The sequence below is a fragment of the Corynebacterium sp. 2571A genome (assembly GCF_055700935.1).
This window is the reverse complement of record NZ_JASTTE010000005.1, coordinates 161866-219536: the sequence shown is the minus strand read 5'-3', so window position 1 is coordinate 219536 and position 57671 is coordinate 161866. Positions and strand designations below refer to the sequence as shown.

51 protein-coding genes, 1 tRNA gene and 1 pseudogene (2 of these 53 only partly in view) are annotated in these 57671 nt (G+C 65.9%); 26 read left to right on the top strand and 27 right to left on the bottom strand.

What is annotated here, in order from left to right:
- Positions 1–72, top strand: partial view of an HIT family protein gene (locus QQS53_RS11110; protein ID WP_472775881.1) — the end only. 354 nt of this gene lie to the left of the window's left edge; 72 of the gene's 426 nt are visible here — the last part of the coding sequence; its start codon lies beyond the left edge, outside the window; the stop codon is at positions 70–72.
- On the opposite strand, the gene QQS53_RS11105 is transcribed toward QQS53_RS11110, so the two are convergent.
- The 3 genes from QQS53_RS11105 to QQS53_RS11095 all read right to left on the bottom strand — a co-directional run bounded on the left by QQS53_RS11105 (position 69) and on the right by QQS53_RS11095 (position 4302).
- Entirely contained in the window at positions 69–1547 is a 1479-nt protein-coding gene (locus tag QQS53_RS11105; RefSeq protein WP_472775880.1) for a sensor histidine kinase, read from the bottom strand. The genes QQS53_RS11110 and QQS53_RS11105 overlap by 4 nt on opposite strands.
- Before the next feature lie 42 nt (positions 1548–1589).
- The gene (locus QQS53_RS11100) at positions 1590–2300 is read right to left on the bottom strand and encodes a response regulator transcription factor (protein WP_290226384.1); all 711 of its coding nucleotides are present in this window, start codon (positions 2298–2300) and stop codon (positions 1590–1592) included.
- Between the two features lie 259 nt (positions 2301–2559).
- Complete coding sequence (locus QQS53_RS11095) at positions 2560–4302, bottom strand: pyruvate dehydrogenase (protein ID WP_368534233.1); 1743 nt, start codon at positions 4300–4302, stop codon at positions 2560–2562.
- Positions 4303–4481: 179 nt separating this feature from the next.
- Between QQS53_RS11095 and QQS53_RS11090 the strand changes: the two genes are divergently transcribed.
- Positions 4482–5975, top strand: coding sequence for an MFS transporter (locus tag QQS53_RS11090; protein ID WP_472775879.1), 1494 nt, complete (start codon positions 4482–4484; stop codon positions 5973–5975).
- The gene (locus tag QQS53_RS11085) at positions 5962–6510 is read left to right on the top strand and encodes a TetR/AcrR family transcriptional regulator (protein WP_472775878.1); all 549 of its coding nucleotides are present in this window, start codon (positions 5962–5964) and stop codon (positions 6508–6510) included. Before QQS53_RS11090 ends, QQS53_RS11085 begins: the two co-directional genes overlap by 14 nt.
- Positions 6511–6606: 96 nt before the next feature.
- On the opposite strand, the gene QQS53_RS11080 is transcribed toward QQS53_RS11085, so the two are convergent.
- Positions 6607–6682: transfer RNA gene (locus QQS53_RS11080), tRNA-Thr, on the bottom strand.
- 211 nt (positions 6683–6893) lie between these two features.
- Here QQS53_RS11080 and thrE point away from each other — a divergent pair.
- The 5 genes from thrE to otsB all read left to right on the top strand — a co-directional run bounded on the left by thrE (position 6894) and on the right by otsB (position 11819).
- Positions 6894–8639 (top strand): threonine/serine exporter ThrE, encoded by a 1746-nt coding sequence (gene thrE, locus QQS53_RS11075; protein ID WP_472775877.1) that lies wholly within the window; start codon positions 6894–6896, stop codon positions 8637–8639.
- Between the two features lie 75 nt (positions 8640–8714).
- Complete coding sequence (locus QQS53_RS11070; protein WP_368534229.1) at positions 8715–9086, top strand: hypothetical protein; 372 nt, start codon at positions 8715–8717, stop codon at positions 9084–9086.
- Positions 9087–9095: 9 nt separating this feature from the next.
- Complete coding sequence (locus tag QQS53_RS11065; protein ID WP_472775876.1) at positions 9096–10523, top strand: alpha,alpha-trehalose-phosphate synthase (UDP-forming); 1428 nt, start codon at positions 9096–9098, stop codon at positions 10521–10523.
- The gene (locus tag QQS53_RS11060; protein WP_368534227.1) at positions 10520–11026 is read left to right on the top strand and encodes a hypothetical protein; all 507 of its coding nucleotides are present in this window, start codon (positions 10520–10522) and stop codon (positions 11024–11026) included. Before QQS53_RS11065 ends, QQS53_RS11060 begins: the two co-directional genes overlap by 4 nt.
- Positions 11027–11054: 28 nt before the next feature.
- A complete protein-coding gene (gene otsB / locus QQS53_RS11055) occupies positions 11055–11819 on the top strand; it encodes a trehalose-phosphatase (RefSeq protein WP_472775875.1) in 765 nt (254 codons plus the stop codon).
- On the opposite strand, the gene QQS53_RS11050 is transcribed toward otsB, so the two are convergent.
- On the bottom strand, positions 11772–12860 hold the full coding sequence (locus QQS53_RS11050; protein ID WP_472775874.1) for a LacI family DNA-binding transcriptional regulator: 1089 nt from the start codon (positions 12858–12860) through the stop codon (positions 11772–11774). The genes otsB and QQS53_RS11050 overlap by 48 nt on opposite strands.
- A 109-nt stretch (positions 12861–12969) precedes the next feature.
- Here QQS53_RS11050 and QQS53_RS11045 point away from each other — a divergent pair, with 109 nt between their 5' ends.
- The 4 genes from QQS53_RS11045 to QQS53_RS11030 are packed head-to-tail and all read left to right on the top strand — an operon-like array spanning position 12970 to position 16383.
- Positions 12970–13914, top strand: coding sequence for a metal ABC transporter solute-binding protein, Zn/Mn family (locus QQS53_RS11045; RefSeq protein WP_368534224.1), 945 nt, complete (start codon positions 12970–12972; stop codon positions 13912–13914).
- A complete protein-coding gene (locus QQS53_RS11040; protein WP_368534223.1) occupies positions 13915–14619 on the top strand; it encodes a metal ABC transporter ATP-binding protein in 705 nt (234 codons plus the stop codon).
- The gene (locus QQS53_RS11035; RefSeq protein WP_472775873.1) at positions 14620–15498 is read left to right on the top strand and encodes a metal ABC transporter permease; all 879 of its coding nucleotides are present in this window, start codon (positions 14620–14622) and stop codon (positions 15496–15498) included.
- An 18-nt stretch (positions 15499–15516) separates the two neighbouring features.
- Positions 15517–16383 (top strand): CE1 family esterase, encoded by an 867-nt coding sequence (locus tag QQS53_RS11030; protein WP_472775872.1) that lies wholly within the window; start codon positions 15517–15519, stop codon positions 16381–16383.
- Here the strand turns inward: QQS53_RS11030 and rlmB are convergent.
- The 8 genes from rlmB to QQS53_RS10990 are packed head-to-tail and all read right to left on the bottom strand — an operon-like array spanning position 16345 to position 24627.
- Positions 16345–17292: a 23S rRNA (guanosine(2251)-2'-O)-methyltransferase RlmB gene (gene rlmB, locus QQS53_RS11025; RefSeq protein ID WP_472775871.1), complete on the bottom strand. Its 948-nt coding sequence runs from the start codon at positions 17290–17292 to the stop codon at positions 16345–16347. The genes QQS53_RS11030 and rlmB overlap by 39 nt on opposite strands.
- 29 nt (positions 17293–17321) lie before the next feature.
- Positions 17322–18707, bottom strand: coding sequence for a cysteine--tRNA ligase (cysS, locus tag QQS53_RS11020; RefSeq protein WP_472775870.1), 1386 nt, complete (start codon positions 18705–18707; stop codon positions 17322–17324).
- Between the two features lie 32 nt (positions 18708–18739).
- Entirely contained in the window at positions 18740–19486 is a 747-nt protein-coding gene (locus QQS53_RS11015; protein ID WP_472775869.1) for a glucosamine-6-phosphate deaminase, read from the bottom strand.
- Between the two features lie 49 nt (positions 19487–19535).
- A complete protein-coding gene (locus QQS53_RS11010; RefSeq protein ID WP_472775868.1) occupies positions 19536–20675 on the bottom strand; it encodes an N-acetylglucosamine-6-phosphate deacetylase in 1140 nt (379 codons plus the stop codon).
- Positions 20675–22783 carry an N-acetylglucosamine-specific PTS transporter subunit IIBC gene (gene nagE, locus QQS53_RS11005; RefSeq protein WP_472775867.1) on the bottom strand — a complete coding sequence of 703 codons (2109 nt, stop codon included), beginning with the start codon at positions 22781–22783 and terminating at the stop codon, positions 20675–20677. The genes QQS53_RS11010 and nagE overlap by 1 nt, the downstream gene beginning before the upstream one ends.
- A gap of 38 nt (positions 22784–22821) precedes the next feature.
- Complete coding sequence (ispF, locus tag QQS53_RS11000) at positions 22822–23310, bottom strand: 2-C-methyl-D-erythritol 2,4-cyclodiphosphate synthase (RefSeq protein WP_472775866.1); 489 nt, start codon at positions 23308–23310, stop codon at positions 22822–22824.
- Entirely contained in the window at positions 23273–24040 is a 768-nt protein-coding gene (gene ispD / locus QQS53_RS10995) for a 2-C-methyl-D-erythritol 4-phosphate cytidylyltransferase (protein WP_472775865.1), read from the bottom strand. Before ispD ends, ispF begins: the two co-directional genes overlap by 38 nt.
- The gene (locus QQS53_RS10990) at positions 24040–24627 is read right to left on the bottom strand and encodes a CarD family transcriptional regulator (protein ID WP_448239520.1); all 588 of its coding nucleotides are present in this window, start codon (positions 24625–24627) and stop codon (positions 24040–24042) included. Before QQS53_RS10990 ends, ispD begins: the two co-directional genes overlap by 1 nt.
- A 255-nt stretch (positions 24628–24882) precedes the next feature.
- Here QQS53_RS10990 and QQS53_RS10985 point away from each other — a divergent pair, with 255 nt between their 5' ends.
- The gene (locus QQS53_RS10985) at positions 24883–25473 is read left to right on the top strand and encodes a hypothetical protein (protein ID WP_472775864.1); all 591 of its coding nucleotides are present in this window, start codon (positions 24883–24885) and stop codon (positions 25471–25473) included.
- Between the two features lie 86 nt (positions 25474–25559).
- Positions 25560–26921, top strand: coding sequence for a DNA repair protein RadA (radA, locus tag QQS53_RS10980; RefSeq protein WP_472775863.1), 1362 nt, complete (start codon positions 25560–25562; stop codon positions 26919–26921).
- Here radA and QQS53_RS10975 read toward each other — a convergent pair.
- Together QQS53_RS10975 and QQS53_RS10970 are read right to left on the bottom strand one after the other, a co-directional pair.
- Positions 26918–27625 (bottom strand): hypothetical protein, encoded by a 708-nt coding sequence (locus QQS53_RS10975; RefSeq protein WP_472775862.1) that lies wholly within the window; start codon positions 27623–27625, stop codon positions 26918–26920. The genes radA and QQS53_RS10975 overlap by 4 nt on opposite strands.
- An 81-nt stretch (positions 27626–27706) precedes the next feature.
- Complete coding sequence (locus tag QQS53_RS10970) at positions 27707–28333, bottom strand: carbonic anhydrase (protein WP_472775861.1); 627 nt, start codon at positions 28331–28333, stop codon at positions 27707–27709.
- 50 nt (positions 28334–28383) lie between these two features.
- On the opposite strand from QQS53_RS10970, the gene QQS53_RS10965 reads away from it, so the two are divergent.
- Complete coding sequence (locus QQS53_RS10965) at positions 28384–29253, top strand: HhH-GPD family protein (protein ID WP_472775860.1); 870 nt, start codon at positions 28384–28386, stop codon at positions 29251–29253.
- Here the strand turns inward: QQS53_RS10965 and QQS53_RS10960 are convergent.
- The 8 genes and pseudogenes from QQS53_RS10960 to QQS53_RS10925 form a co-directional block, all read right to left on the bottom strand.
- The gene (locus QQS53_RS10960; protein WP_472775917.1) at positions 29250–30503 is read right to left on the bottom strand and encodes a threonine/serine exporter family protein; all 1254 of its coding nucleotides are present in this window, start codon (positions 30501–30503) and stop codon (positions 29250–29252) included. The two genes, QQS53_RS10965 and QQS53_RS10960, sit on opposite strands and share 4 nt — an antisense overlap.
- Before the next feature lie 34 nt (positions 30504–30537).
- A complete protein-coding gene (locus tag QQS53_RS10955; RefSeq protein WP_141759328.1) occupies positions 30538–30708 on the bottom strand; it encodes a DUF4236 domain-containing protein in 171 nt (56 codons plus the stop codon).
- Positions 30709–30751: 43 nt separating this feature from the next.
- Positions 30752–33442: a SpaA isopeptide-forming pilin-related protein gene (locus QQS53_RS10950; protein ID WP_472775859.1), complete on the bottom strand. Its 2691-nt coding sequence runs from the start codon at positions 33440–33442 to the stop codon at positions 30752–30754.
- A 328-nt stretch (positions 33443–33770) separates the two neighbouring features.
- Positions 33771–34556: a hypothetical protein gene (locus QQS53_RS10945; protein ID WP_472775858.1), complete on the bottom strand. Its 786-nt coding sequence runs from the start codon at positions 34554–34556 to the stop codon at positions 33771–33773.
- Positions 34537–35436: a class C sortase gene (locus QQS53_RS10940; RefSeq protein ID WP_472775857.1), complete on the bottom strand. Its 900-nt coding sequence runs from the start codon at positions 35434–35436 to the stop codon at positions 34537–34539. The genes QQS53_RS10945 and QQS53_RS10940 overlap by 20 nt, the downstream gene beginning before the upstream one ends.
- Before the next feature lie 37 nt (positions 35437–35473).
- Positions 35474–36955: pseudogene (locus QQS53_RS10935) on the bottom strand (SpaH/EbpB family LPXTG-anchored major pilin).
- Positions 36956–37194: 239 nt separating this feature from the next.
- The gene (locus tag QQS53_RS10930; RefSeq protein WP_472775856.1) at positions 37195–38037 is read right to left on the bottom strand and encodes a class C sortase; all 843 of its coding nucleotides are present in this window, start codon (positions 38035–38037) and stop codon (positions 37195–37197) included.
- A 147-nt stretch (positions 38038–38184) separates the two neighbouring features.
- On the bottom strand, positions 38185–40884 hold the full coding sequence (locus tag QQS53_RS10925) for an ATP-dependent Clp protease ATP-binding subunit (RefSeq protein ID WP_472775855.1): 2700 nt from the start codon (positions 40882–40884) through the stop codon (positions 38185–38187).
- A 225-nt stretch (positions 40885–41109) separates the two neighbouring features.
- Here QQS53_RS10925 and QQS53_RS10920 point away from each other — a divergent pair, with 225 nt between their 5' ends.
- Positions 41110–41955 carry a phytoene/squalene synthase family protein gene (locus tag QQS53_RS10920; RefSeq protein WP_472775916.1) on the top strand — a complete coding sequence of 282 codons (846 nt, stop codon included), beginning with the start codon at positions 41110–41112 and terminating at the stop codon, positions 41953–41955.
- The gene (crtI, locus tag QQS53_RS10915) at positions 41952–43433 is read left to right on the top strand and encodes a phytoene desaturase family protein (protein ID WP_472775854.1); all 1482 of its coding nucleotides are present in this window, start codon (positions 41952–41954) and stop codon (positions 43431–43433) included. Before QQS53_RS10920 ends, crtI begins: the two co-directional genes overlap by 4 nt.
- Here crtI and QQS53_RS10910 read toward each other — a convergent pair.
- Positions 43430–44845 (bottom strand): MDR family MFS transporter, encoded by a 1416-nt coding sequence (locus QQS53_RS10910; protein WP_472775853.1) that lies wholly within the window; start codon positions 44843–44845, stop codon positions 43430–43432. The two genes, crtI and QQS53_RS10910, sit on opposite strands and share 4 nt — an antisense overlap.
- An 85-nt stretch (positions 44846–44930) precedes the next feature.
- Complete coding sequence (lysS, locus tag QQS53_RS10905) at positions 44931–46526, bottom strand: lysine--tRNA ligase (protein ID WP_472775852.1); 1596 nt, start codon at positions 46524–46526, stop codon at positions 44931–44933.
- Between the two features lie 138 nt (positions 46527–46664).
- Between lysS and QQS53_RS10900 the strand changes: the two genes are divergently transcribed.
- The 9 genes from QQS53_RS10900 (at position 46665) to QQS53_RS10860 (ending at position 56701) form a co-directional block, all read left to right on the top strand.
- Entirely contained in the window at positions 46665–48734 is a 2070-nt protein-coding gene (locus QQS53_RS10900) for a PhoX family protein (protein ID WP_472775851.1), read from the top strand.
- Positions 48735–48793: 59 nt separating this feature from the next.
- The gene (locus tag QQS53_RS10895) at positions 48794–49753 is read left to right on the top strand and encodes a FecCD family ABC transporter permease (protein WP_472775850.1); all 960 of its coding nucleotides are present in this window, start codon (positions 48794–48796) and stop codon (positions 49751–49753) included.
- Entirely contained in the window at positions 49750–50709 is a 960-nt protein-coding gene (locus tag QQS53_RS10890) for a FecCD family ABC transporter permease (RefSeq protein ID WP_472775849.1), read from the top strand. The genes QQS53_RS10895 and QQS53_RS10890 overlap by 4 nt, the downstream gene beginning before the upstream one ends.
- On the top strand, positions 50709–51482 hold the full coding sequence (locus tag QQS53_RS10885; RefSeq protein WP_472775848.1) for an ABC transporter ATP-binding protein: 774 nt from the start codon (positions 50709–50711) through the stop codon (positions 51480–51482). Before QQS53_RS10890 ends, QQS53_RS10885 begins: the two co-directional genes overlap by 1 nt.
- Before the next feature lie 46 nt (positions 51483–51528).
- The gene (gene fepB / locus QQS53_RS10880; RefSeq protein ID WP_472775847.1) at positions 51529–52566 is read left to right on the top strand and encodes a Fe2+-enterobactin ABC transporter substrate-binding protein; all 1038 of its coding nucleotides are present in this window, start codon (positions 51529–51531) and stop codon (positions 52564–52566) included.
- 98 nt (positions 52567–52664) lie between these two features.
- Positions 52665–53879, top strand: a complete 1215-nt coding sequence (locus QQS53_RS10875) for an HNH endonuclease signature motif containing protein (protein WP_472775846.1) — start codon at positions 52665–52667, stop codon at positions 53877–53879.
- Between the two features lie 31 nt (positions 53880–53910).
- Positions 53911–55575 carry a carbon starvation CstA family protein gene (locus tag QQS53_RS10870; RefSeq protein ID WP_472775845.1) on the top strand — a complete coding sequence of 555 codons (1665 nt, stop codon included), beginning with the start codon at positions 53911–53913 and terminating at the stop codon, positions 55573–55575.
- Positions 55572–55814, top strand: a complete 243-nt coding sequence (locus QQS53_RS10865; protein ID WP_472775844.1) for a cory-CC-star protein — start codon at positions 55572–55574, stop codon at positions 55812–55814. The genes QQS53_RS10870 and QQS53_RS10865 overlap by 4 nt, the downstream gene beginning before the upstream one ends.
- Positions 55805–56701 carry an ArsA family ATPase gene (locus QQS53_RS10860; RefSeq protein WP_472775843.1) on the top strand — a complete coding sequence of 299 codons (897 nt, stop codon included), beginning with the start codon at positions 55805–55807 and terminating at the stop codon, positions 56699–56701. Before QQS53_RS10865 ends, QQS53_RS10860 begins: the two co-directional genes overlap by 10 nt.
- On the opposite strand, the gene QQS53_RS10855 is transcribed toward QQS53_RS10860, so the two are convergent.
- Entirely contained in the window at positions 56645–57463 is an 819-nt protein-coding gene (locus QQS53_RS10855) for a pantoate--beta-alanine ligase (protein WP_472775842.1), read from the bottom strand. The genes QQS53_RS10860 and QQS53_RS10855 overlap by 57 nt on opposite strands.
- A protein-coding gene (locus QQS53_RS10850; RefSeq protein WP_472775841.1) for a Rossmann-fold NAD(P)-binding domain-containing protein crosses the window boundary here: on the bottom strand, positions 57447–57671 show its end. The gene runs 381 nt beyond the window's last position; only the last 225 of its 606 coding nucleotides appear in the window; its start codon lies beyond the right edge, outside the window; it ends in the stop codon at positions 57447–57449. Before QQS53_RS10850 ends, QQS53_RS10855 begins: the two co-directional genes overlap by 17 nt.

The window sequence follows — 57671 nt, the reverse complement described above, 5'->3', positions numbered from 1 at the left end:
GCCGCCATGGACGAGGCCGCAGCCCGCATCCGGCAGCACTTGGGCACCGACGCGGAGGGCCGCCCGGCCTAATCCGCCGAAGCCGCTGGGTCGTCGGCCTCCGGATAGGCCGGCAGGCGCACGGTAAACACCGACCCCTCCCCCGGGGTCGAATCCACCGTGATGCTGCCGCCGTGCTGTTCCACCAGGGATTTCACGATGGCCAGCCCCAAGCCCGAGCCGCCCGTGTCACGCGTGCGCGAACTATCCTCGCGGTAGAAGCGCTCGAAGATGTGGGCGGCTACTTCTTTGTCCATGCCCTTGCCGTCGTCGATGACGTCGAGCAGCACGTCGGTCGCGTCTCGGCGCAGCTGCAGCGTCACCGCCGCGTCATCGCCGCCGTGGCGGATGCCGTTGGAAATCAGGTTGAGCAACACCTGGTGCAGGCGGTCCGGGTCGCCGTCGACCACGGGCACGGAATTCGACTTGTTGACCACCTGGATGTCCCGGCCGGGGAAGGCCGCCCGGGCCGAGGAGCCGACCGACAAGGCCAGCTCCAGCATGTCCACCGGCTTCTTGTCCAGCCGGTTGCCCTCGGCGCGGGTGAGCGAGAGCAGGTCCTCGACCAGCAGCGACATGCGGGTCGACTCGGAGTCGATCTTGGACAGGACCAGGTCCACGTCCTGGGTAGCCCCGGAGCGGTAGAGCTCCGTGTAGCCGCGCAGGCTGGTCAGCGGGGTACGCAACTCGTGGGAGGCGTCGCCGACAAACCGGCGCATCTGGCCCTCTTTCATCTGGGCCTCCTCCACGGAGCGCTGCAGGTGCCCCAGCATGACGTTGAGCGCGGCCGCCAGCTGGCCGACTTCGGTGTGCAGCGGCCACTCGGGCACGCGCTTGTTCAGATCCCCGGCGGCGATCTCCGAGGCGGTCTTTTCCACCACCCGCAGCGGGCGCAGGGCCCACCGGATGGACCAATACCCGGCCAGCGCGATGAGCGCGATGACCAGGGACAGGATCAGCACCTGGACCACCGCCAGGCCCTGCAGGATGCTGGCCTCACTACCCAGGGACTTGGCCACGACCGTGACCACCCCGTCGGTCTCGAAGGCCTGCGCGCGCCACTTGACCTCGTTGACCGCGGAGTCGGTCGTGGACTCCACCGTCTCCGGGGAGCCGCCGATGTAGAGGCCGTCGACCCGCGGCATGGAGTCGAAGACGTTGAAGTATTCGATGGAGCCGTTGGGGTAAATCTTGATGACGCAGAAGTCCGTCGGCGGGCGCTGCGAGCGGTCGCCCAGGTTGAACAGCTCGGGGCTTTGCGCCCAGCCCTTGGCCGCGGAGGCGATGTCCTCATCCACGCGGTTGTACAACACGTCCCGCATGATCGAGGAGACAGCCACGGAGCTGCCGACCAGGCCCAGGCCGGAGACCACGACCAGCAGGACCACCAGCCAGGTGCGCAGGGGCATGGCGGTGGTCTTGAAGCGGCCCTTGAACACCCGCTTCACCTTGCCCCACGCGGAGGTAGGTGCTGCGGCCTGCCGGGCGCTAGTTTCGGTATCGGTCATGCTGGGGACGGAGCAATCTCTCTGGAAGGTCAGGGACGGGTTTTAGCTGCGCGGGGTGCGCAGCACGTAGCCCACGCCGCGGACGGTGTGGATGAGCGGGGTGTCGCCGGTATCAATCTTGCGGCGCAGGTAGGAGATATAGGACTCGACCACGTTGCCGTCGCCGCCGAAGTCGTAGTGCCAGACGTTGTCCAGGATCTTGGCCTTGGACAGGACGACCTCCTTGTTCTGCATGAGGTAGCGCAGGAGGTTGAACTCGGTGGGCGAAAGATCGATGATCTTGCCCGCCTTGGTGACCTCGTGGGTGTCGTCGTTGAGAGTCAGGTCGGCGTAGGACATGGTCGCGTTGTTGGACTCGTCCTCCACGCTGGCCCCGCGGCGCAGAATGACGCGCAGGCGGGTGATGACCTCTTCCAGGCTAAAGGGCTTGGTCACGTAGTCGTCCGCGCCAATGGTCAGGCCGTGGATGCGCTGCTCGACGCTGTCCTTGGCGGTCAGGTAGAGCGCCGGGCCGTCGAGGCCCTCGGAGCGCAGCTTGCCCAGAAGCTCGAAGCCGTCCATGCCCGGCATCATGACGTCCAGGATGTAGGCGTCCGGGTTAATCTCGCGGGCAATCCGCAGCGCCTCGGTGCCGGAATTGGCCGTGCGCACGTCGAAGCCCTGGAATTTCAGGGACACGGTCAGCAGCTCGACAATATTGGGCTCGTCGTCTACGACGAGGATTTTAACGTTTTCGGTGCTCTTGTCGTCCATTGTTGTGACCATCGCTTTCTACTATTGGGACCTCTCAGCCCGCCGGTACCGTGGACCTACTCGAGGCGAAGTCCGCGCCCGGTGCGGGGCTGCTAGGAGAGAATCTGGTTCTCTCAGCTACTACACAGCAGTCTGCCACTTCAATTATCAAAGGTACTGACCGGTTACTGCAAGGACCCTGTGAGTTAGAAAAAGCGGGCCCAGCCGTGCCGGGCCCGCAGCTTTCACCGAAAACGCGTGGTACTAGACCTCGAAAGCGCTAGACCACGGAGGCCGGGATGTTGCGCAGGTTGGACTTAGCCATGCCCAGCATCTTGCCCACGCCGCCGCCAAAGACGGTGCGGGTGGCGGCCTTGGAGAAGCCCAGCAGCTGCTCGAAGGTCAGCGTCGGCGGCAGGGACAGCGCGTTCGGGTCCGTGATCATGTCGATCAGCACCGGGCCGTCGAAGGCCATGGCCTCCTTGATCTGCTTGCGGGCCTTCTTCGGGTCCTCGATGCGGATGCACTTGATGCCGGCGGCTTCCGCGATCTTGGCGTAGTTGACCGGCGCGTGGTCGGTCTGGAACTCCGGCAGGCCCTGGACCAGCATCTCCAGCTTGACCATACCCAGCGAGGAGTTGTTGAACACGAACATCTTGACCGGCAGGTTGTGCAGCTTCACGGTCAGCAGCTCGCCCATCAGCATGGACAGGCCGCCGTCGCCGGAGAAGGTGATGACCTGCTTGTCCGGGTTGGCAGCCTGGGCTCCGATGGCCTGCGGCAGGGCGTTAGCCATGGTGCCGTGGCGGAAGGAGCCGATCTGCTGGCGCTTGCCGTTGGCGGTGATGTAGCGCGCACCCCAGACGTTGCACATGCCGGTGTCCACGGTGAAGATGGCGTCGTCGTCGGCCTCGTCGTCGATGATGTCCGCCAGGTACTCCGGGTGCAGCGGGGTCTGCTTGTCCACGTCCTTGGTGTAGGCCTCCACCACGTGGTTGAGCTTGCGGTAGTGCTCCTTGAGCATCTTGTCCAGGAAGGAGCGGTCGGTCTTTTCCTCGACGCTCGGCAGGATGTTGGCCAGCGTGGCGGCGACGTCACCGACCACCGGGTAGGAGATCTTAGTGCGACGGCCGATGTGGGCGCCGTTGATGTCGACCTGGGCCACATTGTGCTTGGGCAGGAAGTCGTTGTACGGGAAGTCCGTGCCCAGCAAGATGAGCAGGTCGGCGTCGTTGGTGGCGTCGTGCGCGGCGCCGTAGCCCAGCAGGCCGTTCATGCCGACGTCGAAGGGGTTGTCGTACTGGATGTACATCTTGCCGCCCAGGGCGTGGCCGATCGGGGCCTTGACCTTCTGGGCCAGCTCGAGGACCTCCTTGCGGGCATCCTTGACGCCGGCGCCCACGAACAGAGCCACGCTCTTGGCCTCGTTAATGGCCTGGGCCAGGGCAGCGGCCTCGCGCGGGTCCGGGTAGACGACCGGACGGCCAGTGGAAATCACCGAGTCGGCGAAGGTGTCATCGTCGGCCTCCTGGGTGGTGACGTCGCCCGGGATAACTAGGACGGACACGCCGTTGCCGGCCATGGTGGACTGGATGGCGTGGTGGAGGACCACCGCGCCCTGCTCGGCGGAGTTAACCATCTCGCAGTAGCCGGAGCACTCCTGGAAGATGGCCTCGGGGTGGGTCTCCTGGAAGAAGGTGGAGCCGATCTGACGGGACGGGATGTGGCTGGCAAGCGCCAGCACCTTGGCGCCGTTGCGGTTGGCGTCGTACAGGCCCTGGATGAGGTGGGTATTGCCGGGGCCGCAGGAGGCCGCGCACACGGCCAGCTCGCCGGTGGTCAGGGAGTCGGCCTCAGCGGCGAACGCTGCGGCTTCCTCGTTACGGACGTGCACCCACTCGATGTCCGACTGGCGTACGGCGTCGACGATCGGGTTCAGCGAGTCGCCTACCAGACCGTAGATACGGCGGATGCCCTGCTTTTCTAGCGTCGCTACCAACTGTTCAGCGTATGAACGAGCCATGATTCAACTCCTTTGGCTATTAATTATTCTCCTTCGCCATTGTGCTCTCAAACTGGCCAAATATCCATGTTCAGGGGTTATAAGGCTCGCCTTCTCACAGGCGGCGCGCCTCTATGATTTCCGCCACTCCCCGCCCTCTTGGTTGCAAACAGTACCGAACGGTCGTTACAGTAATCGACATGCAAACGACGACGACTCTGCGCCCCGAGGAGACCATGCCTAAGGGCGCCCGCTGGTCCTTCTTCGCCGTTATCTCCTCCGGCCTTTTGATGGTGGGACTCGACAACTCGATTCTCTACACCGCGCTGCCCGCGCTCAACGAGCAGCTCCACACCGACTCCACGCAGCAGCTGTGGATCATCAACGCCTACGCGCTGGTGCTCGCCGGCCTGCTGTTGGGCACCGGCACGCTGGGCGACAAGATCGGCCACCGCCGCATGTTCGTGTACGGCCTGTGGATCTTCGGCGCCGCCTCCCTGGCGGCCGCCTTCGCCCCGTCGGCCTGGGCGCTGGTTGCCGCCCGCGCGGTCCTGGGCCTCGGCGCCGCCATCATGATGCCGGCCACCCTGGCGCTTATCCGCTTGACCTTCCACGACGAGGTGGAGCGCAACACCGCCATCGGCATCTGGGCCTCCGTCGCCGTCGTCGGCGCCGCCGCCGGCCCGACCGTGGGCGGGCTCCTGCTCGAGCACTTCTGGTGGGGCTCGGTCTTCCTCATCAACGTTCCCATCGTGCTCATCGCGCTGGTGGCTACCCGGCTGCTGGCGCCGCCGAATATCGCCAACCCGGACAAGCACTGGGACCTCATCTCTTCGCTGCTGGCCCTAGTCACCCTGTCCAGCCTGGTCATGGCCATCAAGTCCGCGGCCAGCACCGAACCGAACTGGGGCATGGTAGCCGGCACGCTCATCGTCTGCGCCATCGGCGGGTCCTTCTTCGCCCGCCGCCAGCGCCAGCTGACCGAGCCGCTGCTAACCTTCGACGTCTTCCGTTCGCCGGTCTTTACCGGCGGCGTCCTGGCCGCCGGCGGGGCCATGTTCGCCATGGCCGGCGTGGAGATGACCACCACGCAGAAGCTCCAGCTGGTCGATGGCTTCAGCCCACTCCAGGCAGGCCTGGTCGTCTCCGCGATGGCCATTGCCGCCGTGCCGACCTCGACGCTGGGCGGGGCTACTTTGCACCGCGTGGGCTTCCTGCCGCTTATCTCCGGCGGATTCGTCCTTATGGCCGCCGGGGTCGGGGCCGCCTTCTGGGCCGGCCGCCACGACGCCCTCTGGCTCTTCGTCGTCGCCATGGTCTTCGCCGGCATGGGCGCGGGCCTGGCCATGTCCGTGGCCTCGACCGCCATCATCGGCGCCGCCCCGCCGCACCGCTCCGGCATGGCCGCCAGCGTGGAGGAAGTCTCCTACGAATTCGGCACCTTGCTCTCCATCGCAATCACCGGTTCCCTGGTCCCGCTGTTTATGGCCCAGGGCCTGCCCGACAACATCGCCGCCCTCGGTATGGAGGCCCTCTACCAAGACTCCACCCACGCGGCAGCCGCCGTGGCCTACAATGACGGTTACATGTACACGCTTTGCATCCTGGCCGCAGTCACCGTGGGCTTCGCCGCAGCCACCGCCTACTGCTTCCGCCACAACCCCAAGTCCGGTGGTTCCGTTGGCTCGCACTAGCAAGAAGGATCAGATCCTGGCCAGCGCCATTGAGATCATCGGCCAAGACGGCATCCACGCCGTGACCTACGACCGCCTGGCGGAGAGCACCGGGCTGTCCAAGTCCGGGCTCATTTACCACTTCCCCTCCCGGCACGCCCTGCTGCGCGACATCCACACCTATGGCGCCGCGCGCTGGGAATCCGAGCTGGAGGACTACGCCGGCGGGCGCACAGCCGACGATCTCACCCCGGCCCAGCGCCTGCGCGCCCTGCTGAACTCCCTGGCGAAAAACGATCCCCTCGCCGAGCTGCTGATGAATATCCACGCCCAGACCGACCCGGAGTACTCCGCCCCCTGGGAATCCGTCAGCCTGCGCTGGGGCCCCGACCCAGCCGCCGCAATCGCTAACGATGCCGACCTGACCGAACTCATCGCCCTCATCATGGGCGAGGGCCTCTGGATCCACGACCACATCACCGAGACCAAGCTCAGCGCCGACAACCGCGCCAAGCTCATCGAGTTCATGCTGAGCCAGCTGCCAGAGGAAAACTAAGTTCGGGAGTCGCGGCCAATTTTCGGACATTTTCTGGGCACTTGGGCGATCGGTATCCAGCCCCTGCTCCCGGAAAACGCCTGTGAGATGGCGTTGTGGAGCTGGAGACGAGACTTGAACTCGCAACCTACGCATTACAAGTGCGTTGCGCTACCAATTGCGCCACTCCAGCCTTCGGCACGGGTGGGTTGCACGCCGTGACGACGTGTAAATGCTACCTTACGGGCTTTCGGGGGACGAAAAGAGTGGCGGCGATGGGGCTTTAAGGGTACCTAAAAGGCGCGGGTGAGGGCGGGTTATGCGTGAGCACTTTTAAGGCACTAGGCTTCCGGGTAGATTCCTTATTTCACCCGTTTTCACTCCAGCTCGCTAAAGGATAGCGCGTGTCAGTTTTTTCCAAGTTGCGCGGCATTTTTCCGGGCAACAGCAGCAATATCGCCACTATCGATGCGGCGAAGGCCGCGCCGCCGCCCTCCCCGCTGGCGCCCATTGATTTGACCGACCCGGCCCAGGTCACCGGCGTCATGGAGATCGCCGCCCGAATTGGCGATCTGCTGATCTGCTCGGGCACGGCGAACTCCGACACCCGCGCGCAGGTCTACCTGGCGGCGGCCTCCTACGGCCTGCACTACTGCCACGTGGGGATCGTGCTCAACACGATTACCATCCACACCAATATCGGCACCGGCTCCGACCGCCGGCCGGTGACCGTCTTCCGGGTCGCCAGCGGGCTGGACGTGAACTTCTCCCGGCTGGCGGCGGTGGACCGGCTCATCCGGTCCATCCACTCGGGCGCCACCCCGCCGGCGATGGCGGAGAAGATGCTCGACGACATCGAGGCCATGAAGCCGCCGCGCAGCGTACGCTCCTCCCTGCTGGGCTGGGGCGTGATGGGCGGGACGTTCTCCGTCATGCTGGGCGGCGACATCTTCGTCGGCGTCGTCTCCTTCTTCGTGGCCCTGCTCATCATGTCCGTCAACGCGTGGCTGGGCAGGTTCCGATTACCGCCCTTCTACCAAAACATGGTCGGCGGGTTCATCGCCGTCGTGCCCGCGGCGTTCTTCTACCGCGTGGCGTCGAATATTGGCCTGACCTTCTCACCCAGCCAGGTCATCGGTATGGGCATCGTCGTCTTGGTGGCCGGCCTGACGCTGGTGCAGTGTCTGGTCGACGGCATCACCAAGGCCCCGGTGACGTCCTCCGCGCGCTTCTTTGAGGCCTTGCTGTCTACCGGCGCCATCATCGCCGGCGTCGGCGTGGGCATCCAGTTCGTGGACTACATCGGTTTTACCCTACCGCCGCTGGCGACCATCGCCCCGCCGGTCTACCACGAGATCCCGCTGCTCATCCTGTGCGGCGGCGTGGGCTCGGCCGGGTTTGCCTGGGCCTGCTACGCCTCCTGGTCGGAGACCATCATCTCCGGGCTGACCGCCGCGGCCGGCATGTTCTTCTACTACTTCGTCATCATCCCCTTCGGGGTCTCCACGGTCATTGCCAGTGGCATCTCCGCCGTGGCCGTGGGCCTGGCCGGCGGCCTGATGGCCCGCCGCTTCCTGATCCCGCCGCTGGTGACCATGATCTGCGGCTACACGCCCATGCTGCCCGGCCTAACGCTCTACCGCGGCATGTACGCCGCGCTGAACGAGCAGATGATCACCGGCATGACCAACCTGGTCACCGCCCTGGCTATTGCCGGCGCGCTGGCCGCCGGTGTGGTCTTCGGCGAGCGCGGCGCCCGCCGCCTGCGTCGCCCGAAGTACTTCCGCCCCTATACCGCCTTCAAGCGCCTGGGCCGGTACTCCTTCCACCAGGCCACGCGCCTGGCCAACAGCCGCCCGCGCATCCCGCGCGTGCCGCTGTCGCCGTTCGCACCCCGCCAGGAGCGCCCGGTTCCCCCACCGGTGCACGGCCCGAAGCCGCCGACGGCCGCGCAGCAGGCCCGCCAGCGCCAGGACGAGACCGCCACCCAGCAGTGGCAGGCCCAGGTGGATGCCGGAGGGCTCGACGATCACTGGCCGCAGCGCACGGAGTGGCCGGCCCAGCCGCAGCCGCTGCGCGAGGAAACCATCTACACCACCCCGGGCACCGAGGAGTTCTACGCCGCCCACGCGGATCCCGACCAGCGCTGAGCCGGGCCGGTAGCGTACAATATACGGTCTGAAGCTACTAGCTTATTTAGCGCCGTCGCACCGTAGGAGGAATACGTGCCACCCAAGGTCACTGACACCCAGCCCAACGTTGAGCAGATGAACGCCGTGGAGGAAGAGACCGCCGCAGCCGCCCGCCGCGTGGTCGCCACCTATGCCGAGGATTTCCTGGACGGCGTGACCCTCATGTCCATGCTGGGGGTCGAACCGGACGGCCTGGTTCACAAGAAGGTGCTGGCCGAATACGGCGAGCCCGAGCCGAAGAAGTCGACTAAGAAGTCCACGAAGAAGGCCGGGAAGAAGTCGACCAAGAAGGCTTCCAAAAAGTCCACCAAGAAGGCCAGCAAGAAATCGACTAAGAAGTCGACCAAGAAATCCACCAAGAAGGCTTCCAAGAAGTCCACCAAGAAGTCGACGAAGAAGTCTTAAGGACCCGCCATGGCCGGTACCAACAAGTTCGTGGTCGTGGCCAACCGTTTGCCGGTTGACCTTGTCAGCCACCCGGACGGCTCCCAGGAGTGGAAGGCCTCCCCGGGTGGCTTGGTCGCTGCCCTGTCCCCGGTCCTGCGGGAGCAGGAAGGCTGCTGGGTGGGCTGGCCCGGTGTGGCCGACGCCGCCCCGGATCCGTTTACGACGGACGACGGCATTCACCTGCACCCGGTGCAGCTGTCCCAGCGGGACTACGAGGAGTTCTACGAGGGCTTTTCCAACGCGACCCTGTGGCCGCTCTACCACGATCTCATCGTGACCCCCGCCTACCACCGCGAGTGGTGGGCCACCTACCGCGACGTCAACCTGCGTTTCGCTAACGAGGTGGCCAGCGTCGCCGCCGAGGGCGCGACCGTGTGGGTGCAGGACTACCAGCTGCAGCTGCTGCCCGGCATCCTGGAGCAGCTGCGCCCGGATCTGACCATCGGCTTCTTTTTGCACATCCCCTTCCCGCCCGCGGATCTCTTCCGCCAGCTGCCCTGGCGCGAGGAGCTCATCCGGGGGCTGCTCGGCGCCGACGTCGTGGGTTTCCACCTGGAGTCCAACGTGCACAACTTCCTGGGCCTGGCCCAGGCCCAGGGGCTGCGGGTGAGCGGAAAGGTGGCCACCCGGCGCGCCAGCGCGCAGGTCGAAGCACCCGACGGCCGGTTCACCCGGGTCGGGGCCTTCCCCATCTCCATCGACATGGGGGACTTCCCGCCGGCGACCGAGGCGGACGTCGCCGAGGTCGAGCGCCTGCGCGCGGAGTTGGGCAACCCGGAAACCGTCATCCTGGGCGTGGACCGCCTGGACTACACCAAGGGCATCCTCCAGCGCCTGAGCGCTTTCGAGGAGCTACTGGAAACCGGCGCGCTGGACCCGGAGAAGGTCGTCCTGGTGCAAATCGCCACGCCTTCGCGCGAGCGCATCGAGCACTACCAGCAGACCCGTTCCGCGGTGGAGGAAGCCGTCGGGCGCATCAACGGGCGCTTCGGGGGCATCGGCAAGCCGGTCGTCCATTACAGCCACCGCTCGGTGCCGAAGCCGCTGCTGCGGCAGTACTACCGCCTGGCCGATGTCATGCTGGTCACGCCGTTTAAGGACGGCATGAACCTGGTGGCCAAGGAATACGTCGCCTGCCACGGGGACGGCTCCGGTGCCCTGGTGCTGTCCGAGTTCGCCGGCGCGGCCGACGAGCTGGAGCAGGCCCACCTGTGCAACCCGTTTGATATCGAATCGGTCAAGTCCGCCCTCCGCCAGGCGGTGGTCGGGCTGCGCGAGAACCCAGAGACCATGGAGGCCAATATGAAAGCCCTGCACGCCCAGGTGCGCGACCATGATGTCCAAGTGTGGGCGCAGGCTTTCCTGCAGGCCCTCGGGGAGGCCAAGTCCGAATGAAGCCTATGACCCAGGCCGGGACCTGCCTGGCCGCCGCCGCGCTGGTGCTGGCCGGTTGCGGGGACTCCGAGCCGCCGGCGCCGACCGCCCCCGGCGACGAGCGCATCGTCGGCAAGGACTGGCAGGTCACCGGCATCTACACGGATCCGGAGGCCCTGTCGACCATCTCCGAGGCGGTGACCAACGTGCCGTCCATCAGCTTCGGCGAGTCCACGGCGGTGGGCACCACCGGCTGCGCCCGGTTTGTGGCCAAGGTCTCCTACGTCGAGGGAGAGGACGCCGCCAACGTGCGCGACGCTGATTACCTGCGCTTCGACGAGGTCAGCTACGACGAGCGCAGCGAGGACTGCACGGGCGAGGCCGCCTGGGCACACAACAGCCTGTCCCGGCTCATCGCCACAGACCGCGAGTTCGACATCTCCATCAACCCGAACAACCAGCTGGTGCTCACCCTGCGCGACGGCAAGGTCGACAGCCCGGCGGTGGAATTCGTCTCGCTCTAGCCGGCGAGCCGCGCGGTAGATTGGGGGCATGGATTATGCCTTTGCTCTCGACCGCCTCGCCACCACCGATCAGCTGCTGGTAGTCAGCGACTTCGACGGCACCCTGGCCGGTTTTGCCGCCGATATCTACGCAGTCACACCCCACCCGGATTCGCTAGCCGCCCTGGAGCGGCTGGCCCGGCTGCCGCGCACCACCGTGGCGGCGCTGTCCGGCCGCCATCTGGCCGGGCTCAAGCAGGTCTTCCCCTTGAAAGCCCCCGTGCTATTGGGCGGTTCCCACGGCGCGGAGACCGAGGGGATGGACAACCCGGCCCTGGCGGACGCGGCTGCCAAAATCGCGGTCATCGACGAGCGGCTGGAGGCGCTGTCGGCCCAGTACCCGGGCACCTATATCGAATACAAGCCCGTCCACCGCGTCTTCCACGCCCTCGAGCTCTCGCAGCGCGACCCGGATGCGGCAGCGCGCGCCCTGGGCACCGCCCTGCGGCTGGAGGCGCCGGGACTGCACGTGACCGAGGGTAAGAACGTGGTCGAGTTTTCCGCCTCCACCGCCACGAAGGGCTCCTGGATCGCTGAGACCCGCCGCCAGCTGGGCGCTACCGGCGTGGTCTTTCTGGGCGATGACGCCACGGACGAGACCGGTTTCCGCGCCCTCGACCCGGCTACGGACGTGGGCGTGAAGGTCGGCGAGGGGGACACGGCCGCGCAGCTGCGGGTGGCGGATATCGACGCGGTGGCGGCCTTCCTAACCGAGCTGGCCGACCGTCGTGCCGGGGCTGTAGGTCGTTCCTAGGATTTTGCGCGGGCGGGCCACCGGCTCCCCCGCGATGAGCCGGGCCAGCAGGTGCCCGGCCGCCGCGCCCTTGGCCTTGTTCGGCTGCTGGACCGTCGCCACCCCGCGCAGCCGTGCGACCTCGATGCCGTCGAATCCGGTCACGGAGAGATCCCCAGGCACGCTCCAGCCGCGCTCGGCGGCGTAGTCCAAAACGCCAAGAGCCATGGAGTCCGTCGTGCACAGCACGGCGGTCAGCCCCGGGTTGCCCTCCAGCAGTCTCGCCGCGGCCTCCCGGGCGGTGGCCGGCGTGTTGAGGTGACGGGTCACCACGGGCACCCCCGCGGGATCCACGCCGGCGCCGGCGAAGACCTCGAGCGCGCCCTGCACGCGGGAGCGCTGCACGTGCATCTCGGCCGCCTCCAGGTCCGCCGGGCTCACGGGCCCGTCGAGGCGCGCGCGGCGCAGGCGGATGGACAGGATACCGATCCGGCGGTGGCCGGCATCGATAAGCGCCTGGGCCGCTGGGGCGATGGCGGCGCGGTCGTCGATGCCGACGAACGGCAGGCCGGTGTCCACCGGCTGGTCGCAGACCACGACGGGCAGCCCACGGGCCTGCGCGGCGGCCAGGTAAGGGTCCCCCGCGGCCACCGAGTAGATGACGAAGCCGTCGACGCTCGCGCGGCCGAGCAGCTCGGCGGCGCTGGCCTCGCGTCCGGTGGTGTCCGGCCCGGCGGGGATAAGAGTCAGCGAGAAGTCCGTCCCGGTAGTCGCCTCGGAGAGCCCGGCCAGAAAGTCCACGGAGGCCATATCTTCGAAGGCGTAGGACAGGTGCTCGGTCAGCACCACTCCCCAGGACCCGGCGTGGCGGGTGCGCAGGCTGCGCGCCGTCGGATCGGGGCCGGGGTAGCCGCGGGCGGCCGCGGCGGCCAGGATGCGCTGCCGGGTGGCCGGGGCCAGCTGGTCCGGCCGGTTGTAGGCATTCGAGACCGTGGTACGGGAAACGCCCAGCTCAGCGGCTAGTGATGCCAGCGTCTTGCGCTGCGGGCTGCGTTTGACCATGCCTCCTACCCTACCGCGACGCATCCCCCTGCCCGCCGCCAGTCGATAACCGATGTTTTCATCTCATTTCCATTTGACAACGTTTTTCAACAAGTGCAGACTGGGGAACATGCATGTTGCCAAGAACAAACTCGTCCCCGTCGCCCTTCTCGCCGCCGGCGCGCTGACTTTAAGCGCCTGCTCCGGCCCGGGCGCGGACGGCAACGACGCTGACACCTTGAAGGTGGTCGCCTCCACCTCCATCTGGGCGGACGTGGCCCAGGCGGTGGCGGACAGCTCGCCGGAACTGGACGTCGAGGTCCAGGCCCTAGTCGAGGGCAACGACGTCGACCCTCACCACTTCGAACCCACCGCCGCGGACCTGGCGCGGGCCAACGAGGCCGACGTGGTCATCGCCAACGGCGGCGGCTACGACGCCTGGATGTACCAGGCCTTGTCCAACCAGGACGACATCATCTCCGCGCTGCCGCTGACCGACCACGGCGCCCTCGACGAGGAGCCGGACGTCATGACGGCCGCCGAGGCCAAGGAACACCCGGGCGAGGTGACCAACATCGAGGGCAACGAGCACATCTGGTACGACGCCGCCGCCATCGAGAAGGTCGCCAAGGAAACCGCCGACCGCCTCAACGAGCTTTCCGAGACCAAGGACGCCTCCGCGGACACGGTGGTCCAGGAGGCCGAAGCCATCCAGGACAAGCTGGCAAGTATCGGTTCGTTCCGCTACGCGCAGACCGAGCCGATCGCCGACTACCTGATGAAGTACACCCCGGCGACCGACGCCACGCCGGACGGGTACCGCAAGGCCACCGTCGCCGAGGGCGAGCCCACCGCCGCGGACCTGGCGCGCTTTTTGGGCGAGGTCAACGAGGACAAGGTCGACGTGCTCATTTATAATCCTCAGACGGAAACGGATCTCACCACCCGCATCAAGGACGCCGCCGAGGACAAGGACCTGCCCATCGTCGAAATCGGTGAGACCCCGCCGAAGGACACGAACTTCTTGGAGTACTACGAACAGGTGGTGGATGATCTCGCCGCGGCGAGCAAATAAATGGCGCTAGTTAGCTTCACCGACGCCGCGGTTGACCCGCTGTGGTCCGGGCTCAGCCTGGACATCCAGCCCGGCGATTTCATCGCCCTGCTGGGCCCGAACGGCGTGGGCAAATCCACGATGTTGGGAACCATCCTGGGCACCCGCCAGCTCACCGGCGGGCGCGTCGATGTCAACGCGCGCGTGGGGTTTATCCCGCAGCAGCGCATGTTCCCGGCCGAGCTGCCCATGCGCGCGCGGGACTTGGTCTCCCTGGCGCTCGCACACGGGGTGGTCCGCAACCGGCGGGCCGACCGGGCCCGAGTGGACGAGCTGCTCGCCGCGGTGGGCGCCACCGGCATCGCCAACCGCCGGGTCGGCCGCCTGTCCGGCGGCCAGCAGCAACTGGTGCGCCAGGCCCAGGCCCTGGCCCAGGATCCGCAGCTCATCCTAGCGGACGAGCCGCTGCTCTCCCTCGATCCCGCCCGGCAGCAGGCCACGGTGGCCCACCTGCAGCGCCTCAGGAAAGAGCGCGATACCTCCATCGTCTTCGTCACCCACAGCATCAACCCGGTGCTCGACGTGGTCGACCACGTGCTCTACCTCGCCCCGCAGGGCCACGTCTTCGGCACCGTGGACGAGGTGATGCGCTCCGAGGTGCTCTCCGAGCTTTACGGGGCGGAGGTCAAGGTTGTTGAGATAGACGGAAGGATGCTGGTGATCTAGATGGATTTCTCCCGCTTTGTCGAGGACACCCGGTACCTGCTCAGCGTCGACTTCGTCCAGAATTCCCTGGTGGCCTGCGCCCTGCTGGGCGTGCTGTCGGGCGTGATGACCTCGCTGATCGTGCTGCGCCAGATGTCCTTTTCCGTGCACGCGACCTCCGAGCTCGCCCTGATGGGCGCGGCCGCCGCCCTGCTTTTCGGCATGAACATCGGCTTCGGCGCGGTGGCCGGCGCCATCGTCGCGGCCATCGTGCTGGCCGCGCTCGGATTCAAGGGGCAGCAGGACAGCGCCATCGGCGTGGTGATGAGCTTCGGGCTGGGCCTATCGGTGCTCTTCATCCACCTCTACCCCGGCAACGCCACCACCGCGATGACGCTGCTGACCGGGCAGATCGTCGGCGTGTCCCAGGCCTCGGTCTGGTGGCTGGCCGGCACCACCGCCCTGGTCGTCGGCGCGGTGGCCCTGTTCTGGCGCCCCCTCCTCTTTGCCTCCGCGGACCCGGTCATGGCCGCGGCCGCCGGCGTGCCCGTGCGCAGCCTTTCCGTCCTCTTCGCCATCCTGGTGGGCCTGGCAGCCTCCCAGTCGGTCCAGATCGTCGGCTCCCTGCTGGTCATGGCCCTTTTGATCACGCCCGGCGCGGCGGCGGTCCAGATCACCTCCTCGCCCGTGCGCGCGGTGCTCTGGGCCACCGTCTTCGCCGAGATCTCCGCCGTCGGCGGCCTGGTGCTCTCGCTGGCGCCGGGCCTGCCGGTCTCCGTGTTCGTGACCACCATTTCTTTTGTCATTTACCTGGTCTGCCGGGCCATCGGCTGGCGCCGCGGGCGCCACGCCCAGCGCGACGAGACCGCCGCCCAGCAGCACTGTTCGGCGCAGGACTAGGTACTAGACTGGCAAGCTATGGGATACACGCTGCACCGGGAAGAACTAGAACACCAATCGAGGACGCGCAAATACCTGCTCATCGAGCCCGATAACCTCCCGGACAACCCGGACATCGTGCTGTATTTCCACGGCTCCTTGCAGTCTGCCAACGTCTCCCGCCGGTTCACCAACGGCACCTTCGACGAGCTGGCCGAAAAATGCGGCTGCCTGGTGGCCTACCCGGACGGCGTGGACCGCCATTTCAACGACGCCCGCGGCATCCTGCCGGTCACCGCGCGCGAGGAAAACGTCGACGACGTCGGCTTCACCCGGGCGCTGGTCGAGCGCCTGCGCCGCGACTACTCCGCCGGGCGCGTTTTCGCCTGCGGGTACTCCAACGGCGGGCAGATGGTCCTGCGCCTGCTCTTCGACGCCCCCGGGCTCCTCAGCGCCGCCTGCATCTTCGCCTCGACGCTGGGCCGCGGCGACAACCACCGCCCCAGCAACCCGGACTCCGCCCTGCAGCCGACCCCGGTGTTGCTGCTGCACGGCACCGAAGACCCGTACGCCCCCTACGCCGGCGGCACGGCCGGCTTGGACGCCCGGCGCACCCGCGGCGAGGTCACCTCGGCTGCAGAGACCGCCACCCGGCTCGCCGAGCTCAACGGCGCTTCCCCCGAGCCGGAGACCAGCCGCCCCTACCCCGGCGTGCGCGCCGAGACCTGGGGCGGAGATTCCCCCGTGGTGCTGTGGACCATGGAGGGGCTGGGCCACGTGGTGCCGTCTGGCAACGAGGTGGACCCGCGGCTGGGCCCCAACACCCAGGAATTTATCGCGGCCGAGGTGGCCGCGGATTTCTTCGGCCTAGCGGGCCGCGCGGCGCTGCCGGGCGAACTCGGATAGCACGGCGCCGGCCGCGACAGACGCATTGAGGGATTCCACGCCCGGGGACATCGGGATGGACATGATGACGTCGCAGTTTTCGCGCACCAGGCGGGAGATCCCCTTGCCCTCGGAGCCGATGACGATGACCACCGGGTCGGTGCCGCCGTCGTAGCTGTCCAGGGTGTGCTCCCCGCCGGCGTCGAGGCCGACGACCTGGTAGCCGTTCTTCTGGAACTGCTGCACCGTGCGGGTGAGGTTGGTGGCGCGCGCCACCGGCAGGCGGGCCGCCGTGCCTGCGGAGGTGCGCCAGGCCACCGCGGTGACGGATGCCGACCGGCGCTCCGGGATGATGACCCCGTGGCCGCCGAAGGCCGCCACCGAGCGCACCACCGCGCCCAGGTTGCGCGGGTCGGTGATGTTGTCCAGGATGACGAACATCCCGGTCTCCCCGGTGTCCTGGATCTGCTGCATGAGATCCTCGACCTCGGCGTACTTGTAGGGCGGGATCTGCAGGCCGATGCCCTGGTGCATGCCATTGCCGGTCATGCGGTCCATCTCGTGGCGCGGCACCTCGTGGATGGGCACGTTCCGGGTGTTGCACATGGCCACCGCCTCGGACAGGCGCTCGTCGTTCTTGGTGCCCTGGGCGATGTAGAGCGCCGTGGCCGGCACGCGGGCGTGCAGGCACTCGATGACCGGGTTGCGGCCCACCACCATCTCCGGGGTCTCCTTGACGTGGCGCCCGGAGTCGCGGCGCTGGCGGGCCAGCTTCGCCTTGTGCTTGGCGTGGTAGACGCGGTCCTCCGCCTTGGGCGTCGGGCCCTTGCCCTCCAGGCCGCGGCGGCGCTGCCCGCCGGAGCCTTTAACCTGGCCCTTCTTGTTGGTCTTGCGGGTGCCAGCCCCGCCGCGACCGTGCGTGCGTGCCATTGGTGGTCCTTCCTAGGTATTCAAAAGTCTTAAGACAGCTGCCAGGTGGCGCCGTCGGGAGTGTCCGTGACCGTAATGCCCGCCGCGGCCAACCGGTCGCGCACCGCGTCCGCGGTGGCGAAGTCCTTGTCCTTGCGGGCCTGGGCACGCCGGTCCAGCTCGGCCTGGACCAGCTGATCCAGGGCGGCATCGGCAGCCGAAGAGCCCGCGCCCGCCGCCCACTTCTCATCCAGCGGGTCGAAGCCCAGGACCGCGGCCATGGCGCGCACGGATTCCGCCAGCTTCCTGGCGGCGCCCTCGTCGCCGGCGGCCAGCTCCTTGTTGGCCGCGCGGACGGTGGTGTGGATTTCGGCCAGCGCCTTGGGCACGGCGATGTCCTCGTCCATTGCGGCGCCGAAGGCCTCGGTCCACTCGCCCAGCGCCAGGTCCGGGAAGCGGTTGACCAGGTCCTCGATACGGCGGTAGCCGGCGGCGGCCTCGGTGAGCGCGGCCTCGGAGTATTCCAGCACCGAGCGGTAGTGCGCGGAGCCTAGATAATAGCGCAGTTCCACGGGCCGGACTAATTCCAGCATGTTGTCCACACTGAGCACGTTGCCCAGGGACTTCGACATCTTCTCGCCCGCCATGGTCACCCAGTGGTTGTGCATCCAGTACCGCGCGAAGCCGTCCCCGGCCGCATGCGACTGCGCCATCTCGTTCTCGTGGTGCGGGAACTGCAGGTCCAGGCCGCCGCAGTGGATATCGAACTCGGAGCCCAGGTAGTAGGTGGACATCGCCGAGCACTCCAGGTGCCAGCCCGGGCGGCCCTTACCCCACGGGGTGGGCCAGGCTGGCTCGCCCGGCTTGGCGGCCTTCCACAGCGCGAAGTCCAGCGCGTTGCGCTTGCCGGCGTTGTCCGTCTCGCCCTGCTCCATCTCCTCGACGCGGTTGCCGGACAGGCTGCCGTAGTCGGAGCCTTCCGCCCTGGTCCAGGCGTGAACGTCGAAGTAGACCGAGCCATCGGCCGCGTAGGCGAAGCCGTTGTCGATAAGCCGTTGCATGTAGTCGACCATCTGGGTCACGAAGCCGGTCGCGCGCGGCTCCACGGACGGCGGCAGCACGCCCAGCATGTTGTAGGCGGCGGTGAACTCGCGCTCGTAGGTGGACACCCACTCCCACCAGGGGCGGCCATTGTCGGCGGCCTTGGTCAGGATCTTGTCATCAATATCGGTCACGTTGCGCACGAAGGCCACGTCCCAGCCCTTGGCCATGAGCCAGCGGCGCAGGATGTCGAAGGCGACCCCCGACCGCAGGTGCCCGATGTGCGGCTTGGCCTGCGGGGTGGCCCCACACAGGTAGACCGACACGTGGCCGGGGCGAAGCGGCTCAAAATCGCGGAGGTTACGGGACGCAGTGTCATAGATACGCAAAGTCACAACAGTAATTCTACCTAACCGTATCTGCCGTCCTAGTTGGGCTTATTCGCCTCCGCGAACTCGTAATATTCGCGGTTGCGCAGGCCGGCCGCGGCGGCCGCGTCCACCACCACCGTGGCGTGCCGGTGCCACTGCAGGATGGAGGCCGGGCACGCCGCGCTCAAGGGACCTTCGACCAGCCCGGCGACCGCGTCCTGCTTGTTTGCGCCGGTGGCAATGAGCAGCAGGTGTCCGGCGCGCTGAATGGTGTCCAGGCCCTGCGTGACGACGTGGCGCGGGACCTCTTCGGCGGAGGCGAAGAAGCGGGAATTATCCGCCACGGTCTGCGGGTGCAGCGTCTTCCAGCGGGTCAGGGAGTTGAGCGAACTGCCCGGCTCGTTGAAGCCGATGTGCCCGTTTTTGCCTACCCCCAGCAGCTGGCAGTCGATGCCGCCGGCCGCCGCGATCTCGTCTTCGTAGCGCTCCGCCGCGGCCGCATCCGGCACGTGCAGCCGCGCCGGCTCGACCCCCAGCGGGTCGATGAGCTCACGGCGCAGCGTCTGGTAGTAGCTCTGCGGGTGGTCGCGGCCCAGCCCGACGTATTCGTCCAGGGCGAAAAAATCCACCCCGCGGGTCTTCAGGCTCCCGGCCCGCGCGCGGGCGATAATCTCGGCGTAGGTGGCCAGCGGAGTCGATCCCGTGGCCACCCCGATGACCCCGCCGGGGCGGAAATACCCGCCCAGGATATCCGCGGCCACCGTCGCAACCTCCGCCGCACTGTCCCGGATGATGACCTCCATGCTTGCCGCCTCCCGTCCTTTTGTTCCGCCTACTAACTCGTGCCCCCTATTATCCCCGCAATCGCGTGCCGCCGGCGAAGACGGTGCGAACCGCCCCGGCGGGGTCGAATTCCACGAATTCCGCGGGCTGGCCGACCTGCAGGCCGCGCGCCTGGTCCAGGCCCAGCAGGCGGCCGGGATTCACCGCTGCTGCCCGCGCCGCGGCGGCCGCCCCGTGGCGGGCGCTAAACCGCACGAACTGCTGGGCCAGGGTGCTCGTCCCGCCCGCGATGGCGCCGCCGACGCCAGCCAGCCGGGCCACCCCGCCGGCGACGACGACGTCGAGCGGGCCCAACGTGTAGGCCCCGTCCGGCATCCCGGCGGCCTCCATCGCGTCGGTGATGAGCATCAGGCCGTCGCCGGCGCAGGCGGCGACGACGTCCACGGTCCCGTCGGCCAGGTGCACCCCGTCGCCGATGGCCTCCACGGCCACCTCGCCGCGGGCGGCGGCCGCGAGCAGGGCGCCCACGGCCCCGGGCTGGCGGTGGTGCAGCGGCGGCATGGCGTTGAACAGGTGCGTGGCCGTGACCGTCGCGCCGCGGGCGACCGCGTAGTCAAGGACACCGGCGGTGGTGGCGAAGTCCGCCGTGGTGTGCCCCAGGGAGACGATGACGCCGTACTCGACGCAGGCGTCCACCAGCGCCCGGGCGTTGGGCGTTTCCGGGGCGAAGGTCAGCTGGCGGACCGTCCCGGCGCCGCGCTCTAGGATGCGCCGCAGCATGGCCGGGTCGCCGTCCTGGATGCGGTCCGGGGCCTGCGCCCCGCACTTGGCGGTGTGGATGAACGGGCCCTCCAGGTGGATCCCGTCCACCACGCCTTCGGCCACCAGCGGCGCCAACACGCCGACCTGGCGGGTCAGCTCCTCCTCCGTCCCGGAGACCAAGCTCGCCAGGAGGTGGACGCTGCCCTGCTGGCGGTGGAATTCGGCCGCCTGCCGGCATTCGGCGAGCGTCCCCGTGGGAAAGGCCCCGCGCGCCCCGCCGTGGTTGTGGACGTCCACCAGGCCCGGCGCGACTACTCCCAACTTGTCGGGGGAGGACTCGAGGCGCTCCACGCTTTCGACAACGCCCTCGGCATCCACGCGCACCCGCGCGGGGTAGGGCTCGGCCCGGCCGTCGGTGAGCCGGGCGGAGATAGTACAACCGGCCATTAGCGGTACTCCACCTCCATCACGTGCTGGCCCACGGCCACGTCCCCGGCGCGCATCAGCGCGGTGGATGCGACCTTCTTCTTGTTGGTCACCACCACCGGAGTGGTCAGGTCGATGCCGCGGGCACGCAGGGCGGCCGCATCCACCCGCACCAGCGGGTGGCCCGGCTCCACCGCGTCCCCGCGGTTGACTAGCACCTCGAAGCCCGCCCCGCGCAGGCCCACGGTGTCCATGCCGATGTGGACCAGCACGTCCAGCCCCTCGGCGCTGCGCACCGCGACCGCGTGCTTGGTCTTGGCCACCATGGTGACCTCGCCGGCCACCGGGGAGGCGACCACCAGCTCGTCCTCGTTGCCCGGCACGATGGCGAAACCGGGGCCCACCTGGCCGCCCGCGAAGGCGGGATCCGCCACCTCCTCCAGCGGGATGGCCTTGCCCTCGGTGGGCGCGGACAGCTCCGTCACGCCCGCCTTTTCCACAGAATCAGCGGGAGCAGGAGCTGGAGCGGGGGCCGGGGACGCGACCGCCACCGGGTGCTCCATCTGGCGCCGCACCTCGTCGTGGACGAACTGCACGTTGGGCCCGATGATGACCTGCACGCCCTTGGCCGAAGGTCGGTAGACCCCGGCCACGCCGGCGGATTTAAGCGCCTGCTCCTTAACCAGCTGCGGGTCGTGCACGGTGGTGCGCAGGCGCGTGGTGCAGTATTCCATCGTGTTGAGGTTTTCCGCCCCGCCGAGGCCGTCGAGGATCCGGGCGGCCTGCGCGGCCAGCTTGTCGTCGCCTTCCGCCCCGTCAGTCCCGTCGCTCGATCCGTCTTCCTCGTCGTCGCCGTCGTCGCCGCGGCCCGGGGTCTTCAGGTTGAACTTCCCGATGAGGTAGTAGAAGAGCCCGAAGTAGATAAAGAAGTAGGCCACTCCCATCACCAGCAGCATCCACCAATGGTTGGCCAGCGGGTTCTGCGAGGACAGCAGCATGTCGAAGAAGCCGGCGGAGAAGCCGAAGCCCGCGGTCCAGTCGAAGAAGGAAGCGATCGCCATGGAAATCCCCATCAGGATCGCGTGCACCACGAACAACAGGGGTGCGACGAACATGAAGGAGAACTCGATGGGCTCGGTGACACCGGTGAGGAAGGAGGCCAGCGCGCCGGCCAGCATCAGCGAGCCGACCACCTTGCGGCGCTCCGGCTTGGCGCGCAGCGTCATCGCCAGCGCCGCGCCCGGCAAGCCGAACATCATCACGGGGAAAAAGCCCGCCTGGTACTGGCCGATGACGCCTACGACCTCGCAGCTCGAGCCGTCCCAGACGCCGGGGCAGGAGGCGGCATCGCTAGCGGCTTGGGCGGCGGCCAGGGTGTCCGCGCCGCCCAGGAACTTGCCGATGTCGTTAATCCCGACCACGTCGAACCAGAAGATGGCATTCAGCGCGTGGTGCAGGCCGGTCGGGATGAGCAGGCGGTTGGACACGCCGTAGACGCCGGCGCCGATGGCGCCCATGCCCTGGATCCACTGGCCGAAGTTGAAGAAGGCGGTATACAGCACCGGCCAGAGGAAGTAGAAGACCCCGGCCAGCACGATGGAAAACAGGGAGGTCAAGATGGGAACCAGGCGCCGGCCGGAGAAGAACGCCAGCGCGTCTGGCAGCTTGGTGGCGTGGAAGCGGTTGTAGGTCCACGCGGCGAGCACGCCGACGAAAATACCCAGCAGCACGTTCGCCGGGCCGACCGCGTCCCAGCCCTGCGCCGCCCAGTCGAGGGCCTGATCGCCCTCCAGGGCGGCAGGGTCCTCGATGCCGCGGTAGTTGGCCACGGCCTCCGGACCGACCAGCTTGGTGACGGTGAAAAACCCGAGGAAGCCCGACAGCGCGGCCGCGCCGTTGGAGTCCTTGGCCAGCCCGAAGGAGATGGCGATGGCGAAGAGCACGCCGAGGTTATCCAGCACCGCCCCGCCGGCCTGCTGGAAGACAGAGGCCAAGAAGCTTAAGCGTTCACCTCCCCGAGCGTCGAGGAAGTAGCCGATGCCCGTCATCAGCGCCGCGACCGGCAGCACCGCCACCGCGCCCATCAGCGCCTTTCCGAGCTTTTGCAGCGGTCCCATGACCTTGTCCATGGCGCTTTACTCCTTAGCTTTCTTAAAAAACCGGAAGACTAGTCCCGGCAGGAATACACCAGGGCGGTGGCAATGGCCGCGCGGCCTTCTTTGCGGCCGGTAAAGCCCAGGTGATCGGTGGTGGTAGCGGAAACGCTCACGGGAGCGCCCAGGAGCTCGGTGAGGGTGCGCTCGGCCTCCTCGCGCCGCGGCCCCATCTTCGGCGTTTGCCCGATGAGCTGCGCGGAAGCGTTGCCAATCCGGTAGCCGTGCGCGGCCAGGAATTCCCGGCACTCGGTGAGCAAGCGGGCCCCGGATACGTTGTCGTATTCGGCCCGGCCCACGCCCACGAACGAGCCCAGGTCCCCCAGCCCCACGGCCGACAGGAGGGCGTCGACCAGGGCATGGGAGACCACGTCCCCGTCCGAGTGGCCCTCGCAGCCGTCGTCGTCGGCGAAGAGCAGCCCGGCAATCCAGCACGGCTTGCCGGCTTCGATCTGGTGAGCGTCGCTAGCTATGCCCACCTTGGGCAGGATCGGTTCGTTCATTAGGCACCTCAAAAACTGTGGGTTCAGCCTCAGATACTACGGCCTGAGCCAGCCGCAGATCTATAGGGGTAGTGATTTTAAATGCCATGGGATCACCTGTCACCGTCACGACCGGGCAGCCGAACCATTCCAAGAGGCTCGCGTCGTCGGTGGCGACGAACTCGCGGGAATCGGCGGCGAAATAAGCCTCGTTGGCCCGGCGCAGGGTGGCCAGGTCGAAGCCCTGCGGGGTCTGGACCGCGCGCAGCAGGCTGCGGTCCGGCGTGGAGCGCACCCGGGAGGTATCCCCGGCCGCCACCTCTTTGATGGTGTCGGCGACCGGCAGGACCGGGATGACGGCCGGCGCCCCGTCTAGCACCTTGCGCACGACCCGACTAATCATCCCCGGGGGCGTGAGCGCGCGGGCGGCGTCGTGGACCAGCACGACCGCGTCTTCGTGGTCGATGGCCTGCAGCCCGGCCCAGACCGAGTCGGCGCGTTCGCCGCCGCCGGCGACAAAGCGCAGCGGGATCTCCTGAGCCTGGCGGGCCAGAGCGCGCTCGGCGTGGGCGCGCATGACGGGGTTGATGAGGACGACGACCTCGTCCACCACGGCGGAGTTAATCATCGCCTGGACGGAGCGTTCCAGCAGGCTGCGGCCGGCCAGCTCGACGTAGGCCTTCGGCAGCTCGGCGCCCAGCCGCGTGCCGCTGCCGGCGGCGGCGATGAGCGCGATAACCCGGCGAGTCACTAGTCTTCGTCGTCGAAGGACAGGTCGCCCAGGTCGACGTCGTCGGTGTCGACGTCGGTAGTCACCGACTTGTCCTCAACCAGGCCGGCGGCGCGGTGGCGCTCGATGGTGGCGTTGATTTCGTCCATCATCTTGTCCGCCTTCGCGTCATCGACCGGCTTGGCCAGGGCCAGCTCGCCGACGAGGATCTGGCGGGCCTTGACCAGCATGCGCTTCTCGCCCGCGGACAGGCCCCGGTCCTGATCGCGGCGCCAGAGGTCGCGCACGACCTCGGCGACCTTGTTGATGTCACCGGAGGCTAGGCGCTCCTGGTTGGCCTTGTAGCGGCGAGACCAGTTGCCGGCCTCCTCCACGTCCTCTTCGCGCAGTACGGAGAAGACCTTTTCCAGGCCTTCCTTGCCCACCACGTCGCGCACGCCGACCTTCTTGGCGTTCTTGGAGGGCACGCGGACAACCAGGTCGGACTGGTTGATGTGGAGCACCAAGTACTCCAGCTCCTCGCCGCCCATTTCGCGCTGCTCAATGTCTTCGATCACCGCGGCGCCGTGGTGCGGGTAAACAACCACCTCTCCGACCTTGAACTCCATTGCCACTCCTTGCTCGATTGTTAAAGAGGTACCCCTAAAGCCTGCCTGGCAGGCACATAGGACAAATATTCTACCACGCGGCACCTCCCCCGGGGCCGGCCGGCTACATCCCCCAAAAGTACACCCCCAATTGCCCTCCCTAGAGCGGGGGCTAGGTCACGTTGGGGTTGAAAACTGTGTACTTGGTTGGAAAAAATACTAGGCTTGATAATCGACAAATCCCTGTGATCTTTAGTTGATGGAGGACAACCCAAAGTGAAGTCCCTGAAGTCTGCCGCCCGTCGCGGTGTCATCGTTTCGGTTACCGCTGCGTCCGCGCTGGCGCTGGCTTCCTGCTCCGCCGGCCATGTCACCCAGACCGCCGACCAGGTCGCTGCCGTTGATGGCTCCGAAGCTTCCACCGAAGATGGCCTGATTGCGGTGCGTGACGTGACCATTCTGGTCGAGCCGGACAACCAGCACGCCTCCCTGAAGTTCACCGCCGTGAACCAGGGCTACGAGGACCAGGCGGCCGAGCTGGAGTCCGTCACCGTGGACGGCCAGGAAGTCCAGCTGCAGCCGGCTTCCCTCAAGCCCATCAACCGCGACCAGCGCCTGGTGGGCGACTCCCAGGAGAACCTGGACAACATGCCGCAGGCTGAGTCCGAGGACATCCAGTACGTCGCCACCACCATGCAGGATGACGACTTCGGCTACGCCGGCCACCGCACCGTGGTCTTCCAGTTCTCCAACGGCGACATCGAGGTCAACGCCACCATCGCCGCCTCCCAGAAGGAAGCCGGCGAGTACAACCGCGACGTCGAGTCCACTGAGGGCTACACCACCGAGGAGCCCTCCGGCCACTAAGCACTAGCTTTCCCATCTCCCCTGGCTGCGGCCGGGGGATTTGTTGTATCTGCGGGAATGTCCGGGGCGTGTTTTAAGCTAGGGGCATGGCAAAGAAGCAGCGTCCCATCCATACCTGTACCGAGTGCAACTACGTCTCCCCGAAGTGGCTGGGGCGCTGCCCGGAATGCGGGTCGTGGGGTACGTTCCAGGAATCCACGCCGGCCAGCCCGGCGGCCGCGACCACCAGCGCGCCGCAGGGCCTGACCCCGTCCAGCCCGGCGCAGCCGATGACCAAAATCACCGCCTCGGCCACCCGCACGCAGAAAACCGGCATCTCGGAGCTGGACCGGGTGCTCGGCACCGGCATCGTCCCCGGCTCCGTCGTGCTCATGGCGGGCGAGCCCGGCGTGGGCAAATCCACGCTGTTGTTAGAGGTCGCCTCCCGCTGGACCCAGCAGGACCGCACCGCGCTTTACGTCACCGCGGAGGAGTCAGCGGGCCAGGTCCGCGCCCGCGCCGAGCGCACCGGCGCGCTCCAGGACACCCTGTACTTGGCGGCCGAGTCCAACCTGGACGTCGTCTTCGGGCACGTCAAGCAGACCCAGCCCTCGCTCATCATCGTGGACTCGGTCCAGACCATGCAGGCGCCCGGCGTGGAGGGCGTGGCCGGCGGCGTGGCCCAGTCCCGGGCCGTGACCGCGGCGCTGACCACCCTCGCCAAGTCGACGGGCATCCCCATCCTGGTGGTCGGCCACGTCACCAAGGACGGCAACGTGGCCGGCCCGCGGGTGCTGGAGCACTTGGTCGACGTGGTCTTGAACTTCGAGGGCGACAAGCAGTCCAGCCTGCGAATGCTGCGCGGCATGAAGAACCGCTTCGGCGCCACGGATGAGGTCGGCTGCTTCGAGCAGACCGCCACCGGCATCCGCGAGGTAGCCGACCCGTCCGGGCTCTTCCTCTCCCACCGCGGGACCACCCCGGACGGTTCCGCGGTGACCGTGGCCATGGACGGCGTGCGCCCCATCCTGGCCGAGGTCCAGGCCCTGACCGTGGACCCGGTGGCGAAGAACCCGCGCCGCGTGGTCACCGGCCTGGATACCAACCGGGTGCCGATGGTGCTGGCGGTCCTGCAGGCCCGGGCCGGCCAGCGCACCAATGATAAGGACGCCTACGTCGCCACGGTCGGCGGCGTGCGTATCTCGGAGACAGCCACGGATTTGGCGGTCGCGCTGGCCACGTGGTCCTCCCTGCACGAGCAGCCGCTGCCGCCGCGCACCGTCGTCATCGGCGAGGTCGGCCTGGCGGGCGAGCTGCGCCCGGTGCCCAACCTGGCGCGTCGGCTGAGTGAGGCCGCCCGGCTGGGCTACGAGGCCGCCATCGTCCCGGCCACGAAGAACCTGGAGACCACCCTGCAGGTGCGCCAGGCGCAGACGCTGCGGGAGGCCATCGAGCTGGTCAGCCCCTAGGACAGATTGAAGGTGTGGGCGGCAGAGGGGTTATCGCCGATGACGGCGTGGAGGTAGTAGCCGCCCGGCTGAACGGCGGAGCGGTCGTTGCACTGCTCTGGGGCGGAGGTCTGCCGCGACCAGGTCGCCTGGAAGTGGCGCTTCTTGCCGGACTCGAAGGTCTGCTCGCCCTCCTGCACCGACGGGTAGCAGTCCGTGTCCGCCCACATCCGCTGGTTGGTGCCCAGGTTGTAGACCTCGAAGCGCAGCTCCTGATCGTCGAGGTTGATCTGGCAGTCGGCCTTGGTGGGGTTTTCCACCGTCATGTAGAAGGTGGGCAGCTCGCCCTCGCCGTAGGTGGCCTTGTCGCTGCTCGCGGTGATCTTCAGATCGGCCAGCTGACAGGTGTCCTTCGCATCAGCGGCCACCGGCTCCGAGCTCGCTTCCGCGTCTTCGCTTTCGCGGGCAGACTCGGATTCGGTCTCGGACTCAGTCTCCGACTGAGATTCGGACTCGGTTTCTGACTCCACCGCGGTGGTTTCCGGCTCCGAGGTGGTCTCGGCGGCCGGCTCGGTCGCCTTGTCGTTGCCGGAGCCGCCGACCATGCTCAGCACCCAGACCAGCAGAACGACGACCACGACGATGACGACCAACGCCGCGACGCGGCGGCGCTGGTAGATCTCGTTGGGCAGGGGGCGCTTCTGCTGGGGGCTACGGTTAGTCACGGCTTATAGTTTATTGCCTCAGCAGCGGCGACGGCTGGCAGCTGGTGGGGCGTGTCTTCAAATGACCAGCGGTCTCGCAGCTCAGTCCAGCCCGTGGGTCACCAGGGTCTCGACCGTGGAATCCTCCAGCAGATAGCGGGCGCCGACGACGCCGACGGTGCCTTCCTCTACCTTGCGCTCCAGGGCCGAGAGGCTGGCCACGAGCTGGTCGACGGTCTCGCGCACGTGCTGGCGCTCGTAGTCGTCGGTGCTCGAGCTGCCGGCGCGCTTGGACTTCAGCGTCGACAGGGCTACCTTTTCGATGATCGCGCGCTGGAAGCCGGCGGGCAGTTCGGCGTGCTGGTCCACCACAGAAGCGGTGGCGGCCACCGCGCCGCAGGACTGGTGGCCCAGAATAACCACCAGGTTGCAGTTCAGGTTTTCCAGGGCGTATTCCAGCGAGCCCTTCACCGCGGTATCCAGGATGTGCCCGGCGGTGCGGATGACGAAAGCATCCCCCAGACCCAGGTCGAAGAGGATCTCCACCGGTGCGCGGGAATCCGAGCACGACAGGACCACCACGCGGGGATCCTGGCCGCCGCGCAGGCCGGCACGACGCTCCTCGTCGCTGTGCGGGTGCAGCGGAGCGTTGTCGCGGAAGCGAGCGTTTCCCGCTTGGAGGGTCTCCCAGACTTCCCGGGGGCTTTGCTTTTTATCTTTCAGTGGCATGGCTCAAATTATAGCCCTGCGCGCGGCGCCTATTAGACTCCTGCACAGATATGGATACTGGTGCTTTGCTCGATTGGTTCGCCCACGCCCGCCGGCCCCTGCCCTGGCGGGCGCCGTCGACGACCGCGTGGGGCGTGTTGGTCAGCGAGATCATGAGCCAACAGACCCCCGTGGCCCGGGTCGCGCCGGTCTGGCAGGAGTGGATGCGCCGCTGGCCCACCCCTACCGATTTCGCCACCGCCAGCCGGGACGAGGTCCTGCGCGCCTGGGGCAAGCTGGGCTACCCGCGCCGCGCGCTACGCCTGTGGGAGTGCGCGCAGGTGGTCCGCGACGACTTTGCCGGCGAGGTCCCCGACGACGTCGATGATCTGCTGGGCCTGCCGGGCATCGGCGACTACACCGCCCGCGCGGTGGCCTGCTTTCACTACGGCCACAACGTCCCGGTGGTCGACACCAACGTCCGCCGCGTGGTCGAGCGCGCCGAGAACGGCAATTTCCTAGCCCCCACCCCGTCGAAGAGAGAGCTCGCCCAGGTCGCCGCGCTCCTGCCGAAGGATAACGGCCCCACCGTCTCCGTGGCGCTGATGGAGCTGGGCGCGCTAGTCTGCCGCGCCAAGTCCCCGGACTGCCCCGCCTGCCCGTTAAAAGCTACCTGCGCCTGGCAGGCGGCCGGCTGCCCGGAACCTACCGAAGAAGAACTCACCCAAGCCAAGAAGCGGGTCCAGAAATTCGCCGGCACCGACCGGCAGGTGCGCGGCAAAATCATGGACGTGCTGCGCGCTGCCGATGCCCCCGTGCCCCAAGCGGCCATCGACGTCGTCTGGCCGGACGCCCCGCAGCGCTCCCGGGCGCTGGCCTCGCTCCTGGCCGACGGGCTCGCCGAACAAGACGAGCAAGGCCTGTTCCACCTGCCGCGCTAGGGCCGGACGGAAAAGTCGATCAGCCGGGTCAGCGCCCAGTCCGGGTCTGTGAACAGCCGGGCCAGGACCAAGCCGGCCCCGATGGAAGCGACCACCATCATGCTGGTGGCCAGGTTGGCCAGGGCCTGATCCATCTGCCCGGCGTTGAGGTAGTAGACCGCCCGAAACATGGTTACCCCGGGGATCATGATGACCGCGGCCGGCACCGTCGTGGTAATCCGCGGCAGCCGGGCCTTCCGGGAGGCCAGCGCGCCCAACAGGCCGATAACCAGACCGCCGCAAAACGCCGCGAAATACCCGGTGGTGCCCAGGTGCAGCAGGAAAAGCCGCGCAGCGTTCGCGACGGTGCCCACCACCGCGGCCACCAGGATCATCCGGCGGGAGGAATTAAACAGGAAGGCGAAGCCCGCGATGCCGAAGAAACTGGCTAGGACAGCCATGGTGTACCAGGTGGCATCGGTAGCCGGCACCGGCGGGGCCGGGTTCAAATCCGTCAGCCAGCTGACCATGGCCACGGTGAAGGTGGCGGCGAAAATGACGGTAAAGGCATAAGCCAGCCGCACCATGCCGGCGTCGAAGTCGAAGCGCGCGATATCAATCAGCGCGGAGAACAGAGGAAAGCCCGGGATCAAAAAGAGCACCGCCGCCACGTAGCCGGAGGAAAAGTCCCCCGGGTCGGCCAGCCCTAGGGCGCCGACGAGCTCAGTAACGAGGAAGAAGACCAGGCTGGCCGTCGCCCCGCCGGCGACGATGCCGCCAATCTGGTGGACGTGGTTGCTCAGCACGAAGTGGCGCACGAATTGCCCGCTGAAAGCGGCCAAGGCCACGATCCCGACCGCGGCCAGGGGAAAGAAATTCAGCAGCGCGAACGACGCGCACGCCACCGCCGCCGCGGCGGAGAGCACCCAGCCGTTCCAGCGCTTACGCACGTTGTGCTCGATTTGGTCGAGCTTTTCGGATAGCTCCTCGGCCGTAATCCCGAAGTGCAGGTGGTGCCGGGTCAGATCTTCGATGGCCTCAATTCGGGAGGCGTCCACCGCCGGCGAGTGCTGCCGGGAAATCACCGTGCGGAAAATTTCGCCGCGGTGGAAGGTACAGGTGATCTGCGTCAGCCCGACCGTGGCATCCAGCCGGTCGAAGCCGAGCGCCCGCGCCGCGCGCTTCATCCCGCGCAGCACACGGTAGCCCGACGTGCCCGCCCCCATGAGCAACATTCCCAGGCGCAGGACCACGTCGGCCTCGACGCCCATGCGGCGGTGCTTTTCGTACGGCGGCGGGGTCACTTTAGCGCCAGCGTCCCCGCCAGTTGAGCCCGCCCGGCAGGTTCACCCAGAACCCGCCGCGGGAGTTGAACGTCACCGGGCCAATCTTGGTCGAGGCCGAAGCCCCGCGGCCGGAGAAGTTGATCCAGCTGTTCTTGCCGGTCTTCTTGCGTGAGCGGTATTGCAATCCCATGCCAGTGATTCTAGCCCAGTTTCGCTACCGCTCACGCTCGGCTCTATTTACGACGTCCGCGTGCCAACCACGCAGCTGCGCCGAGCAACACCACGCCGGCCAAAGCCCAAACAGCCACGCCCAGGCCACCGGTACGGGGCAGTTTGCCCGTCTTAGTGTCTTGGACAACTAGCACCATGTCGTTACCCTCACCGCGGGTTTTTAGCAGCGGGCCTGCGGCGGAGATGCGGTACTCGCCGTTCGAACCGTCCGTGACGATGTCGAAGCGGGCCGGCTGCGCCAGCAGGTTGTGCCCCTTCGGAGAACGCACTTCGACCAGGTAGTAGGTGCCAGTATTGTTCACGTCGAAACTGGTTTGCCCAGGTTCGATAACCGCCACCAGGTTGTTTAGCTCAGCGTCCGAGTAGACCTCGAACTTCGCGCCGCCCAGGCCCTGCAGGACCTTGACCTCGCCGGAAGGATCATAGGTTGCTTTCTCTAGGTTGACTCTTCCCTGCTTTGGCACGCTCTTCGTGTTGGTGACCGTACAGCTTACGAAAGCCAAGTTCAGGTTATCCTCCGCCACGTTGACGTTAAACCCGGTCGCGCCTTCGTTCGTCACATCCAGCGGGGTAGTGCGCCCGTTCAGAGTCTGGGTGCACTTCGCGTTTTGACCGTCCTGCTTTAGAAGACTGAAGCCTTCCTGCTGGGTCTCCTCGATGCTGATGCGCTGTGCCTGCTCGGAGCGGATGTCCCAATGGACCACACCCTTGCCGCTACCGCTGTCGGGTGTGACCTGGGACGAGGAACGGACCAGCTCGTCGTCACCTTCTCGCAGCACGCGGTCGCCCGCCGTAGCATTAAATTCCCATCCACCGGCTGCGTCATCCACGACGCGCACCTGGCCGTCCGGGTCGGCTTCCACGATCTGCTTCTTGACTTGGATGGCGCCGCGGCAGAGATTAGCCAGCTCCTGGCCGAAGGCCTCCACCTGGGACGCCAGCTCAGAGAAGTTGTCAATCAGGATCGGCGCATCCTCGTCGGAGATATCCTTAGCCATTTGTTCGTAAGAACGCATGCCGTAGGACCAAATTTCCGGGTTCTCCGTCACGTCCACCCACTCGCCGTTGCGGTAGATGTCGACTCGGTATTCGCCCGCGGCCACGGCCTCCTTGAATACGAAGACCGCGCCCGAGTCGCTGCCGTGTTTGTAGAGGCCGGCGGCTATCTCCTCGTCCGGTGCGCGGCGCACATTGCGGTAGCGCAGGTCGCCTTCGCGGATCGCGCCGGCCGCCTCTACCTGGTTGCTCGTCGGGAGGTTGCGGATCTGTTTCAGCGCGATGTCTTCCGTGGCGAAGGTATTAGCCCTCGTTTTCTGGCGCACCATGATGGGGACCACGCGGGTGCCCTGAGCCTTGAGCTCGTTGGCGGCATCGATAGCCAGATTCAGCGAGCGCTCTTTCAGGAAGCTCTCGTTGATGGCCAGCTGATTCTGGGTCTCCGGGTCGGAGGTCGGGATACCGTCGGTGATGAAGTAGACCGCGTCATAACCGTTGTCCTTGAGCTGCTTGAGGCCTTCTGCCCAGTTCGTGGTGAAGTTGGGCAGGTTGCGGCGCTGCTCCTGGGTCAGGTCGCGGATGCCGGAGTTCAGCGCCCACTCGTCGACCGCGTTGTAGATCTCGCGCAGGCCGTTCGGGTCATTGACGTCGCGGTAATCCGGTCCGTTGCCACGGGCGGTAGTACCGATGTTGCGGACCCTGCCGGTGTTCGGATCACGGTGCTGCGCCGGGGCGGTGCCCGCGAAGGTGTAGACGCCAATCTGGGTAGAAGTGCCTTCCAGGGACTGGACCATGGAACGAGCCGCCTGGCGGCTGGCCTGCCAGCCGTTGACGTCACCGTTGTCCAGCGAGCTGGACTGGTCGCTGACGATGGCCACGCGCAGGCCACAACGGCGCGGCATGTCCGGGTTCGGGACCGAGGGGTTTACCCACTCGGAGTCATTGCGGTAGCCAAGGTCCATCTGCCAGGACAGCTCGCCTGGGCCGATCATCGAGTTGACGTTCGGATCCTTAATAGGAGTTCCGTTAGCAGGCTTGTGCACGCCGGCCTCGACCGTAATCTTGCCGCCCGGAGGCAGCTGCACGTCTCGATCCAATTCAATGACAAGGCCACCCCACTGGTTGCCGAATTTGCCATTAGTCATCCTTTGCGGGTTGACCGGGTCCGTTACCCCAAATGGAGCGCTGCCCGGGCGCCCCTTCTGCTCGTAGAGTACGCGACCGTTGCGGTCGTAGACGCGCAGCACGGCTTCCCGGCCGCCGTCGATGTCGAAGCCGTTCTGGAACTGCGGGGTTGCCACCACGTAGTTCTTGATCGGCAACGGGCTACCGCTGTCGTTGGTCCGCTCCATCAGGATGCTAGTGGTGGTGCGACCGTCATCCCCCTGCCTAGCCTCCTTCGAGCGCATGGTCAGATGGCCGTTGTTGACCTGCTTGTCCCACTCGTATTCGGCTTGCGGCTCCGGTTCGGGTTCCGGCTCAAGGTCACTCTCCGTATAGCCAAAGAAATCGACCAGGAAGTTCGACTGAGACCGATTAGACGAGGAGAAGCCTACATAAACGTTATTTCCGGCCCAAAGGTCGAGACCATTGTTCTGCAGTGAAAACTCTACGCAGGTTCTATACCCAGACGTAGGTGAGCAGGTATTTGCGTTCTCTACCCTCCGAGTAATCGAGCTGGAGTTTCCCTTCCCCAAGAGTAAGGGACCTTCGATTGAGGCAGAGGCCTTTCCTTGGATCCGCACCTTGGTTACAAATAAGGTATTTCCTGCGGCACCTTCGTTTACGGTCACAAGCATCTGGCGGCCTTTACCTTTGTAGATGCTCGAGTAAAAACTATAATTGAAATAAGATTCGGTTTTCGAATCGACTTCTCGTTCTGGCGCCTCTTGTGCCTCTACGCCTTGCACCCCCAATACACTGAGCATAGCAATAAGGGCAAAGATAACAAACAGCGACAGCCCCGTTCGGGTACGGCCCTGCACTACGTTGGTCACGCGAATTCCCTACCTTTTGTAAAGCTTGTTATTTGTGGTCCGAGGCTGTTTTACGCGCGTTCCGAAGCAGCAGCCCAAGTCCGAAGAATACGAAGAGAGCGCCCGCTACCAGCAGCCCGATAAGCTGAGCGCCGGTGACGGCCAATGAACCGCCCGGGGCGGAAGAATCAGGGCCCGGTGCGGGAGGTTCCGTGAAATCGTCCGGCGGAACCGGCGTCGTCGACGTCACCGTGTCCGGCGGAACCGGAGACGTCGGGGGCGCTGGAGTTTCCGGAGTCGTCGGCGGGTTATCCGGCGTCGATGGCGGAGTCTCGGACCGAGTTTTTACCACGATGACGCCAGGGACCTCATCCGCGTCCAGTTGCCCGTGGAACGGAATAGCAACCAGGAAGGGCGCGACCTCTTTGCCCTGGTCCGTCGCCTGGGAGGTCACCAGGTAGATGCCGTCGGGCAGTTCCTCGGTCTCCACCTTGTTGTCTTCCCCAACCACGTAGTCGAAGAACTTGTCGAAGCCGAATTTCTCCTCGATCTCGCGTACAGGGGTGCGGCGCAGCTTCTCCAGAGAATCCGCATCCTTCGGCGAGACCCCGCGAACCTTCTGCAGGCGGATGGCGTAGCCGGCAAAAGAGTCAATTCCGTCGTCGGCCGCGACGGAGGGGGAAAGATCGATAAGGAGGGACGTCGCCCCACTCGTGGTGGCGTTCACGCCGGTGCCAGCGACGGGAGCGGCGGTGGCGAGCCCGGCACCGGCCATGCTCAACGCAGCTGCCACCAGGAAGGCGCCAGTTGTTGCTTTAAAATTCATCTTCATCACTTACGTTTTCTAAAGCGCGACGGTTCGCGCGCGAGTTCTTCCACAACCAACGCAGCAGCAGCGCGATAGCGATGACAGCAGCGAGGACCAACAGGTACATCCACCACTGCCACACGCTGGAGTGCACATTGTCGAAGACTTCGTTGTCTTCCTCGTCGAGGGGGACTTGGTGGCCCCGGACCAAAAGTCGGTGCGTGTTAATGCCGTACGGCGTGCAGGTGACCAGGGTGATGTAGTCTTTGCCTTCCACCGGTTGGAGGGATTCCACCTCATGCGGCAGAACGACCTGGATGTCGTCGACCTCGTATTTCAGGCGGTGTCCGGCGACCGAGATATAGAAGGCTTCGCCCTTTTTAACTTTATTTAGATTGTCGAAAAGTGTGGCATTCGGCAGACCAGTGTGCGCGGTGAGAACCGAGTGGCTCCCCTCCCCGCCTACCGGCAGCGAAGATCCATAAAGGTGCCCGACTCCCTTCTGCAGAACCTCTTCCTCTGTGCCGTGGTAAATCGGCAGGTCTGAATCGATCGAAGGGATGACCAGGCGGCCCATGGCCGGATGTTGGTTCAGCTGTTCCAGATAGTGCGCATAGTTCTTATCCGTCGGCTGAATCTCATTGAGCCAGGGGTCCAGGATGGGGCCAGCGGCCGGCTCCTGGTTGTATTCGTGAGCAGCAGCCCACTGCTCATCCAGCTGCTCCTTCGGGGTATCCATTTCCAGCTTGGAGTAGTCCTCCACCGCCTTCATGGCCCCGTAGTTATTGAGCAGCGTAGAGGCAACTGGATAGAGCATGACCAAGACCCCGGCCAGGACCAGAAGTACGGTCAGCCACTGTGAACGGGCGGAACCAGTACGCGGTCCGGCCGAGACTCGATGTGTCATGCAGAATCCAATGCCTTTTGTGCGCCAGCTTTAGGCCTTAAGCCTGCTGGGAGTTACGACGTGCAACGAAGACGCCCAGGGCGATGATGAGTGCGCCCAGCGCGGCCAGGACGCCAATACCCATGCCACCGGTCAGCGGCAGACGCGGGGTGGAGTCCTTCAGGTTTACGATCTCGCCAGCGTTGTCACCAACGGTCAGCGGCTTCTGCTCACCGGCGGTAGTCAGCTGGAACTCAATCGGCTGAGCCAGCAGCTCGTAGCCGGCCGGGGACTTGGTCTCCTTCAGGCAGTACTTGGTCCACTCGTTCGCCTGTTCCTTGCCATCGGCGTAGGTGTTGACGTGCAGGCCATTAATGGTAACCACGCCGTCCTCACCGGAGGTCCAAGTGTTGGTGCCGCCCAGAGCGGTCTGGAGACGGTCCTGGTTTTCAACGACTGCGGAGCACTGCTCGTTATCCTTGGCACCGTAGACGGAGAACTCTGCACCCTGCAGGGCGGTGCGGTTATCGCCGACCTTCTTGAAGTTCACACCAGCGTAGTGGGTTTCGACTTCCGGGGTCTCGCGGGGCTTGTCTTCCTGGACGTTGTCCGGGTTGTTCTCGATCTGGGTAGCCTTGTTCGGAAGAATGCCACCTTCCGGCATTTCCTTCACCGTGGCCTTGATGACGGCGTCGATCTCTTCGTTGTTCTCGATCTTGGCGACACCAGCGTCAGTGAAAACAATCTGGATCTGCTGCCCGTTGCGCTCAACCTGGTAGTCGACACCTTCTTGGTACTTATCACCAGTGACGGAGACTTCAGCGTTTTCCGCGTCCAGTGCGACGTTCAGGTTATCCTGAATGATGAACTTGGTGCGCTGCTGGTCCTCACGCACGCGCTGGGCGTGGGTCTTGATGGTGTATTCGATCTGCTGGGTGACGTTCTTACCGGAGTCCTTGACCTCCTTGGTCGGGCCCTCCTCCAGGTAGTTCTTCGGGTAGGCGGTCACGTCCTACATCCACTCCGTGCCACCCTGCTCCTTGTTCTCCTTGGTCATCGGGATGTAGGCCAGGAAGTCGGCTGCCGGAGCGTAGCCTTCCTTCGGGCTGGTTTCCTTGACCAGGTAGACGCCGAGCTCGAGGCCGTCGAAAGCTACCTTGCCTTCTGCGTCAGTGGTACCGGTCCTGGTGGCCGCGTCACCGATGCGGCCCTGGGCCTGCGCCACTGTCAGATCGGCTGCTGCGGCGAGCCCCTCGTTGGTAGTCAGGTCGACGCCTTCCACCTTGTAGATCGAGAAGCCGACGCCCTCGAGCGGCTGACCGCTGACGTTTTCGTCCGGCTGGCCGGTCGGCTCGCCGGTGTTTTCCGGATCAGCCTTCTTGAACAGAGTCAGAGAACCCTGCTTGGCAGCGTTGATGGTGGACGCGGTGGTTTCCTGGGCACCCGCGGTGACGGTGGCGGCCGGCAGAGCTGCGCCCAAGGTCAGAGCCGACGCAGTAGCGATGGCAAGGAAGCTAGGAGCCAACGAAGTCTTTTTCACTTTTTCTTCTTTCATTTCGGTACGCGGAAGCGCACATTGAGGGAAAAGAGAGCTTAGGACCACCCACTACGGTTTTGGGCAATCCCAATGGCTGAATATTAACGCCGTAAGCTTAGAACTCCAAGCTCTATCTAATTTTTTTCTTACTTTCATACAGTGCGTTTTATATGTTGACAGATAAAACACTACGTTTTGCCAGGAAACCATAAAAGAATCCACAGCACACTAGGGCGATACACCTACCTGTGGGGTTTGCTACTACCTACTTCGGCACCCCGCCCCTTCTTGCGCTCCCGGAGAATCCACCAGACCAGCCCAGCCAAGACCAGCAGGACGATTGCACCCAGCGCCCACATCCACCATTGGATGCCCCATCCAGCGTCTTCAAAGATGCTTTCCTCGGACGGGTCCAACGGCACACGGTGCGCGTGGACCAGAAGGCGGTGGGTGTTAACTCCATACGGAGTGCACGTAATGAGAGTGAGCAGATCCTGACCTTCTTGGGGACGCAGGCTATCGGTCTGGTCAGGCAGGACAACCTGAGTGTCGTGCACCTCGTACTTGAGTTTTTCCCCGAAGACGTTTACGTAGACGGCGTCGCCCACCTTCACGTCCACCAAGTTGTCGAGCAACGTGGCATCAGTCAGCCCCGTATGACCGGTAACCACGGCGTGGGTTCCCTCCCCGCCGACGGGTAAATCCGTCCCAAACAGGTGCCCCAGGCCGCGTTCCAGAGTCGCCGAGGAAGTGCCATGGTAGAGCGGCAGGTTTACGTCGATAGAGGGGATGACCACCTGCGCCATAGCGGGCAGACCGCTGAGTTGATCCAGGTAGGACTGGTATTCCGGACCGTCCTCATGGCCGGTTGAGACCCAAGGGTCGGCCACGGACACGCCCTCTCGAGAGCGGTTGTACTCGCGGGCAGCTTCCACCGCGGCGGACTGTTGTTCGGGCGAGAGCTTTTCGCCGGACTCCAGCAATTCGTTGTAGTCGTTCGCCACCGATCGCTGGACACCGTTGTTCCACTGGGTGGCGATGACGGGATACGCCAAGACTCCCACGCCCACCAAAATGATGAGCACGGGTAGGAGGACCCGCTGTAAAATATTCTTATTTTTCCGGTGTGCCGACATTTTGGACTCTCAGAATTAGCTGAACAAAATGAGAATACTAGCACACGAAAAAAGCAGCCTCCGCCAGGGAGGCTGCTTTCTCACTTCAACGACCGATTACATCGGCTGGCCGGCGCCTGCCGGGCCGTCCTCGTCGCCGTGGTCCTCGGAGGCCTCTGGGGTCTCCGGCAGGGTATCCGCGGTGATCTGCTCCGGCTCGCCGGCTGCTTCGTCATTCTCGCGGACCTCGTCCTCGTCCAGCTCCTGCTCGAAGGTGCCTTCCGGCAGCGGCTTCGGGCGCGGGCTGAAGGTGAAGGTGGCCTGGGAGTTGTCCTTGGACTCGCCGTCCCAGTTCTCCACGTCGACGCTGATGATTTCGCCGGCACCGATCTCGCCGAAGAGGATCTTCTCCGAGAGCTGATCCTCGATCTCGCGCTGGATGGTGCGACGCAGCGGGCGCGCGCCCAGCACTGGGTCGAAACCGCGCTTGGCCAGCAGGCGCTTGGCCTTCTCGGTCAGCTCGATGTCCATGTCGCGCTCCTGGAGGGACTTGGACACGCGGCCGATGAGCAGGTCGACCATTTCCATGATCTGCTCTTCGTTGAGCTGGTGGAAGACCACGACCTCGTCGATACGGTTCAAAAACTCCGGGCGGAAGTGCTTCTTCAGCTCGTCGTTAACCTTGGCCTTCATCCGCTCGTACTGCGCGTCCTGATCCGAGGCGGCATCGGCGGTAAAGCCCAGGCCGACGGCCTTGGAGATGTCCTGGGTGCCCAGGTTCGAGGTGAAGATCAGCACGGTGTTCTTGAAGTCCACCACGCGGCCCTGGCCGTCGGTCAGGCGGCCGTCCTCGAGGACCTGCAGCAAGGTGTTGTAAATCTCCTTGTGGGCCTTCTCGATCTCATCGAAGAGAACGACGCTGAACGGCTTGCGGCGGACCTTCTCCGTGAGCTGGCCGCCCTCCTCGTAGCCGACGTAGCCCGGAGGGGCACCGAAAAGGCGGGAGGCGGTGAAGCGGTCATGGAACTCACTCATGTCGATCTGGATGAGGTCATCATCTGAGCCGAAGAGGAAGTTAGCCAGCGACTTCGACAGCTCCGTCTTGCCCACGCCGGACGGTCCGGCGAAGATGAAGGAACCGGAAGGCCGGCGCGGGTCCTTCAGGCCCGCGCGGGTGCGGCGGATGGCACGGGAGACGGCCTTGACGGCCTCGTCCTGGCCGATGATCCGCTTGTGCAGCTCCTCTTCCATGTGCAGCAGCCGCGAGGACTCCTTCTCCGTGAGCTTGAGGACCGGGATGCCGGTCCAGTGCGCCAGCACCTCGGCGATCTGGTCCTCGCCGACCTCGGCGATGTCCTCCAGCTCGCCGTTGCGCCACTGCTTTTCCTTCTCGGCGCGCTCCTCGCCCAGCTGGCGCTCCTTGTCGCGCAGGCCGGCGGCCTTCTCGAAGTCCTGGGCGTCGATGGCCGCTTCCTTCTCCTGGCGGACCTCGGCGATCCGGTCGTCGACCTCACGGACGGAATCCGGGGCGGTCATGCGCTTGATGCGCATGCGGGCACCGGCCTCGTCCAGCAGGTCCACCGCCTTATCCGGCAGGAAGCGGTCGTTGATGTAGCGATCCGACAAGGATGCGGCAGCCTTCAGCGCGTCGTCGGTGTAGGAGACGCGGTGGTGCGCCTCGTACTTGTCGCGCAGGCCCTTCAGGATCTTAATGGTGTCGTCCAGGGAGGGCTCTTCCACCTTCACCGGCTGGAAACGGCGCTCCAGCGCGGCGTCCTTCTCGATGTGCTTGCGGTACTCCTCCAGCGTGGTCGCGCCGATGGTCTGCAGCTCGCCGCGGGCCAGCTTCGGCTTGAGCAGCGAGGCGGCATCGATAGCGCCCTCGGCGGCGCCGGCGCCAACCAGGGTGTGGATCTCGTCGATGAACAGGATGATGTCACCGCGCTGGTTGATCTCCTTGAGCACCTTCTTCAGGCGCTCCTCGAAGTCACCGCGGTAGCGGGAACCGGCGATCAGCGAACCCAAATCCAGGGAGTAGACCTGCTTGTCCTTCAGGGTCTCCGGGACCTTGCCGTTGACAATGTCCAGGGCCAGGCCCTCGACGACGGCGGTCTTACCGACGCCGGGCTCGCCGATGAGCACCGGGTTGTTCTTGGTGCGGCGCGAGAGCACCTGCATGATGCGCTCGACCTCGGACTCGCGGCCCACGACCGGATCCAGCTTGCCGTCCTTGGCAGCCTGGGTCAGGTTACGGCCGAACTGATCCAACACCAGGGAGTTGGAGCGTTCCCCGGAGCCACCCTGCGAGCCGCGCCCGCCGGCACCGGCGCCCACGGGGCCGCCGCCCTTGTTGCTGTTGTCGTTTTCCTGGTTGTTGCCCTCGTAACCGGACAGCAGCTGGATAACCTGCTGACGCACGCGCGGCAGATCCGCGCCCAGCTTGGTCAGCACCTGCGCGGCGACGCCGTCGCCTTCGCGGATAAGGCCCAGCAGCAGGAACTCAGTACCGATGTACTTGTGCCCCATCTGCAGGCCCTCACGCAGGGACAGCTCCAGGACCTTCTTCGCGCGCGGGGTAAACGGGATGTGCCCGGTGTGCGGCTGGGTGCCCTGGCCGATGATCTCCTCGACCTCACGGCGCACGTCCTCCAGGGAAATCCCCATGGACTCTAGCGCCTTGGCGGCTACGCCTTCACCCTCATGGATAAGGCCCAAAAGGATGTGCTCGGTGCCGATATAGTTGTGGTTGAGCATGCGTGCCTCTTCCTGCGCCAAAACGATGACGCGGCGGGCACGATCTGTAAACCTTTCGAACATCTGCTATCTACCCCTTGTGGTTTCTCATAAATTCTCTATCCACTCTAACGCGCTTTCCCCAGCCTCCATTCTCACTTTTCACACCAAGGCCCCAAAATACGACCTTTGCGCAGTTCAAAGGGCTGTACGCCGGTAGCGAACAGGCGAATTTAGCAGGCCGTATTAGCCCCCACTAGGCTTTAGGGAAAAGCCCAATTCTGAAAGGCGCAGTAAGGCGTAGTGAACATCTCCCACCGCTCGGCACTCCAGCACTACCACGCCGCCGCTAGCCAATCCGCCGGCCGCATTATCAGCTACTATTCCACCAGTTTCTCGTGGAGTACCCGGCTTTTCCCCGCCCCGATCCGGCACGATATCCAGGCCCTCTACGCGGTGGTGCGCATTGCTGATGAAATCGTCGACGGCGCGGCGGCGGAGGCTAAGGCCCCCGACATCCGCGCCTTGCTGGACGGCTACGAGGAACAGGTCCTCCACGCCGCCGATGCCACCTTCCACACCGACCCCGTCCTCCACGCGTGGGCGAACACGCAACGCCGCTGCCAGTTTTCCGGGGACCACCTCCGCGCCTTCTTTGCCTCTATGCGTAGGGACCTCGACCCCGCCCCGCATGACGCAGCGAGCCTAGACAGTTATATCCACGGCTCCGCGGAGGTCATCGGCCTGATGTGCCTGGACATCTTCCTGGTCGGCCACCACCCTAGCGAAGAGGACAAGGCCACCATGGCCGACGGGGCGCAGGCTTTGGGATCGGCCTTCCAGAAGGTCAACTTCCTCCGCGATCTGGCAGAGGACACCGACCAGCTGGGCCGGGACTACCTCCGGCAGCTGGACGCCGCGACCAAGCGAGAGTGGTGCGCGGAGATCCGCGCCGAGCTCGCCCGCGCGCGCCGCGCCGCGTTGCTCTTGCCGCCCGGCGCGCGGCGGGGAGTCCTCGCCGCGACGGGGCTGTTCGCGAACTTGAACGAGCGCATCGACAGCGCCAGCGTGGACGATCTGCGCTCGCGCCGGATCCGCGTGCCCGCGCCCCGCAAGGCCCAAATCCTGGCGGCTAGCCTCTGGAGGAAAGCATGACCGACTGCGTTGTTATCGGCGCCGGCGTGGCCGGCCTGGCCACCGCCTGCCTCCTGCAAGCCGACGGCTACCGAGTCACCGTAATCGACCGCCTCGCCGAACCAGGTGGCCGGGCGGGAAAGCTCGCCGACTCCGGCTTCCAGTGGGACACCGGCCCGTCTTGGTACCTGATGCCGGAAGCCTTCGATCGCTTTTTTGGCCTGCTGGGCCACCAAACGAGCGACTTCTTCGAACTCACCGAGCTTAACCCCGCCTACCGAATTTTCAACGAGACCGGCCGCGCCGCCGACATCGATGACACCGTGGTCGAATTTTTCGACCAACGCTCGCCCGGGCAGGGCACGCGCCTTAACGACTACCTGGCCACCGCCAGCGACACCTACCAGGTGGCGCTCAAGCACTTCCTCTACACCACGTTCAGTAACCCGTTGCGGTTGCTGCACCCCGACATCCTGCGCCGCCTGCCGCGCCTGGCCGCACTTCTTGGCCAATCCCTGGAAAGCTACGTCGGCTCGCGCTTTACCGATCCCCTGCTGCGGCAGGTGCTGACCTACCCCGCGGTCTTCCTGTCGACCGAGCCAGCCGCCGCCCCGGCACTGTATTCCCTAATGAGCCACGCCGATCTCACCCAGGGCGTGCGCTACCCGCAGGGCGGTTTCGCCGCGATCATCGACGCGCTGCAGGCCATCGCCACCACACTCGGCGTGCGCTTCCAGTGGGAGACCGAGGCCACCGCCATCGTCACGCACGGCAAGCACGCGACAACCGTCACCACCAACCGCGGCACGCTGCCGGCGGACCTGGTGGTCTCCGCCGCCGACCTCTACCACACGGAGACCCACCTGGTGCCCGCCCACCAGCGGACCTTTCCCGATAGGTTCTTCGCCCGCCGCGACCCGGGGCTTTCGACGGTGCTCGTGCTGGCCGGAGTGCACGGACAGCTCCCCGAACTGGCCCACCACAACCTGTTGTTCAGCCGCGACTGGGACCCGGATTTCGACGCCGTCTTCCGGGACGGCGGCGCCTCCAATTCCATCTACGTCTGCAAGACCTCGGCTAGCGATGCTTCCGTGGCCCCGGAAGGGTGCGAAAACCTCTTCATCCTGGTGCCCACCGCCGCCGATGCCGCCCTCGGCCACGGCAGCGCCTACGGGGAGGAATCGGCGGAGGTAGCCGGCATCGCTAGCCGGGCACTCCAGCAGCTAGCCGAGTGGGCTGACATCCCGGATCTCGGCGATCGCATCCTTACCCAGCGCACCATCGGGCCTGCCGACTTCGCCGACCGCTACCATTCGTTTTCCGCCGGGGCCATCGGGCCCGCGCACACCTTGTCCCAGTCTGCCTTCTTCCGCGGGCGGACGAAGTCCACAAAGATTGACAACCTGTTTTACGCCGGGGCCACGACCGTTCCCGGCGTGGGAGTGCCCATGTGCCTTATTTCGGCCGAAAATGTCCTTACCGCAGTCAGGCGGCTTTAAGCCTTCGCCCCGCGAACTGGCTTAAGCAGCGGGGCCAAGGCCACCACGGCGAGGGAGACCACGCCGGCGAAAAGGAACGCCCAGGACGTGCCCTGGGAGGTAGCGGCGGCCACGTCCATCCCGGCGTCTTGGCCGGCCTGGGTGCCGCGGGTCAGAAAGACCACCAGGAAGGCCGTGCCCGTGGCGCCGGCCAGCTGCTGCAGCGTGTTCATGATGGCCGACCCGTGCCCGTAATACTCGTTGGGCAGGGAGGCCAGCGCGGTGGTCATCAGCGGGGTCATCATCATGCCCATGCCTACTGCGAAGAGCACGTGCATGCCCACGACCATCCAGACCTTACTGTCTTGGCCCAGAAGGGTCATCAGCCAGACGCCGGCGGCGAACATGATGGATCCGGGGATGAGCAGCGGGCGGGGCCCGCGGGCATCGAAAATGCGCCCGACGAACGGGGAAATCACGCCCTGCAGCAGGCCGCCCGGCATGACCACCAAGCCGGTGACCAGGGCGGACACCCCCAGCGCGGACTGCAGGTAGATGGGCAGGACCGTGACCGAGCCCAGCATCAGGCCGAAGGACAGCAGCATCACGGCCACGGCCAGGGTGTAGTTGCGCACCTTGAACGGGCTGAAATCCAGCAGCGCGCGGTTATCGCGGGCCAGGCGGTTTTGCCGTCGCACGAAGACCACCAGCGCGACGACGCCCACGCTCCCGACGATAAGCGGCAGGGTGGCAGCGCCCTCCACGGCTTTTTCCATGGAGGACAGCGCATAGACCAGGCCGCCGAAGGCCAGGGCGGAAAGGATAACGGAGGCAACGTCCAGAGGGGTGTCGCGGTGTTCGCCGACGTTGGCCAGCAGCTTGATCCCCGCGGCCAGGACCAGCACCAGCAGCGGTACCATGCACCAGAAGATGAAGTGCCAGCTGGAGGCGTTCAGGATGGCGCCGCCGACCGTGGGGCCGAGCGCGGGCGCCACCGCGATGACCACGGAGATGACCCCCATGACGGTGCCGCGGCGCTGGGGCGGGACCAGGGTCATCGCGACCGTCATCAGCGTCGGCAGGATGAGCGCCGTGCCCGCGGCCTGGATGACGCGCCCGAGCAACAGGATGGCGAAGACGGGCGCGAGCGCGGCCACGACGGTGCCGGTGAGGAAGAGCCCGGTGGCGATCCCGAAGATCTGCCGGGTGGTCAGCCTCTCCAGCAGGAAACCGGTGGTCGGGATGACCACGCCCATCGTCAGCATGAAGCCCGTGGTCAGCCACTGAGCGGAGGTCGCCGGGATGGAAAAGTCCGCCATGATGGACGGCAGGGCGACGGATAGCGACGTCTCGTTCAGAATCATGATGGTGGCAGCGAGCACCAATACCACCAGGTTGCTGACGACTTCCCGGCTCAATGCGGCATCTTTCACCTGAGGTCCCCCTTAGAAAAAGCTAAAATAAAAAACGCAGACCAGAGATATTAGCCGCATTTCACTGGTCTGCGCAAAGAGCCTTTTAGCTTTGCTCAGGCTTGACGATGGGGAACAAGACCGTCTCGCGAATGCCCAGGCCGGTCAGGGCCATCAGCAGGCGGTCGATGCCCATGCCGGTGCCGGCTGTCGGCGGCATGCCCTGCTCCATCGCGGCGAGGAAGTCCTCGTCCAGAACCATGGCCTCCTCGTCGCCGCCGGCGGCCAGCCGGGCCTGATCCTCGAAGCGTTCGCGCTGGATGACCGGGTCGATGAGCTCGGAGTAGCCGGTGGCCAGCTCGAAGCCGCGCACGTAGAGGTCCCACTTTTCGGTGACCCCGGGCTGGGAGCGGTGCGAACGGGTCAGCGGGGAGGTCTCCACGGGGAAGTTCTTGACGAAGATCGGGCCCTCGAGCTGGTCCTCACAGAGCACCTCCCAGATTTCCTCCACCAGCTTGCCGTGGCCCCAGCCGGTGCCGACCTCGAGGCCGATGACGTCGGCGATACCCTTGAGCTCTTCCACGGTGGAGTCGATGGTTACCTCCGGCTGTCCCGGGAACTTCCGCGCCAGCGCCTCGTTCAGCGAGGGGTACATCTCGATCTCCGGCCATTCCTCGCCGCCGAAGTCGTACTCGGTGCCGTCTGCCAGGGTGACCTTCTGCGAGCCGAAGACCTCCTGGGCCACCGCCTGGATGGACTCCCGGGTGGTGCGGGCGCAGTCGTTGTAGTCGCCCCAGGCCGCGTAGGTCTCGAGCATGGCGAACTCCGGCGAGTGGGACTTGTCGATGCCCTCGTTGCGGAAGTTGCGGTTAATCTCGAAGACGCGATCGATGCCACCGACCACGGCGCGCTTCAGGAACAGCTCGGGCGCAATGCGCAGGTAGAGGTCGATGTCCAGCGCGTTGGAGTGGGTCACGAACGGGCGTGCCGCCGCGCCGCCGTGCAGGGTCTGCAACATCGGGGTCTCAATCTCGTTGAAGCCCTGGGACTCCAGGTAGTTGCGCAGGGCACGCACGACCTTGATGCGGATCATGGCGTTGTCGCGCGCCTCCTTGCGCACGATGAGGTCGTTGTAGCGCTGGCGCACGCGGGTGTCCTCGGCCATGTCGGCGAAGGAGACCGGCAGCGGGCGCAGGGACTTCGAGGCCAAGGTCCACTCGGTGGCCATCACGGACAGCTCGCCGCGGCGGGAAGAGATGACGCGGCCGGTCACGGAGATGAAGTCGCCCAGATCGACGTCCTGCTTCCAGGCGTCGAGGCGCTCCTTGCCCACCTCGGCCTGGGAGAGCATGGCCTGCACCTGGGTGCCATCGCCGTCCTGCAGCGTGGCGAAGCACAGCTTGCCAGTGTTGCGCATAAAGATAAGGCGCCCGGCGATGGAGACTACGTCCTCGGTTTCCTCCCCTACCGCCAGGTAGGTCACGCCTTCTTCCGAGCCGACAGCCTCGTCCTCAGCCAGTACGCGGTACTTGGCGCGCAGGTCGGCCAGGGAGGTGGTTCGGGCTACCGACACCGGGTAAGCCTCGGTGCCGTCAGCGAGCAGGCGGGCGCGCTTGTCGCGGCGGATCCGTAGCTGCTCCGGGATGTCTGGGGTCTCATTCTTCTTTTGCTCGCTCACGCCCAACAGAATACCGCATGCCATCTGCGGCGGTGTTAACCCGTTCTTCATGGAAACGTCGTCCATTAGCAACTCGGAACTCACCCCTTAGCCACTTGACCGAACTAAGTTCTAGGCGCAACTTCCCATGACTTTCTGTAATCGAATTTGGAGCATTCACCCATGCCACTAAAGGGCCGCAACCTTCTCAGTTCCTTGTTCACCTCTTCCCGTTCCAGCTTGACCTGCACCTACAAGTGCGGAAACGCCTGCTTCGGCGAGGCCGACAACCCCACCACCAACCCGTACTTCGGCGATCAGTTCAGCCGCCGCACCGCGCTGCGCGCCGGCGGCCTGGGTGTTGTCGCCGTCGGCGGCAGCGCCGCCCTGGCGGCGTGCTCGGCCCCGGAAGATAATGCCGGCGGCGCTTCTTCTACCACCACCACGGAGGCTGAGGTGGAGCTGACCTCCGCCGAGGGCATGAAGTTCGAGCCGGTCGAGCCCAACACCAAGGACGAGGTCGTCGTGCCGGAGGGCTACCAGCAGTCCGTGCTCATCGCCTGGGGTGATCCGGTCATCGAGGGCGCGCCGGAATTCGACGTCCACAACCAGACCTCCCAGGACGCGGAGAAGCAGTTCGGCTTCAACAATGACTTCGCCGGCCTGGTGGAGCACCCCAACGACCCGGAGCGCTTGGTCTACGTCTGCAACCACGAGTACACCACCGAGCCGCAGATGTTCCCCGACTACGACGCCGAGAACCCCACCGAGGAGCACGCGAAGATCGGCTGGGCCAACCACGGCCTGACCGTGCTGGAGGTCTCCAAGGCCGAAGGCGGCAACCTGAAGCGCGAGTTCGGCCCGCTCAACCGCCGTATCACCCTGACCACGCCCTTCCGCCTGACCGGCCCGGCGGCTGGGTCTAAGTACGTAAAGACGGACAAGGATCCGGAGGGCACCACCATCTCCGGCACCATGGCCAACTGCTCGGGCGGCGTTACCCCGTGGGGTACCATCCTGTCCGGCGAGGAGAACTTCGACGCCTACTTCGCCAACGCCAAGGTCGACGACGAGCGCGCGCAGAAGTCCCTGGATCGCTTCGGCTTCGAGGACGAGCCCTCCCAGCGCAAGTGGGAGCGCTTCGATGACCGCTTCGATATCTCCAAGACCCCGAACGAGCCGAACCGCTTTGGCTACGTCATCGAGCTGGACCCGCTCGACCCGCAGTCGACCCCCATCAAGCACTCCGCCCTGGGCCGCTTCAAGCACGAGGCCGCCAACGTGCACGTGACCAAAGACGGCACGGTAGTCACCTACTCCGGCGACGACGCCCGCTTCGAGTACATCTACAAGTTCGTCTCCTCCCGCAAGATTAAGGAGGGCGACACCCGCCACAACATGACCATCCTGGACAACGGCACCCTCTACGTCGCCGAGCTGAAGGGCAACTCTCCGGAGGAGGAAATCGACGGCTCCGGCGTCCTGCCCGAGGACGGCAAGTTCGACGGCACCGGCGTGTGGAACAAGCTGCTGACCGTCGACGGCGACAAGGCCGAGTCCCACGTGGACGGCTTCAGCGCTGAAGAGGTCGCCATCTTCACCCGCGAGGCCGCCGACAAGGTGGGCGCGACCAAGATGGACCGCCCGGAGGACGTGGACATCCACCCGCAGACCGGCAAGGTCTACGCCGCCCTGACCAACAACTCCTACCGCGGCGCCACCGGCGAGGACGCGGAGAAGAATCAGGAGGGCCCGAAGGAATGGGCCCCGGTCAAGGAGAACAAGAACGGCATGGTCATGGAGATCTCCGACGACCACGCCGGGGAAAAGTTCACCTGGAACCTCTTCCTGGTCTGTGGCGACCCGGCCACCGCGGACTCCTACTTCGGCGGTTTCGACAAGGAGAAGGTCTCCCCGATTTCCTGCCCGGACAACCTGGCCTTCGACTCCCACGGCAACCTGTGGATCTCCACCGACGGCAACGCCCTGGAGTCCAACGACGGCCTGTACGCGGTCACCACGGAAGGCGAGACCCGCGGCGAGCTCAAGTGCTTCCTCACCGTCCCGACCGGGGCGGAGACCTGCGGGCCCATCGTCACCGACGAGCGCGTCATGGTCAACGTGCAGCACCCGGGCGAGGACGACGAGGCCGCCTTCGACGAGCCCTCTTCCCACTGGCCGGACGGTGGAAACTCCACCCCGCGCCCGGCTGTCGTCGTCGTGTGGAAGGATAACGGCAACATCGGCGTATAGGGTACACTAACCTAACTGTGTTCAGATTTAGGTTAGTCGCACCCTTGTGCCTAGCGCTCGTGGTCGCCCTGTGTCTGGCAAGTCTCTTTGTCGGCGCGCGGGCGACCACTTTCGCGCAAGTATGGGAGGCCATCCCCGGCGGTTTCCGCTACGCTGTCGACCCCGGCGCGCCCGCGGACGAATTCGAGATGCTCCTGGGCATCCAGCGGCTCCCGCGTACCCTGCTGGCCCTCATCGCGGGCACCTGCCTCGGCGCCGCAGGCGCGCTCACCCAGGCCTTTACCCGCAACCCGCTGGCCGATCCCGGCATCCTGGGCGTGACCGCCGGGGCGGCCGCGGCGGTGGCGCTGGCCGTGTCGACGGGGTTGACGGATTCCTTCGTCTGGCCCGCCATCCTGGGCGCGGTTCTGGTCACCAGCCTGCTTTTCGCGCTTAACTCCAGCGGTAGCCCCCTGACCTTCGTGCTCGCCGGCATGGCCCTATCCGCCGTCCTCATGGCGCTGGTCAACGCCCTAGTCCTCACGAACGACGAGGTGCTCGACGCCATCCGGCAGTGGGCCACCGGCTCCGTCGCGGGCCGCGACTTCGGCACGGTGGAGGTCACCGCGCCCATCGGCATCGTCAGCCTGGTTGCCGCCATCCTGCTTTCCCCACTGGTCAACCTGGTGCTGCTCGGCGATGCCACCGCGCAGTCCCTGGGCGTTCCCGTCTCGGCGGTCCAAGCCGGGGGCGTCATCGTCATCGCCGGCCTAACCGGCGCGGCCGTGGCGGCGGCCGGCCCAGTGGCGTTCATCGGCCTGGCCGCCCCGCACATCACCCGTCGGCTAGCCGGCGTGGACTACCGCTTGATTATCCCCCTGTCCGGACTCGTGGGCGGCGTCTGCGCCCTGGTGGCCGACATCCTGGGCCGCCTGCTCGCCCGCCCCGGGGAGCTGCCCATGGGCATTGTCCTCGCACTGCTGGGCGTCCCGATCTTCATTCTCTTGGTGCGCGGCAACAAGATTGGGGGCAACCTATGATCCGCTGGTTGATCCTCATTATCCTGGCCGCCCTCGGTGTGGTCGTCTCCGTCATGCAGGGCGACTTGGCGCTTTCCTGCTCGGACGTGCTGGCAGTCCTGACCGGCGGCGGCTCGGCCGCCCACCGCGCGGTCATCCTGGAATTCCGGCTCGGGCGCGCCGTCGTTGCCCTGGTGGTCGGCGCGGCGCTGGCCTACTCCGGCGCGCTCACCCAGTCCGTCGCCCGCAACGGGCTTGCCAGCCCGGATATCCTGGGGGTGACCAACGGGGCATCGCTAGCCGCAGTGGCCGCTATCGTCTTTGGCTGGGGCATGACGCCGGTAGCCGCCATCCTCGGCGCGGCCCTCACCGCCGTGGCGATGGTCTTTCTGGCCGGCCGGGGGCGCAGCATGGTGCAGATCGTGCTGGTCGGCGTGGGCCTGTCGATGTTTTTGTCCTCGCTGACCACCTGGCTTCTGGCCTACGCGCAGCTGGATCGCGCGGCCAGCGCCCGCATGTGGATGGCCGGCTCCCTCAACGGGCGGGATTGGCACCACGCGTGGGTCCCCCTGGCCGCCGTTATCATCGCCATCGCGCTGGCCGGCTGGCTTACTTTCCAGCTGGCCGCGCTGAGCCTCGGCGATGCCACCGCCCATATCCTGGGGCACAACGTCCGCCTGGCCCAGCTCATCCAGCTGCTGGTGGCAGTCGTGCTGGCCGCCGTCGCCGTCGCGGCCGCGGGCCCGATCGGCTTTTTGGCTTTCGTGAGCCCGCACGTGGCGCGAATGGTCTCCCGCGCCCCCACCCCGCCGGTGCTTTTCTCCGCGGCGGTGGGTGCTACCGCGCTGCTGTGGGCGGACATCGTCGCCCGCGTGGTGTTGCCGTGGCCGCTGCCGGTGGGCGTGGTAACCGCCTTCCTGGGCGCACCCCTGCTGTTTATCTTGGTCCTGCGCACGAGAGCAAAGGAAACTGTGTGATGGATATCTTTTCTTTGGACAACGTCAGCGTCGGATACGGGAACAAACCCGTGATCGCGGACCTGAACCTGCGCCTGCCGGAAGGCGGCATCACCTGCCTCATCGGCCCGAACGGCTGCGGCAAATCCACCCTGCTCAAGTCCCTGTGCGGGCTCCTGCCGCACAGCGGAAAGCTGGAGTTTTATGACCGCGCTCTGGACAGCTGGAACCGGCGGGAGCGCGCCCGGTACCTGAGCATGCTGCCGCAATCCCCCGTGGCGCCGGAGGGGCTGACGGTCGGCCAGCTGGTCGCGCGCGGGAGGCACCCCTACCAAACGTGGTACCAACGCTGGTCCGCCGGCGACGACGCCGTCTACACCGACGCAGTGACCACCACCGGACTGACCGAACTCACGGACCGACCCCTCCACCAGCTCTCCGGCGGGCAGCGGCAACGCGCCTGGATTGCCATGACCATCGCGCAGGATACCCCCGTGATGCTGCTCGACGAGCCCACCACGTACCTCGACCTGGCGACGTCCGTCGACGTCCTGCGGTTGATCCGGCAGCTAGTCGACGCCCGCGGCAGCACCGCCATCATGGTTCTCCACGATCTGAACCTGGCGGCCCGCTGGTCCGATCGCCTGATTCTGCTCGGCTCGGACGGAAAGTTGGCTGCCCAAGGAACCCCGGCCGAGGTCCTCACCGAAGACCTTTTGGCCGAAGTTTTCGGCCTCGACGCGGTGATTGCTACTGACCCCGTAAGTGGGGGACCCTTGGTAGTTCCAAAATAGGGTAGGCTAACCTCCAAGGAATTAGTCCACTACCTAGGAGGTACCCTTGCCTGTCGCACGACGCATCCTCGCCCTGTCCGCCACCGCCGCCCTCTCGCTTGGCCTCGTCGCCTGCAGCGACAACACAGAGAACACGGGGAACGCAGAAAACTCGGAGGCTGCTTCCTCCAGCGCGGCGGACAGCGCCTTCCCGCGAACCATCAAAACGCAGGACAAGGACCGCCAGGACACCGATCTCACCATCGAGTCCCAGCCCAAGAAGATCGTCTCTGCCTCCGTCACCCTGACCGGCGCCCTACTCTCGCTCGACGCTCCCGTCGTCGCCTCGGCCGGCGGCAACCCGGACGCCCCGATGTTCGCCGACGGCACCGGCTTCGGACTGGCCTGGGACGAGGTCGCCCAGCAAAAGGGTATCGACTCCATCTACACCATCGGCTCCGCCTCTGCCGAGGCCGTCCTGGCCCAGGATCCGGACCTGGTGGTCATGTCTAACGTCGGCAACGACTCCGGCGCCGAAATCTACGACCAACTCAAGGACATCGTCCCGGTCCAGGCCATCGACTACTCCGACCAGTCCTGGCAGGACACCACCCGGGAAGTCGCCGAGGCCGCCGGGCTGGAAGACAAGGCCGATGAGGTCATCGGGAACTACGACGCCGCCGTAGAAAAGGCCAAGGGCAACCTAGACATCGAGCAGCCCGTCAACATCGTCTCCCCCACCAAGGACGGCATGAACTTCTTCACCGAAGAATCCGCCCAGGGCCAGATCTTCAGCGACCTAGGAATTGAGGTGGCCACCCCGGATAAGGACCTCGTCGGCACTTCCGCGCAGGGCTCCAAGCGTGGCGACGTCAAGGCCGTAAACACTGAGAACCTCCCGCTCGCCCTGGACGGCAAGAGCACCTTCGTCCTCAACCTAGGCGGCAAGCCGGCCGATGAGAAGGTCCGCAAGGATCCCCAGCTGGCCGACACCGAGTCCGTCCGGAACAACCACGTCTACCCGCTGGACGGCGAGTTCTTCCGGATTGACGCCTTCTCCGCGAAGGACCTGGTGGATCACCTGCAGGAAGAATTCGGAAACTAATTCGTACAGTTTTTCGAAAAAGGGTAGCGCAATGCCGGATAGTTGCGTATTGTGTGAGTTAGTTAGAACAGATTAGCTAACGAACCACCGGGGGAATAATGCAGCCCTACTACACCGTCAACACTCCCTACTGTCCGACTGCTACCGCCTGCACCACCTACCGCCGCAACTACTACCACCTCTGGCAAGACCTCCGCCCTGCTCGCAGCGAAGATGACGAGCTCGCCATCAAACGCTTAGCCCTAAAAACCGGCGTCTCCTTCGGGCGCGCCCGGGATTATTGCGAGAGCCTGGAACGGCTCGACACCTTGCCGGAGTTGAAACAACTAGTCGAAACCCTTCACCACATCGAATTCAAGCAACTCACCCTCATTGATTCCGTGCTCAACAAGCTAGGCACCGCCCCGGCGCCTGAATCGCTCGCGCGGATCGACGCCGGCATTACCAGCTACCTCACCCCAACGCAGCCCGCCCAGGCCCTGCCCTCCCACGAAAACCTCCGCCGGAAGCTCAACCGGCTCGTCCAAGCGGAACTGGAACTTACCCAGCCCTCCCACGAGCCGCCCCCACCGCACTATTCCGCCGGGCCCGTCGGCGCCAACCGGGGCGAGATCGTCGCGGAATACGACGCGGAAACCACCGCCGCCATGGACGCGGCCATCCGGAAGGTCGCCAAGGACAACAACGTCAGCCCGGCCAAAGCGCTGGCCGGCCTCGTCCTGGGCAAGTACGGCTCGCCGCGCGTCGTCCTCAACATGTTCATGGCCCAAGACCTCCCGGACAGCGGCGGGTTCATCGACGGCTACGGCTGGATCGACGCGGACACCGCCAACCGCATGGCCGAAAAATCCGACCACCGGCGCGACATGGCAGCCGCGGCCGAGAAGCGCAGCCCGAACTACCAGACCCCGGAGGACATCAAGGCCTTCCTCAACGGCCGGGACGGCTGCTGCCGGTATCCGGGCTGCAGCATCCCCGCCATCAGGTGCCAGAAAGACCATTGCCAGGACTTCCGCGACGGCGGGGCCACCGCCGCACACAACCTGGTCAACCTCTGCCAGCACCACCACAACATCAAGACCGACGGCCGCGTGACCTATATCCTCGACCCGCGCACCGGCGCCGTGGTGTGGCTGTCTAACGACGGCACCTGGGAGTCCACCTCCCCGGAAGGCCCGCTGTCCGCGAAAAACGTCAATTGGATGCGGACTATGGCCCAGGCGCAGCAAACCCGGCGCGACCGCGCGCACGCCAAAGCCACCTCCCCCATTTCAGAAAACCGGCCCCTCCACGAAACATTCGTGCCACAATAGTGATTCATTGCACACTTCGACGGAGGATACCATGAACTCACTCATCCTCGCTGCCATCGGCATCGCCATGATGGCCGCCGGGTACTTTCTCTATTCCCGCTTCCTAGGAAACCGAATTTTCCGACTCTCCCCCGACTACGCCACCCCCGCGCACACCATGCGCGACGGCGTGGATTACGTCCCCACCAACAAGTACGTCCTGTGGGGGCACCACTTCACCTCCGTCGCCGGCGCGGCCCCCATCATCGGCCCGGCCGTGGCCGTCATCTGGGGCTGGCTACCGGCGTTCCTGTGGGTGACCATCGGCACCGTCCTCATGGCCGGAATGCACGACCTCGGCGCGCTGTGGGCATCGCAGCGCCACAACGGCCAGTCCATCGGTACGCTCTCGGGCCGCTACATCGGCTCCCGCGGGCGCAACCTCTTCCTGGTCGTAATCTTCCTCCTCCTGCTGATGGTCAACACCGCCTTCGCGGTGGTCATCTCCAACCTGCTGGTCTCCACCCCGACCGCGGTCATCCCGACCTGGGGCGCCATCGTCGTGGCGCTGCTCATCGGCCAGGCCATCTACCGTTTTAACTGGAACCTGCCGGTGGTCTCCATCGTCGGCGTCGTGGCCCTCTACGCGCTGATGATTATCGGCGACCGCGTGCCGGTGGTGCTTCCGGAGACCGTGCTCGGAATTCCGGCCAACGGTGTCTGGATCATCGCGCTGTTCATCTACGCTTTCGCGGCTTCCCTCCTTCCGGTCTGGGTGCTGCTCCAGCCGCGCGATTACATCAACGGCCTGCAGCTCTTCATCGGCCTGGGCATCCTCTACGGCGCCTTCCTGGTCACCGCCCCGGACATCGTCGCCCCCGCGCTTAACGATGCCGTCCCGGACGGCACCCCGCCCATCTTCCCGCTGCTGTTCGTCACCATCGCCTGCGGTGCCATCTCCGGATTCCACGGCGTGGTGGCCTCGGGCACCTCCTCGAAGCAGCTGGACAAGGAAACCGACGCCCGCTTTGTCGGATATTTCGGCGCCGTCGGCGAGGGCCTGCTGTCCCTGGGCACGATTATCGCGACCACGGCCGGCTTCAAGACCCTCCAGAACTGGGAAGAGATCTACCACGAATTCAACGCCGGGGGCGTGGACGCCTTCGTCGCCGGTGGTGGCTCGCTGATGAACGAGGGCCTGGGTATCCCGACCTCGCTGTCGGGGACCATTCTCGCCACCATGGCGGTGCTCTTCGCCGCCACCACTATGGACTCGGGCATCCGCCTGCAGCGCCTGGTGGTCCAGGAAATTGGCGAGGTCGTCGGGGTGAAGATCGGCGCGCTCGTCGCAACCTTGATTGCGGTCGGCGTCGCCTTCGCGCTGACCTTCTCCCAGGGCACCGACGGCTCGGGCGGCATGACCATCTGGCCGCTGTTCGGCACCACCAACCAGCTGATGGCGGGCCTGACCTTGGCCGTCCTGGCGGTCATCCTGACCTACCTGCGCCGCCCCACGCTGCCGGTGCTCATCCCCTTCGCCTTCCTCATGGTCATGTCCGTATGGGCGCTCATCATTCAGCTCGGCACCTTCTGGCAGGAGCAGAACTGGCTGCTGCTGGTCATGGATATCATCATCCTCGTCGCCGCGCTGTGGGTCACCGTCGAGGCGCTCGCCTCCCTCAAGCGGGCGCGGCGGCAACCGGAGCCGGTCCAATGAGCCTGCGGCAGCTGCTCCAGGATTTCTACTCCGGCCCCTACCGCGCGACCTTCGCGAAGGCGCGGCAGGAAGAGGATGACCTGTTCCTGCTGCTGGTGCTGTCGGAGGCGCTCGGCGTGCCCAACCCGGCGTCCTACTACACGTTGGAGCTGCTGCCGGTCGTCTACGACGAGTTCCACGACTGGCACCGGCGCATGGGGATGGACCGCTCCCCGCTGGAGGGCATCTCATGCTGCTAAAACCCGTGACGTTTTTCGGCGGCAAGGGCGGAGTTGGCAAGACCACGCTGGCGGCCGCCGCGGCGTGGAAGGCCGCGCAGCAGTATTCGACGCTACTGGTCTCCACGGACCCGGCACACAACCTGGGCCACCTCTGGGATGTCTCGCTTGGTGATTCCCCCACGCCGGTCGCCGACCGCCTCGACGTCGTGGAGATTGACCCGGCCGAGGTCACGGAAAAGCACCTGACCGAGGTCCGGTCAACCATGCAGAAGATGATGCCGCAGCGGCTGCACTCGCAGGTCGACCACCACCTGGACCTGGCGCGGCAGTCGCCCGGCACGCACGAATCCGCGCTGCTGGAGAGGATGGCGGACCTGGTCGATAGCGGATACGAGCGCATCATCTTCGACACCGCCCCCAGCGGCCACACCGCCCGCCTGGTGGAGCTGCCGGAAATCATGCAGGCGTGGACCGACGGGCTGCTGGAGCGGCGGGACCGCTCGGACCGGTTCAGCTCGCTGGTGCGCGGGCTGGGTGGAGACACCGACCAGGTGGACAAGCGCAACCAGGAGATTCGCAGCATCCTGTGGCGCCGGCGGGAGCGCTTCGTGCGGCTGCGGGAAACGCTGCGCCAGGACTCGGAGTTTTACCTGGTTCTGACTCCCGAGCGGCTGCCGGTCCTAGAGACCAAGCAGTTCTACTCCCAGCTCCGGAACAGCGGCATGACCATCGGCGGCGTGATTGTTAACCGACGCTCGCCGAAGGGGCAGGGCAGCTTTATGGATGCCCGCCGGCGGGTCGAGGACGAGGCCTTAAAAAGCCTGGGCCTGCCGACCGTGGAGGTGCCGCTACTGCCCGCTGACGTCGGGCCGGAGCAGCTCGGCTTCATCGCGGAGCTGCTCTGACTGGTACTCGTCCCAGTTTTTGAAGCCCACGCCCAGCGGCAGGCCGACGTTGTCGATAAGCCGGATCCCTCCCAGGGTGGCGGCGACGAGGAGGCGGGCATCGCCCTGCTCGGGTGCGGGGCCGAGATCCTTGCCGCGTACGGCGACGTAGTCGGGATCCACGCCGGCGGAGCGAAGGACGGACTCGGTGACCTCGAGGACGTGCTCGGCGCCGGCTTCTGCCGCGTGCGCCCCGGCGGTCAGCGCGGCGGAGATCGCGGTGGCAGCGGTGCGGTGCTCGGCGGGCAGGCGGGTGTTGCGCAGGCTCATCGCCACGCCCTCGGCGGTGCGGACGGTGGGCACGCCGTGGAGGCTCACCCCCAGGTGCAGATCGCGCACGGCCTGGTTTAAGGCCAGGTTGTATTCGTAGTCCTTCTCCCCGACCACGACGTCGGAGGGACGTAGCGCGCCGATGAGCGCCAGCGGCAGCGCTAGGTCCTGGACGGGTTCCAGGCCCCGGTCGGGGGTCGGAACGGTGATGGTTTTTCCGTGCGGCCAGAGGGTCTCGGCATCGTAGTGCCAGACCACGTCGGCGTCGGGGGCGTCGCCTTCCCGCAGCGCAACGACCACGACGGCCGAGCGGATGGCGCGGGCCGCGCGGATGAGCGCCTGGTGGCCGGCGTGCACTCCGTCGCCCAGGATGACCAGCACGACGGGCCGGCCGGTTTTCGCGTACGCGCTGCCGACCATGCGGATCTTGGCAAGGTCACTGGTGTCGATCATTGTTCCCCCAGAATTCTAGGTCGATGTCCCCGCGCAATTCTGCCAGCCGGCGGGCATAGCTTAGGTAGGCGGGCTCCCCGTTGTAACCGGCCATGATCTGCTGCGCGGAAAGCGGCGTGTAGTCGTTGCCGCCGCCCTCCCGGGCGAGGATCTCGCGCAGCATCTCCTGCTTGTAGAGCCCGGCGACGAAACCGGGGCGGTCGGCATC

Bases quoted from the DNA above. Each gene is read 5' to 3' on its own strand.
- QQS53_RS11060 (WP_368534227.1), top strand. From the start codon at position 10,520: ATGAAGCCTATGACCCAGGCCGGGACCTGCCTGGCCGCCGCCGCGCTG.
- QQS53_RS11030 (WP_472775872.1), top strand. From the start codon at position 15,517: ATGGGATACACGCTGCACCGGGAAGAACTAGAACACCAATCGAGGACG.
- QQS53_RS11040 (WP_368534223.1), top strand. From the start codon at position 13,915: ATGGCGCTAGTTAGCTTCACCGACGCCGCGGTTGACCCGCTGTGGTCC.
- QQS53_RS11065 (WP_472775876.1), top strand. From the start codon at position 9,096: ATGGCCGGTACCAACAAGTTCGTGGTCGTGGCCAACCGTTTGCCGGTT.
- QQS53_RS11095 (WP_368534233.1), bottom strand. From the start codon at position 4,302: ATGGCTCGTTCATACGCTGAACAGTTGGTAGCGACGCTAGAAAAGCAG.
- QQS53_RS11035 (WP_472775873.1), top strand. From the start codon at position 14,620: ATGGATTTCTCCCGCTTTGTCGAGGACACCCGGTACCTGCTCAGCGTC.
- QQS53_RS10875 (WP_472775846.1), top strand. From the start codon at position 52,665: ATGCAGCCCTACTACACCGTCAACACTCCCTACTGTCCGACTGCTACC.
- QQS53_RS10955 (WP_141759328.1), bottom strand. From the start codon at position 30,708: ATGGGATTGCAATACCGCTCACGCAAGAAGACCGGCAAGAACAGCTGG.
- QQS53_RS10855 (WP_472775842.1), bottom strand. From the start codon at position 57,463: ATGATCGACACCAGTGACCTTGCCAAGATCCGCATGGTCGGCAGCGCG.
- crtI (WP_472775854.1), top strand. From the start codon at position 41,952: ATGACCGACTGCGTTGTTATCGGCGCCGGCGTGGCCGGCCTGGCCACC.
- QQS53_RS11010 (WP_472775868.1), bottom strand. From the start codon at position 20,675: ATGGCCGGTTGTACTATCTCCGCCCGGCTCACCGACGGCCGGGCCGAG.
- QQS53_RS10970 (WP_472775861.1), bottom strand. From the start codon at position 28,333: ATGCCACTGAAAGATAAAAAGCAAAGCCCCCGGGAAGTCTGGGAGACC.
- radA (WP_472775863.1), top strand. From the start codon at position 25,560: ATGGCAAAGAAGCAGCGTCCCATCCATACCTGTACCGAGTGCAACTAC.
- QQS53_RS11050 (WP_472775874.1), bottom strand. From the start codon at position 12,860: ATGGTCAAACGCAGCCCGCAGCGCAAGACGCTGGCATCACTAGCCGCT.
- QQS53_RS10965 (WP_472775860.1), top strand. From the start codon at position 28,384: ATGGATACTGGTGCTTTGCTCGATTGGTTCGCCCACGCCCGCCGGCCC.
- nagE (WP_472775867.1), bottom strand. From the start codon at position 22,783: ATGGACAAGGTCATGGGACCGCTGCAAAAGCTCGGAAAGGCGCTGATG.
- QQS53_RS10865 (WP_472775844.1), top strand. From the start codon at position 55,572: ATGAGCCTGCGGCAGCTGCTCCAGGATTTCTACTCCGGCCCCTACCGC.
- ispF (WP_472775866.1), bottom strand. From the start codon at position 23,310: ATGAACGAACCGATCCTGCCCAAGGTGGGCATAGCTAGCGACGCTCAC.
- QQS53_RS11045 (WP_368534224.1), top strand. From the start codon at position 12,970: ATGCATGTTGCCAAGAACAAACTCGTCCCCGTCGCCCTTCTCGCCGCC.
- QQS53_RS11105 (WP_472775880.1), bottom strand. From the start codon at position 1,547: ATGACCGATACCGAAACTAGCGCCCGGCAGGCCGCAGCACCTACCTCC.
- QQS53_RS11015 (WP_472775869.1), bottom strand. From the start codon at position 19,486: ATGGAGGTCATCATCCGGGACAGTGCGGCGGAGGTTGCGACGGTGGCC.
- QQS53_RS10900 (WP_472775851.1), top strand. From the start codon at position 46,665: ATGCCACTAAAGGGCCGCAACCTTCTCAGTTCCTTGTTCACCTCTTCC.
- QQS53_RS10960 (WP_472775917.1), bottom strand. From the start codon at position 30,503: ATGGGCGTCGAGGCCGACGTGGTCCTGCGCCTGGGAATGTTGCTCATG.
- QQS53_RS10890 (WP_472775849.1), top strand. From the start codon at position 49,750: ATGATCCGCTGGTTGATCCTCATTATCCTGGCCGCCCTCGGTGTGGTC.
- QQS53_RS10940 (WP_472775857.1), bottom strand. From the start codon at position 35,436: ATGACACATCGAGTCTCGGCCGGACCGCGTACTGGTTCCGCCCGTTCA.
- QQS53_RS10870 (WP_472775845.1), top strand. From the start codon at position 53,911: ATGAACTCACTCATCCTCGCTGCCATCGGCATCGCCATGATGGCCGCC.
- QQS53_RS10925 (WP_472775855.1), bottom strand. From the start codon at position 40,884: ATGTTCGAAAGGTTTACAGATCGTGCCCGCCGCGTCATCGTTTTGGCG.
- QQS53_RS10860 (WP_472775843.1), top strand. From the start codon at position 55,805: ATGCTGCTAAAACCCGTGACGTTTTTCGGCGGCAAGGGCGGAGTTGGC.
- lysS (WP_472775852.1), bottom strand. From the start codon at position 46,526: ATGGCATGCGGTATTCTGTTGGGCGTGAGCGAGCAAAAGAAGAATGAG.
- QQS53_RS10885 (WP_472775848.1), top strand. From the start codon at position 50,709: ATGGATATCTTTTCTTTGGACAACGTCAGCGTCGGATACGGGAACAAA.
- QQS53_RS10990 (WP_448239520.1), bottom strand. From the start codon at position 24,627: ATGGAGTTCAAGGTCGGAGAGGTGGTTGTTTACCCGCACCACGGCGCC.
- otsB (WP_472775875.1), top strand. From the start codon at position 11,055: ATGGATTATGCCTTTGCTCTCGACCGCCTCGCCACCACCGATCAGCTG.
- QQS53_RS11100 (WP_290226384.1), bottom strand. From the start codon at position 2,300: ATGGACGACAAGAGCACCGAAAACGTTAAAATCCTCGTCGTAGACGAC.
- rlmB (WP_472775871.1), bottom strand. From the start codon at position 17,292: ATGGCACGCACGCACGGTCGCGGCGGGGCTGGCACCCGCAAGACCAAC.
- QQS53_RS11090 (WP_472775879.1), top strand. From the start codon at position 4,482: ATGCAAACGACGACGACTCTGCGCCCCGAGGAGACCATGCCTAAGGGC.